The following is a 56,211-nucleotide window of genomic DNA, read 5'->3' on the forward strand; positions in this document are numbered from 1 at the left end:
GTAGAACGTGGAGTAAAAGAAATTCGGATTGTGAATCGCTCACTTGAGCGTGCAGAATTATTGGCACTGGCTCTAGGGTCTCAAATCCCTATACGTGTATATTCATTTGCTCAAGCGGAGCTAGCGATTCAAGACAGCACCCTTTTAATCAATACGACTTCTATTGGAATGTACCCTCATATTCATGAAATGCCTGTAGATAGAAAATGCTTACGGCCTGATTTAATCGTAAGCGATTTAATCTATAACCCATTAGAAACACAATTGTTACAGTGTGCCAAAGAAATCGGAGCAACCCATCACTCAGGTCTTGGCATGTTTATAAATCAAGGGGCGCTGGCTTACGAACTGTGGACAGGTGAAGCGGCGCCTACTGACAAAATGAGAGAAATTGTGTTGCAGCATTTGCAACAAGGAGGAAATTAAATGCTAACTGGTAAACAAAAACGTTATTTGCGCTCTATGGCTCACCACCTTACGCCTATTTTTCAAGTAGGGAAGGGCGGAGTAAATGAAAATATGGTAAAGCAGATTCAAGAGGCTCTAGAGGTACGCGAGCTTATTAAAGTATCCATTTTGCAAAATAATATGGATGACAAGCATGCAGTGGCAGAAGATTTGGCAACTGGAGCAGGTGCGGAAATGGTACAATTAATCGGTCATACCGTTGTTTTGTACAAAGAGTCAAAAGAAAATAAAACGATCGTGCTACCATAGGGATTAAAGAAAGCATATGAAACGTATTGGGATAATGGGTGGCACATTTGATCCAATTCATAATGCACATTTATTAATTGCCGAGCAGGCGAGAGAGCAGGCAAAACTTGATGAGATTTGGTTTATGCCTGCTCATGTTCCGCCCCATAAACAACAGAAAAAAAGTGTAGCAAACGCTATTCACCGAGTAGAAATGGTACGATTAGCAATACGTAATCATCCGCAGTTTCAAATTACGACGGTAGAGCTGGATCGAGAAGGTCCTTCTTACACTGTTGACACGATGCAACAATTAGTTACATTACATCCTACTTACGAGTTCTCATTTATTATTGGAGGGGACATGGTAGAGATGCTACCACAGTGGCATGCCATAGAAGAGTTGGTAAAGCTGGTACGTTTTATTGGATTTCATCGTCCTCACTTCGCACCACAACCTTCAAGATGGACAACCTATGTGGATTTTATCGAGATTCCGCTTTGGGACCTTTCTTCTACGTATGTCCGCGAACAGATCCAGATTGGAAAAAGTATTCGCTATCTTGTTCCTTCAGCGGTGGAATGCTATATAAAGGAGAGCGGGTTATATGGAGCAGATCCAACATAGAGAAGCCTTGCTTAAGCAGGTTAGAGCTCAAATGCATGAAAAGCGTTACCAGCATACCTTAGGTGTCGCAGAATCAGCCAAAAAGCTGGCCATTCGCTACGGAGCAGATCCGATCAAAGCTGAGTTAGCGGGACTGCTGCATGATTACTGCAAATGCTGGGAGATTTCGCGGCTACGAGATTATCTTCTTCGTTATGATTTACCTCAGGATCTGCTCTCAGGGGATAAAGAATTATGGCATTCTTTTGTAGGAGCGATTGTGGTACAACAGGAGCTACAGATACAGGATGCTGAGATACTGCAAGCGATTCGTTATCATACGACAGGCCGTGAGAACATGTCCTTGCTGGAGAAGGTTGTTTGTCTGGCTGATTACATTGAACCCAATCGCAATTATCCTGGTGTAGAGGACATTAGGTGCCTAGCAGAGCAAGATTTGAATCAGGCGTTAGCACTTGCGCTCGGAGGAACAATACGGTTTTTAATTGAAAAAAAACAGCGGGTATATCCGCTCACTTTGCTTGCTTATAACGATCTTGTAATAGAATGAGGAGGCCTTTCATGGTACAATTAGACAATCAATTACTTCAACTAGCATATAAAGCGTGTGAAGATAAAAAAGCAGAAAATATTGTGGTGCTTGACATCCACACCATCTCAGTTATGGCAGACCGTTTTATCATTTGTCACGGTAACAATGAGCGTCAAGTACAGGCGATTGTTCGTGAAATTCGTGATCAGGTGCATAAAAATGGGTATAATATTCGTGGTATTGAAGGGGAAGAACAAGGTCGTTGGGTATTAGTTGACTGTGGAGATGTAGTTGTTCACGTTTTCCATAAAGAAGAACGCGACTTCTATAATCTTGAAAAACTATGGTCTGATGCACCTCGCGTCACTGTAGAAGTGTAGGAAAAGGCTATGTCATATACGCATTTAGCTACAGTCTACGATGCGTTGATGGCGGATACGCCTTATCAGGATTGGCTGGTTTGGGCGGAGGATTATTGGCAGCTACACGGTAAGCCACAGACAATTCTTGACTTGGGATGTGGTACAGGCAGTATTGCCATTCCTCTGGCCCAAAAAGGCTATCAGGTAACCGGTGTTGACTTATCGCCAGAGATGCTTGCAATTGCCTACGAAAAAATGAAGACAGCACATGTTGATATTAATTGGGTTGAACAAGATATGACAGAGCTCTCTGTCAGCCCGGCTGATTCGGTTATTTCCTTCTGTGATTGCCTTAGCTATATTACGGAAAAGGAAGCTGTGCAAGCTACGTTTCAGCGTGTGTACCAGCATCTAAAACCAGGTGGAACTTTCCTTTTTGATGTACATAGTCCTTATAAAATTCTCACCTTTTTTGGAAATAACACATTTACGCATGTAGATGAAGAGATCAATTACATCTGGCAATGCTATACGGATGAAGAGCGAATGGAAGTAGAGCATGATCTTACTTTCTTTATTCGGGTAGAAAATGGATGCTATCAAAAACGGGAAGAAACACAATACCAAAGAGCTTATCAGCCAACAGAGATTATTTTGTGGCTACGAGAGGCTGGCTTTGAAGAAATTAAGCTAACTGCTGATTTTGTGAATCTTCCTCCTGTTGCTGAAAGTGAACGGCTATTTTTTTCAGCCAAACGTCCTCATGATTGACATGTTCCGGTAAAAACGACTATAATCGATTCATATATGAACAAAGCGAAAATGAGGCCTAGTACAAAAGCTAGATCCGGCATAAGAGAGTTGACGGTAGGTGCGAGTCAACCCGATTCTTTTTGGAACTCCCCTCATTGCTTTTTTGCTGAAGACTTTCGTTGTGTAGGCAAAAGCGTCTGTCCACGTTACGGAAAAGGAAGGGAGTAGGGCACTGGGGAACATTTCATCATGTTAAACAGTTGCTTTGCTAACTAGGGTGGTACCGCGAGAAGAAAAACAACCTCTCGTCCCTAGCAGCTTTTTCGGCTGTTAGAGATGTGAGGTTTTTTGTGTGTCTTAGAAGCTAGACGGTTTTTTATCTGCTAATCATGAGACGCGGGTAACCTTTTAAACATGTTATTAATGTAAGAAGGATTTGTGAAAGAGTAGAAGGAGGATGTAGCAAATGTCTATGCCGTATAATCCACAAGAGCTGGAAGTCAAATGGCAGAAAAAATGGAACGAACAAAAAACAAACAAAACGGTGGAGGATTCCTCTAAGCCTAAATTTTACTGCCTTGAGCAATTTCCGTATCCATCTGGGCGTTTGCACATGGGCCATATGCGTGTATATTCAATCGGGGATGTTATTGCTCGTTTGAAGCGTATGAGCGGTTTTCAAGTATTGCACCCAATGGGCTGGGATGCATTTGGTTTGCCGGCTGAGAATGCTGCAGTTAAATTTGGAGCACAGCCAGCTAAATGGACATATGAAAATATTGATTTTATGAAAATGCAATTAAACCGTCTGGGTGTAAGTATTGACTGGAGTCGTGAAGTGGCGACTTGCTCCCCAGATTATTATAAATGGACGCAATGGCTATTTTTAACTTTCCTAGAACAAGGTCTTGCATATCGCAAACGTGCTTTTGTAAATTGGTGCCCAGAATGCTCAACCGTACTTGCGAATGAGCAGGTAATTGATGGCTTATGCTGGCGCTGCGATTCAGAAGTAACGAAGAAGGATTTGGAACAGTGGTTCTTTAGTATTACTGATTATGCAGAACGTCTGTTGACGGATTTAGACAAATTGTCTGGTTGGCCGGAAAAAGTACGTACGATGCAAAAGAACTGGATTGGGAAAAGCGAAGGAGCTAATGTTACTTTCACAATTCCAGAGCTTAATGATGAGCAGGTAAAAGTATTTACAACTCGTCCTGACACGCTTTATGGCGTAAGTTATATGGTATTGGCACCGGAACATCCATTAGTACCAAAATTGATCGCTGGTAAAGAACAAGAAGCTTCTGTTCTTGCTTTTGTCGAAGAAATGAAGAAAGAAAGCGACATTACTCGTACAGCGACTGATGCTGAAAAAGTTGGCTTGTTCACAGGAGCATACGCGAAGCATCCTCTAACAGGAGAGCAAGTACCGATCTGGGTAGCCAACTATGTACTGCTTGATTACGGTACAGGCGCTGTAATGGGTGTGCCAGCCCATGATGAACGTGATTTTGCATTCGCGAAAAAGTATGATTTAGCGATTAAAGTAGTTATTAATCCGGAAAATCCAGAAATTCTAGCTGAGGAAATTGGTATCGATGCGCCTTATACAGAAGACGGCACCTTAATAAACTCTGCTCAATTTGATGGAATGCCAAACCGTGAAGCGATTAAAGCGATTGCTGATGTCCTTGAACAGCAAGGTAAAGGTGGATTGTCTACCACTTATCGTCTTCGCGACTGGCTGGTTTCTCGACAACGCTATTGGGGCGCGCCAATTCCAATCATTTATTGCGATAGCTGTGGCGTAGTACCAGTACCAAAAGAACAACTGCCTGTGTTATTACCAGAAGATGTAGTTATCGATGGAAAACGGAATCCATTGACTAGCTCTGAGGAATTCATGAAAACCACGTGCCCAACATGTGGTGGAGTAGCAAAACGCGAGACGGATACAATGGATACCTTCATCGATTCTTCTTGGTATTATTTACGATATACTGATGCAAGCAACAAGGAACTGCCTTTCTCTAAAGAGAACGCAGACAAGTGGATGCAAGTCGATGAATACATTGGCGGTATTGAGCACGCAATCCTGCACTTGTTGTATTCTCGATTCTTTACCAAAGTGCTACATGATGCAGGCATGCTGTCCTTCGATGAACCATTCCGTAGCTTGTTAACACAAGGAATGGTATTAAAAGACGGGGCTAAAATGTCTAAATCAAAAGGCAATGTGGTAAGCCCAGACGAGATGATTGAGAAGTATGGAGCGGATACGGTTCGTTTGTTTATTCTGTTTGCGGCTCCACCTGAACGCGATCTAGACTGGACAGATACTGGAGTAGAAGGAAGCTTCCGTTTCTTGAATCGTGTATGGCGTTTGATAGAGAGCAATCAAGAATTATTCCAAGCTCCTTATCAAGTAGCTGCGAATGATGATGCAGCCAAAGATTTGTACCGTACTACGCATCATACGATTAAGAAGGTAACAGAAGATATTGGTGAACGTTATACCTTTAATACAGCGATCAGTACGATTATGGAGCTAGTTAATAAGATGTACAGCTACCCAGCAGAATCAGACCGCGGTACCTTTGCTTTTGCCATGGAGACTCTTATCATTCTGCTTGCACCAATCGCACCACATATCTCTGAGGAAATGTGGCAACAATTGCTCGGTAAGACAAGTAGCGTACACATGCAGGAATGGCCAACATTTGATCCTAAAGCATTGGTGCTGGATGAAGTAGAAATCGTAATCCAAATCAATGGTAAAGTACGTGACAAGCTGGTAGTCGCTAACGGACTTAGCAAAGATGAGCTAGAGAAGCATGTACTTGCTCATGAAAAAGGAATTGCACTTATTGACGGTAAAACCGTTCGTAAGGTAATTGCTGTCCCAGGTAAGCTGGTTAATATTGTAGTAGGTTAATCATCTGTTTCGTATTCGTGTAAAAAAGACAGCCTCTTCTCCTGATGCTAGAAATTAGCTATAGGAGGGGGGCTTTTTTCTTTTGCGAATTGTTGACACTCTTTTATTCTCCTATATGTTACCTATGTACATGGAATAAGTAGTTCATATAAGTCATATTGAATTTTAGGTGAATAATCGAGGTCAATAAATCATCTGCCACATAATAAAGCCCCATGCTATTGGCGTAAGGATGAACGTAATAGGTTAAAACAGCCATGTCTATAAAATCTTTCTTTCATGATTCTTTCCAATACTGACTACCAACTTTCCAGCTGTTCCTTCAGTTCTCGTTGATCCTCTTCAAATTTCTTTTGTGTGATGCGGAATACATGATGAAATACCCCAGGTAGGGAACCTTGTAAAATTCGTAGCCCTTCTCCGGTAATTCCTCCTGGTACGCAGACACGCGCCTGTAGCTCTGGTAGGGTAAAATGTCCTTGTTTTAATAATTCAGCTACTCCAATTAGCATTTGGGTTGTCAAATGAACGGCTGTTTCGTGGGGTAGACCAGTTTCTTCTTCCGCAGACCGAATTATTTGTTGCAGTGTATAGCTGAGAAAGGCAGGTCCACAACTAGCGATATCTGCCGAGATTCGTAAAAATGGAGCTTGAATTTCCAAGGGGAGGCCGATATGTGATAGAAGGTGGAGTAAACGATCCTTTGACTCATCTGTGGCAGAACGACCGTATTCGAGCAAGATGAGTCCACTCAAAGCTTGATTAGTGATACTTGGAACTGCACGTATGACCTGACAAGGCACAAATTTTTCCAGGTCTTCTACTACTATGGGACTTGTAATTGTAACCAAGACCTGTTCGCTGGAAAGAGCAGATGCGAATTCAGCTAATGCTGATCGATATTCTTTTGGTTTGACACATAAAAAAATCAGATCGCTATTTGTAACGACGTCAACATTGCTCATAGCGATTTGCAATTCTGGAAATTGTTCTTGTAGAAGTGCCAATTTTCCTGGGGTTCGATTATAGGCTCTAATTTGGTCGGGTAACACAGCCTGAGATCGAATAAAAGATTGTATGAGCATGCCCCCCATACTTCCAGTTCCAATAAACCCAAGTTGCATGATAATCCCTCCATATTTTTTTTGTAAAGAACGGTACAAGTCATGCTATTTTTCGTTCTAAAAAGAGGTCTTTACATCTTATGTGCTGAAGGAGGGGTTCATGTTTTTTAGAGAGAGTAACGTTTTTATTTCCATAACAAACCTATCTAATAAAATAACAAAAATATCTTTATTCCCCGGGAAAATGAGCTTACGAAGCTGATAAATTGTCGTTCTTAATCTACTCGCTTAGAAAAATTTTTGGGGATACTCACTAGAGGCTTATTTCTTCATGAGCCCCGTCCCATCTAATACATATATCTAAATTTTTGGGTTCATTTATTCACAGATTGCAATTTTTTTTATTTTTTCAAAGGTTTTCTTACCTATACCAGAAATTTTCATCAAATCTTCTAATTTAGTAAAACCCTTCTTATCGCGATAGGCAATGATATCCTCTGCTCGGGTTTTCCCGATACCTGGTAATTTCATAAGTTGCTCCAATGTAGCGGTTTTAATATTGATTTTAGTATCAGAAGCTTGGGATGAAGAAGATGGCAAACTGCTTTGAATTGGCAAGCTAGGGTGAAGGGATGAATTAGTAAACTGGTTAGGCAAAGAAGTAGCTGACTCTTGCAAGGTAGGAACATATAAAACCATTCCATCTGTTAGCTTTTGTGCCAGATTAACTCGCTTCTGATCGGCCTGTGCTAAGAAACCACCAGCTTTTTGAATCACATGCATGACTCGCTCATTTGAGTCAAAAGAATATAAGCCCGGATGTGTGACAGCTCCCTTTACATCAATATAAGAGGAATGATTCATATTGCTTATTGGCTCATCTTTAGAAAGGGAGGAATCTACGGATACAGAAGCTCTAGTATCAGAAAGGGGCTTTTCTTTAGAATCATTATTTTTATCTGAGCCTGTATAAGTGTTCACAGTAGCATTTTTTTGTTCGAAATCTGCAAGCTGAGTTGTTTGCAATTCGGTCGTAGCAGTGCTTTCCTTTTCCGCGAAGGCAACAGGAGTAAGTCCGGACATAGTGGTGGATTCAGCGGCGGGGTATATCCAGAAGCTAAGTCCAATAAATAAAAGGGCAGCACTCACAAAAATCCATTTTCGATAACGATCCCACAATTCCATAACCATGGTTTATCCCTCCATCACATCTTTAAAGACATCGTATAAAAAGATAGAGGCGAGTGCAAAAAAACCTTTCAATCACTTAGATTGAAAGGTTTTACAGATTACTATCTTGCTATGCTTGAAGCGTTGTTTTGCTTGCGAATTTGAACAGCAGGACTTACATAAGGCTGGAAGGAATATTTCTGCTCGATAAAAATCTGATGCCATAGCATAAAGATTAAAATGGTCCAGATCTTACGACTATAATCACCGTGACCTTCCTTGTGCTCATCAAGCATGTACAACACATAAGCTTTATTAATTAAATGATCTACTTTCGCTTCAAAAATCAATTCTTTCGCCCATTTGTAGAATTCATTCTTCAACCAATGACGGGTTGGAACTGGGAACCCAAGCTTAGGGCGAGTCTTGATTTCAGGAGGCAAAAAATCCTTCATTGCTTCCCTTAAAACATGCTTGGTTGTACCTTCTGCAATCTTGTACTTGGTCGGAATAGTTGCTGCGAATTCAAATACCTTTGGATCAATAAACGGTACACGCAACTCCAGAGAGTTTGCCATTGTCATTTTGTCAGCTTTCATCAAAATGTTGCCGCGAAGCCAAGTATGGATATCCAAATACTGCATTTTGGTTACATCGTCATAGCCTTGGACTCGCTGATAAATTTTTTGCGTGATATCTAGTGGAGATTTGTAATGACCAGCATGTTTAATATTCTCCATCACTACTTTTTCCTTGATCTCTTCACTGAAGATCATGGCATTTCCAAAGAAACGCTCCTCAACTGTTTTAGAGCCGCGAATCAAGAAGTTTTTCCCTTTCATGCTATCTGGCAAATGTTCAGCAACACCGCGCATGGAGGATTTCATCCAAGCTGGCATATGCTTAAACATCCGAAGAGAGTGAGGCTCACGATAGATGTTGTATCCGCCAAAGAATTCATCCGCCCCTTCACCAGAAAGAACAACTGTAACGTGCTCGCTAGCCATTTCTGCTACGAAATATAGGAGAATAGCTGATGGATCAGCAACTGGTTCGTCCTGATGCCAGATGAGACGAGGCAATTCCTGTAAATATCGCTCTGCATTCATGGTGACTTCGTGATGCTCTGTACCTAGATATTCTGCTGTACGGCGCGCGTAATCGAGCTCGCTGTATCCCGGGATATCAGAGCCAATTGAAAAGGTTTTAACTGGTTCAAACTTACGTAACATGCCTACGATGCTACTGGAGTCTACACCACTGGATAAAAATGCACCGCGAGAAACCTCGCTAACTCTGTGTTTATCTACAGAATCTAGCAAAATAGAGCGGGTACCTTCTACAAAATATGAGAATGGCTTACTTTCATCCGGTTCAAAGTGAACATCCCAATATTGTTCAAGTGTCAGCTTATCATCTTGAATGATAAAGAAATGACCTGGAGGGATGCGATATATTCCTTCATACATTGTCTCAGGATCAGGGACATATTGAAAGGTTAGATAATGATAAAATCCTTGTTGATTGACTGCTCGATGCACGCCTGGCAGTTCAAGCAAGCTCTTAATTTCACTAGCTACAGCAATTGAATCGGCCGTTTCCGTATAGTAGAGCGGTTTAATTCCAAAATGATCACGCGCTCCAAACAGTAGACGTTTACGGCTATCATAAATAGTGAAACCAAACATACCGCGAAGTTTTTTCGGTGCATCAAAGCCAACCTCTTCATACAAGTGAAGAATGGTCTCAATATCTGAATCGGTCTGGAACACGTGACCTTGTTCCTTTAGCCATGTCTGTAGTTCTTTGTAGTTATAAACTTCCCCGTTACCGATAATCCAGATATCTTTTGTTTCATTAAACAAAGGCTGATGACCGCCAGCAACGTCAATAATGCTAAGACGGCGGAAGCCTAATGCAATATTATCTTCTACATGGAAACCATCGTCGTCAGGACCGCGGTGCAAAATCACGTCGGTCATTGCTTTTATCGTTTCTAGTTGTGCAGGTGCTTGATGCTTATTGAAGAACGAAACAATTCCACACATTCTCTTAGACTCTTCCTCTCACAGGGTGGTCCCCTGAAAATACACTATCTTAATCTAACATGGATTCCAAGCAAGCGCAATGCGACAGTTGACTCGATTATAGCAGGGCGAGTGGACAACAAAATATAAACGGTGAGCGTAAAATGTTTTTTCGTTTCGCCTACAAGTCAGTTCTCTTGCTCGATTCGGTTAGCCTTTTGTATCTTATTGATAAACAAATAAGAGGTCCTCTTGTGCGAAAGAGAACCTATGTCGACATCGTAGTTTAGTTAGTTGTTTCTTGCATTCGAAACACGTAAGTGAACGACCTCTATACCTTTAAGGAAATGTTCATTCCATTTATTTGGATAGGCATTACGGTACACGATCCGTGCGATCCCTGATTGAGCGAGTGTTTTAGCGCAATTTTCACAAGGCTCGTGTGTAACGTAGGCCGTAGCTCCCTTTAGACTATCTCGATCTGCGTGTAAAACACTATTAACCTCGGCATGCACTGTTCGCACACAACGTCCAGCTTCATTAATTAGACAGCCACCATCTTCACAATGATCGTGACCATGGATGGAGCCATTGTATCCCGTTGCAATAATATGTTTATCCTTTACAATTACGCTACCCACATGAAGGCGGGGGCAGGTAGAACGGGTGGATACCTGATCGGCAATATCTAGGAAATATTCATCCCAACTTTTTCTCGCCATGTTGCTTCTCTCCTTTGACACCGAACACTGTTCTTACTACTATGTATTATAATTTTGCTCTATTATACTATAACCCTCTCCGCTTTCTCTATTATTTTTGTCCATATTCTTGCTCCTATAATGGATTGAGAATAGAGAGAAAGGTGGAGAACGGGTGGCAGCCTATCAGTTTTTTCTGACATCACTATGTTGGATTATAGGGATTGGGCTTAGTAATTTGGGTAGGCTCAAGCTCTTTTCACCTCCTTTTTATTTATGGATCGGATTTGTTCTATTAATATTGGCCGCGATTGGGTTGAAGGGCGAGATGAGGAAGTGGAGCTTGCTCTTAATGGGCTCTCTCCTTGCTGGTGCCTGTTATTTTAGCTGGTACGATAGTCGTTATGCTTCTGAATTAGTGCAGTATGCAGAGGGAGAGGAGCTTGTTTTCCTACAGGGGAAAATTGATTCTTCCGTCGAGCGAGACGGCGATTTGGTGAGGTTCTATGCACGAATTAACAATGTGAACAGAAAACAGAGAATGAAAACCGTATACCAGACAACAGATTTAAATGAGCGAGTTCTTATTCGTCTCAAGCTACAGCATGAGGAGCAAATTAATACTATAGAAGGCTGGCATTCGGGTAATTCCTTTCAGGCACAGGCTACAATAAAGCTCCCAGGTACAGCTCGTAATCCGCATGCGTTCGATTACAGATCCTATCTTCGGTATCAAAAAGTAGCAGTAATAGTTGATATGGATGTTACGGATATGGAGGTTGAGGAGGGAGAAGGGGATTGGCGGGCTTTTTTTACTAGATGGCAAAAAGAAGAAGCCAGACAATTAGAAAAGCTAAGCATGGAGCCTGAAAACATCGGGTTTTTCAAATCACTTCTATTAGGTCAGCAATCAGAGGTAGAAGCTGATCTTCAAACAGTTTATGCTGATTTAGGATTTATTCATGTGCTTGCCATTTCCGGCTTACATATCACAATCGTGTCTAGCGGCTTTTTATGGATTGTACAAAAGATTGGTGTTCCCACAAAGATTTCTTATGTGATAGGTATACTATTTATTTTGATGTATGTAGGGCTAGTGGGTATGGGGGTATCAGCCGTACGATCAGGCTGTATGGGGATTCTTGGGTTATTAGCACGATCTCAAGAAAAATCTGCGCAGGGCCTAGAAATACTTGGTGTCACTGGGCTTATTATGTTAATCTACGACCCATATCAATTATTTCATCTAGGATTTCAATTATCTTTTTTTATTACGATGGGATTATTAGTCTTTGTACCGTTGCTAGTCCAATTGGAATGGCCTATGCCAAAATGGTTGGTTTCTACTTTAGCCGTCACACTGGTTTCGCAACTAATTTCATTTCCCTTTCTCATTCATTATTTTCATTTGTTTTCACCGATTTCATGGCTGGTTAATGTATTATTAGTACCTGTCTATTCGTATATTATTTTGCCACTTGGCTACATCCTGCTATTTTTTTCTCATATTCATATTGCATTAACTTACATACCTTCTGTTGTAGCTGATTATCTTTTATCCTTTGTTCATTCCTTTCTTACATTTCTCCACCAAACAAAAATTCCCTTGCGGCATTGGTCACATCCTGTTTGGTGGTGGCACGTACTATATATGGGCTTTTGCGTTGGTTTTTGGGCAATGTGGCATTTAGGCTATCACCGTAAAAAGGATCTTTTTATGGCGACCTTTCTCTTCATTTTATTGGTGATGATTGCTCGTGACCCATGGGGAAAAAAGGACGAGGTAGAAATTACCATTATTGACGTGGGGCAAGGAGACTCTATAATAGTTGAGATAGACAATTCTTTTGTATATGTAATAGATGCAGGAGGAACGATCTCCTTTGGAAGAGAGCCTTGGCAAAAACGTAGAAATCCATTTGAAGTCGGAAAGGATGTTGTAGTGCCTTATTTGCGCTCTAAAGGAGTGGAACGCATCAACTGTCTTATGCTGACACATGGGGACCATGATCATGTAGGAGGGGTAAAAGCATTGTTGCCTGCTCTGAAGGTGGATCGTGTCCTTACCAATGGTAGACAACCTAAGGCTGAGGCAGAATGGGTTCAAGCTTTACATAGTGAACAAATCAAAATGCATACTGGATATTCAGGCTATACCTGGCAGGATAATCCGCAGGTTACATGGACCTGGCTATCGCCTGATCCTAAAAGGACACAAGGGAGCTCTGAGAATAATGCTTCTGTTGTGCTACTCTTGTCTGCATATGGTGTAAACATATTGTTAACAGGTGATTTGGAAGAATCGGGAGAACAAGAATTGTTACGGCGCTATACATTACCTCCTATTGATCTTCTAAAGGTAGGGCATCACGGGAGCAAGACTTCTAGCAGTGAGGAATTCTTACATGCGATTACTCCTAGTGTCTCATTGATTTCAGTAGGAACTAACAATCGATACCATCATCCATCTGAGCAAGTAATAGAGCGTTTTAAACAACGGAATACACAGATTTATCGCACTGATCATCATGGAGCGATTACTGTTACAATTAATGAAAATGGATATAAAGTTACTCCTACATTACAACCAGAATAATTACAATGATGGATTATGTTTGCAACTTTCATGAAGTTGCCTACGTCTGAAAGGAAGGAGAGAGCGCTAATGATTGAAGCTGACCTGATCAAAAAGGCGCAGGCAGGAGATCAAGAAGCTTTGGTGGAACTGCTTCGCTCCATTGAAAACACCGTGTATCGGAGCGCTTTCTATATTACGGGTAACGAACACGATGCAATGGATGTAGCCCAGGAAGCTTTATTACGCGTCTTTAGAAAAATTGGCACCTTTCAGGAAAAAGCCAAATTTACCACATGGGTTCAACGTATTGTCAGCAACATTTGCATGGATCGCTTTCGGGCAAAAAAGGAGACATTATCCATCGATGAATACGAACTGACGCTACAAGACAAACAAAATGTTGAAGATACGATTTTGTTGCATAGCATGTCAGAGGATGTTCATCGAGCAATTGCCAAATTACCGGAGCATTATCGAGTAGTTGTTGTACTTCGCTATTTGCAGGATTTTTCCTATCAAGAAATTGCTGATACCTTGGACGTACCGCTCAATACGGTAAAATCTTATCTGTTTAGGGCTAGACATCAATTGCAGACACTGCTGCAGGAGTATGAGAAGGGGGGGATAAGAGGATGACGCAGGATGACATCCATGAATGGATGCAAAGAGATTTGGACGATGATTTGTCTGAGGAAGAAAAACGAATTTTACAAGCGAAGTTAGCTGAAAATCCAGAGTATATGCTCCAGTACGAACGTTTAAAAAAGGTTTCTGATGGATTGACAAATCTACCAAGAGTTACACCACCGTTTAGTATTGTTGATGCGCTCTTACCTCAACTGGAGCAGTCCCGAGAAACCCCTGAACCAGCGGCTGTTACACAGACGGAACTACCTCGTCTAGAGTTAAAACAGACAGAAGACAAATCAGTAGGTAAAAAACGCCGTTTGCCATTGTGGATGGCTAAGGTAGGAAGCGGTGTTGCGGCAGCTTGTTTGCTGTTGGGAATTTTTGTTATGGCCAATAAGGAAAAAACTGAGCCGATTGCTCTTACGAATGGAGCTTCTGGTCATGTACAAGAGAATGTATCCAAAAATTCATCAGGTGACCTGATCGTTAAGGAAACCCCAAAAACAGAAAAACCTAAATCTACACCTACTGATAAAAAAACAACTGACGATGAGAAGGACCCAAATCCACAAGATGCCTCAAAAGAGGTGCCAGATGTTACACCAAATGACACCTCGACAGAATTAAAAGGAGAACAAAAGCAAAAAGAGAATAAACCGGATCACCACCAGGGCGGATCTAGCGACAGTAAATCTGATGCTGAAACTAGTGTAGCAATGGGACAGACGGACGGTCGTCTGAAGGGTGGTAACCAAACAGATGAGAATCAAACACAGCACGAGATTGCTATTTCTCCTAAAATAAAGGATAATCACACTTCGGCTTCTGATAAACAAGCATCTGCCCATGAGCAGTCGATATCAGAAGGGGCACTTTTCTCCTTGATTCCTGATCAGGTGGATAACTACAATAAGCTGGATCAAGAGGGCAAGGTTCAAGCATGGGAGGAAGCGTCTAAAGAAGTGCAGGAATTTTTACAGGAGCATCCTGATCTGCAAAATGTTAAAAATCAGAAGGATTTAGAGAAGGTTATTCAAAATGCCATTGAGCGGGCGCTTAAGGAACAGAAAAAACGAGAAGAAGAAAAAAAGCAAAGAGCGGAGCAGCAAGCTAAAGATAAGCAAAAAGAATTAGAAAAACAGCAAAAAGAATTAGAGAAGAAGCAAAAAGAACTACAAAAAGAATGGGAAAAACAGATGAAAGAATGGGAGAAGCAGCAGGAAAAGCAACGAAAAGACACAGAAAAGCACCTAGAAGAGTGGACCAATCAACAAAATGGCTGGAATTGGCAGAAATAAGATTGGGTATAAATAGCCAGCAGCTACTGGAAATCAGGAGGCACCGTTTCAAGAATGCTTATACAAAAAGAGTAGAGTATATTCTTGCATTCAGGGGCCATTGGGTGAAAGAGAACGGGCTAAAAAAACAACCCTCAGTTATAATGACAATAGGCTGTTTTTCATTAATGAACGATAAGTATTTCGAAGCTTGGGGATAGCATAGGCTTCCTTCCTGCATTTTAGGCTGACTCATCATGTGAAGATAGGACGAACGCCAAATTTTGCAGAAGACTGACACCAAAAAGTGCGTTTCGCGTAAGATAAAGTATCAAGCACCCCCTGCTTCCCGTATAGAGAGAAAACATCCGGGGTTTTCTCTCTAGCGTTTACATAAAAGCGAATGTTGCTTGGTTAAACCATGGCTGACGAGGTCGTGGTTTTTTTGCGTGCAAGCCTAAGCGTGTTATAATTAAAGTAAGAAAAAATAGAGGAAATAGCGAGTAACAAAGGAGAGATCGGAATGCCGTTACGCACGGCGATGCGGGAGATTAAACAGAAGCGATTTGCTCCGGTATATGTACTTTATGGGCCGGAGACGTATCTAAAAGAGGAATTTATGACCTTGCTTCGTAACGAGATAATTGACCCGACATACGCTGATTTAAATATAGGAATGTACGATTGTGCTCAGACACCTTTAGAAGACATGTTAGTAGAAGCCAATACCTTACCATTTTTGTCTGACTATCGTTTGGTAATTGCCAGTAATGCTTATTTTTTAACCGGAGCAAAACCACCAAGTAAAATCGAGCATAACACAGATGTCCTCCTGGATTACTTAAAGGACCCGACTCCAAGCAGTTCTCTCGTGTTGGATGTACAGGCCGATAAGCTGGATGAACGTAAAAAATTAACAAAGCAACTGCAACAACGCGCTGTTGTTCTAGGATTTCAAACATTGCAGGATACAGACTTATATGGATGGATTGAACGGACGGCACAACGCTTTGGTGCACAGATTGAACGAGAAAATGCTATGTTGCTGGCAGAGCGTGTTGGTTCAGAATTACGGTTATTAGTCAAAGAGATCGAAAAAATGGCGCTCTATGTAAAGAAAGGCGATAATCAAACGGGAGAAATCACTCGAGAGACAATTGAGCTTTTGGCCTCACGAACGTTAGAGCAGGATGTCTTTTTTCTGGTTGAAGCCGTTGTTACTGGTAGAGTAACAGATGCGTTTCACACCCTATATGATTGCTTGAAAATGGGAGAAGAGCCGATTAAGTTGATGGCGTTATTAGCGAGACAATTTAGATTGATATACCATGTGAAGACGCGTGCTCCACTAGGCTATACGCAGCAGCAGCTAGCTGGTATGTTAAAAATGCATCCTTATGCCGTTAAAAAGGCGCTGGAGCAAGCCAGACATTTTTCGGAGGCTAGTTTACGCCGGTTGCTAGGAATCCTCGCAGAAGAGGATTACCGGATGAAATCAGGACAGACCGACAAGAGATTAGCTCTGGAGGTATTTATTGCGAAGGTAGGACAAGAGCTACAACGATAAAGCCTAGATAGCTTTTCCAGACATGAGGGACTCGTCTATTAGCAAAATCGTAAGGACAGGCATTGTGTTTTATGTTAGCAGAATAAGATAGCTCTACAGGGTGCAGACACTTGAAGTGCACCCCTTAAAGTAGACATTGGAAAAAGCCCTGAGGTTATCCGATGAACTTTAGGGGGTGTAATTTTTTATGGCTAAACTTACAACAAGATCAAGTTAAGTTGTCAGGAGATGAGAAAGGGAATCTTGGTAAAAAGTCCGTGCTGTTAGCTATGTCGCATTGGAGAATAGAATCCTTGATAGCTGGGAAGTATGCTTTTAATTTGACGATCCATATTGATGGAATCCGCTAACTGAAGTAGGGGGGAATGGGGAAGTGTCAAATAAGGCAAGCAGAACAAAATTTCCTAAGCTAATGAAGCTTGTGTTGTGTGCGATACGGACGTGGTTCGTTCATTACACGAAAATGACATAGGATGCGTGCTTACCTCTAAAATAAAAAACCCTGCAAACCTAAGGTTGCGGGGTTTTTTGGCCTGTCAAACGAAATTATGCTACAGGAGCAGTAAGAACGTTAAGTTTTTTCATCAGGCGAGATTTTTGACGATTAGCTGCGTTTTTATGAATAAGACCTTTCGTAGCAGCCTTGTCAATTTTCTTAACAGCTGCAAGAAGGGTTGTTTTAGCTAATTCCACGTCAGAAGCAAGAACTGCTTTTTCGAAGTTCTTGATTGTTGTACGAAGATCAGATTTTTGAGAAGCGCGTTGAGCACGGCGTTTTTCAATCGTCTTTGTACGTTTGATAGCGGATTTAATGTTTGGCATACTTTCACCTCCTTAAAACAATAGAAAAGACCATAGCAAAAGAAATGCAACAAATAGTATTCTAGCATGCGTTTGGTGCATTTGCAAGGAATGATTTTGCGAATAAAAATGACAGAAGCAAGCAACCTAGTAGTAAGAAATAAGAACAGAACACATGATAATCTGGTTCTTAATCAGAAGGACAGAGGAATGAGCCAAATTAGCTTGTCGTACGGTTATCTTTCTCTACTTGGAGGCGAATAGAATGGATGTACATAACATTGATCTAGCTAAGTATACAATCCGCACTGATCTGGCAGTAGAAGCGCATGAGATAGCTTGTGAGCAGAATCAAAGCGATATTCCAGGGATTTTCCTAGCAACAGATAACTCTGAGCCGGGTATTACCGTGACCAGAGTGCAGGTTGAGAATGAGGAGGCAGGTAAGCAAATCGGAAAGCTCCCAGGAAATTATGTGACAATTGAAGTGCCAAAACTCAGAGATAACGATTCAGAGCTGGAGGGTATAGTAACGAAGCGATTCGCCCGAGAGTTTGCTAGATTTCTGCAGGAACTCGGATTAACAGAGGATAAAAAGGCATTAGTCATTGGTCTTGGAAATTGGAATGTAACGCCTGATGCACTAGGCCCTCAAGTTGTTGAAAATTTATTGGTGACTCGTCATCTATTTGAGCTAGCACCTGAATCCGTTCAAGATGGTTATCGTGAGGTTAGCGCACTGTCTCCCGGTGTATTAGGGATTACGGGTATTGAGACTAGTGAAATTGTGTTTGGTGTGGTAGAGAAGAGCAAACCAGACTTTGTAATCGCGATTGATGCCCTTGCATCCCGAGCCCTACACCGTGTCAATACAACGATTCAGATTGCCGATTCGGGTATCCATCCCGGTTCGGGGGTAGGAAATAAGCGTAAATCCATTGACCACGCTACATTAGGGGTTCCTGTCATCTCTATAGGGGTTCCAACGGTGGTATTTGCTTCTACCATTGTAAATGATGCGATTACTTATTTATTAGGTCATTTTAATCAATCGATGCGGGAGCAAAATCGCGCATTTAATCGACTTACTGCTTCGGATATGCCTGAGCGCAAAGAACCTTACACAGAGGAAGACTTACCTGATATGGAAAAAAGGGGAACCTTCATGGGATTAGTAGGGCAGCTATCTGAGGATGAAAAGCGACAGTTAATTCATGAAGTACTGCGTCCGTTAGGGCAAGAGCTAGTAGTGACACCTAAGGAAATAGACGATTTTATGGAGGGTATTTCTAATATAGTAGCTACAGGACTTAATCAGGCGTTGCATAGAGCCGTCTCTGAGGAGAATGTGAGTGCCTATACACATTAAAGAAGAGTAGACTACCTCCGCCATAAATAACCAATAAAAAACTGCAAAAAACGAAACGTTATTTTACTAGGGTGATCGTTCTATCTACTCTATGACATGCATACTATAAAGCATATGCAAAAGAAACGTCAGAGGAGGAGAAATGAAAATGATCACCCTATTACAACGCTATTTTTTTGCACTCTCTGCCGGCACAGCACTATTATTTGTGCTTGTGAGTCTTTTGCTTGTAAGCCCCAATCATCAGGATTTTCTCTACTCTAGTAGCATTCAACGAGCGGCTTCCAACGTATCAAGTATTACGTTTCTCGATGCGATGGGTATGGAAATCCCTAGCTTGCATCGTACCGTTCAAGCCCAGGGAGAGCCTGAGAGCTCCACGATGCAAAGCTTCTTCTTTCAACTCATTACCGGTATTTATCCTGGTGATTTACGCAGTCTGTTAGGCAGAGAGCTACCAGGCTTGCTTACCTACGATGATGCTCGCATTATTGTGCCAGGTCAAGGATTAGAGCTAGTGGATTTGTACGTGGAATCTGCCGCACCGAATGCAGTTGTTCAGGATGTGAACCGAGAAGAACATACAAAAGCAAGGGACATCGTACAGCCGGGACAAATCGAAAAGGATGAAACGAAGACGCCCAGTCCTCCTAGCATAGCTGGAGAGAAGCGTGTTTTTATTTACAATACACATAATCGGGAATCATGGACGCATGTAGCACCTACTGTAGGAACGTCAGTTGATCATCCAACAAAAAATATTCAGCTTGTTGGCAAACGATTCGGAAAGCTTTTGCAAGAAAAAGGGGTAAATAACATTGTAAGTGAAAATGATTTTATTCAGCAATTGATCGACCAGAAAAAGACATATCCGATGGCATATGCTGAGTCATATAAAGCTGTGAAAGCTGCCGCTCAAAAAAATCCTGCTTTACAGTATTATTTTGATATCCATCGCGATGGGGATGTGTCGCGTACTAAAACGGCAATCACTATAAACGGAAAAACATATGCCCGCATCCTATTTGTCATTGGAACACGCAATCGTAATTTCATGCAAAATGAACGGATGGCCAAAGAATTGAACGCTTTGGTAGAGAAAAAATACCCGGGATTATCTCGTGGTGTAATCGCCAAAGGTGCTCATGAGGGAAATGCCGAGTATAACCAGTCCGTCTCTCCGGGTAGTCTATTACTAGAATTTGGTGGAATCAACAACACGCTTGAGGAATCTTATAATACAGCGGAAGCATTTGCAGATGTTTTTGCGGAGTATTACCAAAAAGCAGAGAAAGTGAACAAAGAGCAGACACCAAAGAGTAGTAAGAGTAAGGAGTGAGAGCTTAGATGGCGCATACGATACGATTTATCGGTATGGTGATTCTGTTGTTAATTGGCATTGTACTGGGTATGCAAACCGCTGAACGGGGTATCAATAAAGTGGACGGAAGCTTACGCGAGCAATCCCAGACCTTTGCTATTACCAAGGTTGATAATAATCAGGTAGAGATAGCGGTTATGGGGAAACAAGTAAGAACAGAGCCAAAACGTGTCGTTAATTATGTAGGTGAAGCCGGGGAATCGGTAGGAAGATGGATTAAAAAAGGGACTGAAGCTACCGTAAATTGGATTTCTGGATTTTTTGAACCATAAAGCGAGTAAAGAAACAAGATGAGAGCAAATACAGTAGATTGGGAAAGGCAATTTGTGCTGAGGCGTTCGCAAGTTGCCTTCTTAGCTGGAGTACAAGTTTTTTGGGAAAAAAATAATTGGTTTAATTATACAAAATTAATTTTTGTTCATACTATATTATTTTGATGTTGCTAGTTTTATAAATAAATGCAATAATTATCTAAGTTATCAAAAAATAACCCATAAGAACAATGGTATAGAGAGGTGCGGTCCCTTTGACGCAAAAGATTTTGCACATTGAGAATCTAGAGACCCATTTTTTTTCGGATCGTGGACGAGTTCCGGCCGTTGATCGAGTTAATTTATCCATCAACAAAGGTGAAGTGTTAGGTATTGTAGGTGAGTCAGGCTGTGGCAAGAGCGTTACGTCACTATCTGTCATGCGATTAGTACCTAATCCTCCGGGAAAAATTGTGGGCGGTAACATTTTGTTTAAAGGGGAAAACCTGTTAACTGCCAGCGAAAAACGAATGCGAGAGATTCGAGGAAACGAAATCGCAATGATTTTTCAGGAGCCAATGACTTCACTGAATCCCGTTTACAAAATTGGTGATCAGATTAGAGAAGCTGTTATTCTACACAAGAAAGTTTCTAAAAAAGAAGCAACAAAGCGTGCCATCGAGATGCTGCATTGTGTGGGGATTCCGCGTGCTGAGGAAATTATTCATGAGTATCCACATCAATTATCTGGTGGAATGCGTCAGCGTGTCATGATTGCGATGGCGATGGCCTGTAGCCCGCAATTATTGATTGCAGACGAGCCCACTACTGCTCTTGATGTTACCATTCAAGCTCAAATACTTGACTTGATGCGCAGTCTAAATGAGGATATGGGAACCGCAATCATGTTGATCACCCACGATCTAGGGGTAGTGGCAGAAATGTGCCACAGAGTGGTTGTGATGTATAGCGGAAATGTGGTGGAAGAAGGAGATGTCACAAATATTCTGAAGAATCCGAAACATCCATATACGCAAGGCTTACTCCAATCTATTCCACACTTAGAAGAAAAGAAGGAGCGTCTTTATTCCATCCCAGGTAATGTTCCACTGCCAGGCACGATTAAAGAGGGCTGTCGATTTGCACCGCGTTGTGAATATGTGACAGACAAATGCCGGATGACGATGCCGCAGCTATTGGAAGTGGGAACAGAACATCGAGCGCGCTGTTTTCTACATGAACAATAACATCGGTAGGGGGGCAGATTGGTGGAGGATTTATTAGTAGTGAATCGTTTGAAAAAATACTACCCGATCACGGGTGGAGTTTTTGCTAGGGAAATCGGCGCAGTAAAAGCGGTTGATGATGTCTCTTTTCGTGTGAAGAGAGGGGAGACCTTAGGATTGGTAGGAGAAAGCGGGTGTGGCAAGTCTACAACAGGTAGATCTATACTCCGATTAATAGAACCAACAAGTGGTGAAGTGCTATTTGAAGGAAAAAATGTGGCCCGGATGAAAAGAGAGGAAGTACGGGAGATTCGTAAGGATATGCAGATTATTTTTCAGGACCCATTTGCGTCTTTAAATCCACGTCATACAGTCGGAAAAATTTTAGAAGAACCTCTGATTGTTCATAGGATCAATTCCTCCAAAGAACGGAGTAAGCGTGTTCATGAATTACTAGAGGTAGTCGGACTATCTAGCTATCATGCGGGACGTTATCCTCACCAATTTAGCGGAGGACAGCGTCAGCGAATCGGAATTGCTCGTGCACTGATTTTAAATCCCAAATTAATTGTGGCTGACGAGCCAGTATCCGCCTTGGATGTATCTGTTCAATCACAGGTGCTTAATCTTATGCAGGATTTACAAAAAGAATTTAACCTGACGTATTTATTCATTGCTCATGATCTAAGTGTGGTTCGACACATTAGTGATCGTGTAGGTGTTATGTATTTGGGCCGCATTGCAGAGCTCGCGGATAAAGATGAGCTATATACGAACCCTTTGCACCCATATACAAAAGCATTGCTATCAGCCGTACCTGTAGCGGATCCTGATAAAAAACAGGAAAGGATTATTTTGCAGGGTGATTTACCAAGCCCAGCTAATCCACCGTCAGGTTGTACATTTCATACGCGATGTCCTCATGTGATGGATGTATGCAGGGAAAAACGTCCTGAAATGCTTGCATCGAGAGAAAATCATCTGGTAGCCTGCCATTTATATAGTTAATATTCAAAATTTTATGAAAAATAAATGAGCATATTTTTATAAAAAGAACGTACTGTTTTGACAAAACCTCTTTTTTACATGGATTTGTTACCGGCAGGAAACGTCAAGAATGCATGAAGCAAGGAAGCAATGGAGATCTGTTGCTTTCTGTTCATGAAAATAGAAAACAAGGGGGATTAAAATATGAAAAAAAGGAAGCTGGCAGCGGCTCTTTGCGGAATAATGGCTTTTTCTGTAGCATTGACTGCCTGTGGAAGTAATACAAACGAAGCCGCCAAACAAGGGGAAACAAAGACAGCAGACACCAAAAAAGATGGAAAAACCCTAATTGTGGGGCGCGGTGGAGATTCTGTAGGTCTTGACCCAATCACGATTACCGATGGAGAGTCGGCGAGGGTTACAGAAAACATTATGGAAACACTAGTAAAATACAAAAAAGAAAATACAGAAGTGATACCAGGACTTGCTGAAAAGTGGGATATTACTCCAGATGGTAAGAAATACACCTTCTATTTGCGAAAAGGAGTTACCTTCCATGATGGGACACCTTTTAATGCAGAGGCTGTTAAATTTAACTTTGAACGTTGGATGGATAAAAGCAATCCATACCACGATAAAGAAGGCTATGAATATTATAATGACATGTTTGGCGGCTATAAAGGCGACAAGGACCATGTCATCGCTTCTGTAGATGTGAAGGATGAGTACACGATCGTCCTTACATTGAATCGTCCTCTAGCACCTCTTATGCAGAATCTAGGCATGTTCCCGTTTGCTATCGCTTCACCAGATGCAGTGAAGAAGGGAACAAAGGAATTTAATGAGAAGCCTGTTGGAACTGGTCCATTCAAATTCGAGAAATGGAACCGAAATGATAGTATTGCGATTACAAAAAATCCAGATTATTGGCAAAAAGGTCTTCCTAAGCTAGACAAAGTTATTTTTAAGGTGATTCCGGACAACTCCGCTCGTTTAACAGCGCTTACATCTGGGGAGATAGACATTATGGATGGTTTAAATCCTGATGATGCGAAGCCTGTGAAGGAAAATAAAGATCTACAGTTATTTATCCGTCCTTCTATGAATGCTGGCTGGCTAGGCTTTAACATTGAGAAAAAACCTTTAGACAATGTGAAGGTACGCCAAGCAATGGGGCATGCCATAGATAAGCAAGGTATGATCGAAGCCTTCTACAGCGGTTTTGCCCAGCCTGCTACTAATCCGCTGCCTCCCTCCATTTGGAGTCATAATGATCAAATTAAGGATCGCGAATATAACCTAGAAAAAGCAAAGCAGTTACTGACCGAGGCAGGGTATCCAAATGGGTTCAAAGTGAAATTCTGGGCAATGCCAGTACCGCGTCCATATATTATTAATGGTCCAAAAATGGCTGAAGCGATACAGCAGGACTTTAAGAAAATTGGTATTGATGCCGAAATCGTTTCTATGGATTGGGCGACTTATTTAGATAAAACCAGAAAAGGGGAACAGGAGCTTTATCTGCTTGGCTGGACTGGAGATAATGGCGACCCTGATAACTTCCTAAATAATCACTTTAATAAAAATAATATAGGCGGTAGTAACCGTTCCTTCTACAAAGATGAGAAGGTTACTGACCTGCTGGTGAAGGCGCAATCTGAGGTAGACGTTGCAAAACGTACTGCAATTTACAACGAGGTTCAACAAATCATCTTTGATCAAGCAATTCTCATCCCATTGGTGCATTCGACACCTCCAATTGCAGCGAAAGCAACTGTTAAGGGCTATGTGCCACATCCCAAAGGTAATGAAAGCTTAGAAGAGGTGGATATTGAATAGGTTTCATATGTAAAAGGGTAGGAGCTGAGCTTTCCTCTTACCCTTTTCTTTTCCCATTCATTTATCCGCTATCGTTTTAATACACAAGCAAGGAAAGCGAGGAGATGGTATTTGCTAGCTTACACTATACGACGCTTGCTCATGCTGATCCCTGTATTTTTGGGCATGTCTATTATCGTGTTTTCCATTATTCACGCCATCCCTGGTGACCCAGCCTTAACGATTTTAGGAGAGAAGGCTAGTCCGAGTGCCGTTGAAGAACTCCGTGAACAATTAGGATTAAATCATCCATGGTACATTCAATATTTTTCTTATCTTAAAGATGTACTGACAGGTCATTTAGGCGTATCACTTCATACGAAAGCATCTATTGCCAAGGAGATCGTTCCTTATTTATCTGCTACTACCGAATTAGCTATTGTCAGCTTGTTGTTTGCTCTTGTTGTAGGGATTAATGCTGGAATTATTTCTGCTTGGAAACAAAATTCTTGGTTTGATTATGTATGCATGCTCATTGCTTTGATTGGTGTTTCTATGCCCGTTTTTTGGCTAGGGTTAATGGAACAATGGTATTTTGCACAGGAATTAAAATGGTTACCTTCAGTAGGGAGGGATAATCCGCGTGATGCTGTAGAGGCGATTACCCATTTTTATCTACTCGATACGATCATTAGTGGGAGATGGGATCAATTCAAGGATGTGATCTTGCACCTTATCTTACCTGGCATTGCACTAGGAACCATTCCAATGGCTATCTTTGCTCGAATTACGCGTTCCAGCATGCTGGAAGTGATGCGTTCTGATTACATTCGTACTGCCCGTGCCAAAGGATTAGCTCAGTTCTTCGTGGTGTACAAGCACGCGCTAAAAAATGCTTTGATTCCGATTTTAACAGTAATTGGCTTACAGTTAGGAATGCTTTTAGGCGGAGCTATTCTTACGGAGACTATTTTTGGCTGGCCGGGGATCGGGCGTTACATTTATACAGCGATTGGCAACCGTGACTATCCCGTTATCCAATCCGGTATTCTTGTGATTGCTTTTATTTTCGTATTGATCAACTTAATTGTGGATTTACTCTATGCCTATGTTGATCCACGTATTAAATATCGCTAAGGGGGGCAACAGTGGTGCAAGTAACTCCAGAGATGCAAGCTGTCTCTTCTAAAGAGCAGGTTGAAAAAACAACGTCTCCTTGGCGAGATGCCTGGCGAACGTTACGGAAGAATAAAATGGCTTTGTTAGGGTTTGGGATCATTATCTTTTTTATTCTGGTTGCGATTCTTGCTCCTGTTATTACTACGCATCCTTTTGATGAGGGGGCATTAAAAGAGAGAAACATGCCGCCTTCTGCAAAACATTGGTTTGGAACTGATTATAATGGTCGGGACGTCTATACCCGTGTAGTATATGGGGCACAAATCTCTTTATGGGTAGGGACATTTTCGGTTATAGGCTCGATTATTATAGGGACCCTGCTTGGATTGATTGCTGGTTATTATGGAAGATGGATTGACATGCTTATCTCTCGTACATTTGATATCATTTTAGCCTTCCCTAGCATTTTGCTAGCTATTGCGATCGTTGCCATTCTAGGGCCTTCTCTACAGAATGCACTAATGGCTATTGCGATTATTAATGTTCCTACTTATGGGCGATTAGTACGTTCGAAGGTGCTTAGTTTAAAAGAAGAGGAATTCATTATGGCTGCTAGGGCTATTGGAATGAGGGATGCTCGGATTATTTCACAACACATATTGCCAAATAGCATGGCTCCTATTATTGTGACGGGGACCTTAGGGATCGCTACCGCTATTTTGGAAGCGGCTGCGCTTGGATTCCTCGGACTTGGCGCACAACCGCCGCAACCCGAATGGGGTAAAATGCTAGCCGACTCTCGTGAATACATCCAGCAGGCACCTTGGACGGTTATTTTTCCTGGTCTGTCCATTGTGCTGACCGTCCTTGGATTTAACCTGATAGGTGATGGACTAAGAGATGCCTTAGATCCTCGGATGAAGAATTAGAACGAAAGATTGCTCCTGCTCCTTGATGACTTCAGTTATGATCTAGGGCAGGAGCTTGTTTACGTATACGAATATCGGAGTGGAGAAAAACTAGCGTTCCTCTAAATTGAGATAATCTTCGGCTAACGGCCACTACCATTAGTAAGTTAGTCACACATTCGTCTATTCGCCTATATACTGTGGGGAAACCCGGAAAAAGGAGATGATCCCCGATGTATGGTTATTCATCAAACTATAACAATTACGTGTTCAGGCCAGTTTCATCTGTGTGTTGGACACCTGCAATGGTGGAGTTGAACCGCCAGTTGAGGGCTTTATGGGAACAACATATTTACTGGACAAGATTAGCGGTGAATAGTATCGTCGGTGACCTACCTGATAAGGATCCAACGATAAAAGGCTTCTTCGGAATGCCACCGATTTTGCGGCTGCTTTTCAACCTTTCTATGGACCTACAATTGCGGCAAGATTTGGTGAGTTGATGAAGGGACATCTTACGATTGCAGGGGAACTCGTTCAAGCACTGCACACAGGCAATTCCGCCGCCGCAGCAGATGCACAGCGACGTTGGTACGCAAATGCCGATCATTGCTATCTTTCTTAGCAGAATTAATCCTTATTGGTCCCAAGAGGAATGGAGACAGATGATGTACCAGCATCTTAGACTTCTAACTGCCGAAGTAGCAGCACGTATTGCGGGTAACTATGAGGGAAAACGTCTCAACAAATGATCTGGTTGAGCCCCAGGCACTGGAGATGGCTGATGTTATGACCAGCGGAATTATACAACAGTTTCCAAATCAATTTATAGGATAGATCAGTATCTGCTTCCGATTTACTTGTAATACACATGTCTTGCTATCACATGACCTCATCTGTAAGTGGTGAGGTTTTTTATTTTTCGAAAAAGGAGTTATCTTTCAGATATTATCCGAAAGTATCGTTTCCGCACGGTCACCCTGAATTAAGCTAAATGTCCAAATATGAATCAGTTTGGCGGCGATGCTCATGGGGAAAATCTTTATAGAAAAAACCTTCGTACATTGTTAATTGGCTTCCCTTTTTCATCTAATATGGTACATTCTATAAAATCGTGGGAATTATTAGAATTATAGTCTTTCAATAGAAAGTAACCTTACCTATTAATCACGTGTTAGCAAGAAGATTTATTTTACACAAGGAGGATGTATCAATATGAACTCCTATGGTATCCTCAAGATAGGAAAGATCGCTAAAGAAAGGTATGGTGGGCGAAAGTGGATCAAAGACGTCTTACTCAACTACGTTCGTTTATGGAAGAACAGCAAGCGGATGCTATTCTTGTAACTCTTCCTATGCATGTATATTATTTGACTGGTTTTTTTACAAATCCACATGAACGGTTTATGGGGCTTGTAATCCCTGCTAATGGAGAACCGGTCTTAATCGTACCTGCGTTAGACCGTAATGCAGCAGAAGCGGCTTCTAGCGTGCAAAACATTATGACACATACAGACACCGACAATCCGTATCAAATTTTAAAGCAGGCTCTCCCGCAGAATATGAAGAGCTTGGCTGTGGAGAAGAGTCATTTGACTGTTTCTATCTATGAAGCAATGGTCAAAGAATTAGATGTTTCTACATACATAGATGTGGAAGAGCCGTTACGCCAAATGCGTTTAATAAAGTCTGCTGATGAAGTGGTTCGGATTAAGCGAGCATGTGAGACAATCGAGGAAGTTCTTAGACAATGTCTGCCAAAAGTAAAGGTTGGCGTAACAGAAGCTGAGATCGTAGCAGAGCTGGAATTCCTAATGAAAAAGCTAGGCTCGCAAGGTCCATCGTTTTCTACAATGGTGTTAAGTGGCCCTAACTCAGCATTACCGCATGGGAAGCCAGGTAGCCGTAAGATTGCGAACGGAGAGTTCCTATTGTTTGACATGGGTGTATTACAAGATGGCTACATCTCTGATATTACGCGGACATTTGCTGTTGGAGAGATTAATGACAAGCAAAAGGATGTCTATGAAACGGTATTAGCGGCGAATCTAGCTGCGATTGAAGCTACGCGACCAGGTGTTGTGCTGGCAGATTTAGACCAGGTAGCGCGTCAGGTTATTGCTAACAAGGGATATGGGGAGTATTTTACCCATCGCTTAGGTCATGGCATGGGTATGGATGTACACGAATACCCTTCTGTCCATGGGGCTAATCAGGATAAGTTGGTAAGCGGAATGGTGTTTACTATCGAGCCGGGAATCTATTTGCCAGAGGTTGGCGGCGTACGTATCGAGGATGACGTGCTTGTAACAGATACCGGAGTCGAAATTTTAACAAGCTATCCAAAAGAGCTTCAAATCATTGGTGTGTAAAAAATCCTATTTTATCTAAAGAAAAAGACGAGCGAGAGGCTCGTCTTTTTTTATAGGTGGGGGAGTATTCCATCTGCTACAAGTAGGGATTCCTGTTTCATTTAGAAAGATACTCTGTTATAGAGTGAATGATACCTTCAAAATAAGCCTGCTCATGAGGAACGAAATCGTGTTTGCCCACCATCCTGTTAAGCGAAATCCTTTCACCTTTGGCATTCCTTTCGAAGCCCTCAACAAGCAGCTCCTGTTTGTCATGTAACCAAAGCTCGCAAAATCCAGCAAATTCAGCTTTTACCATACCAGAAACCTCTTCTGGCTGGAGTGTATAATCACTTATCGCATGTTTACTTTGGTAAAGAAATACGTGACTTAATTCTTTATCAATAAATCCTTTTTGGATAATGCAGTTTTTGATGACTCCTAATGATACTAAATCATGGAAAGAAACACGTATGCCTAATTCTTCTTCTATTTCTCTGATTCCATCATAAATCGTTTCATGAGCAAGCAAATGACCGGCGGCTGTAATATCCAACAGAGAAGGGAAGTCCTTTTTCTGCTCACTTCTGATTTGGAAATGAATATAATCAGTCCCATTTTCATTACTAATAAACCAACAATGAAACGTCTCGTGCCAAAGGCCCTTACGATGAACCTCTGCACGTGAAGCTGAACCTAGATGATTGTGAGACTCGTCAAAAATGGCAAGCAATTCTGTTTCCATCATCTGTACCTCTTCTTTTATTTTCTAGATAACGATAACGTAACACGGCTAGGCTTAGCCATCGAGAAGACAGCAGAACCTAAAGCTAGCATAATGATAAGCCCACCCACAGTAGCATTCCAATCAATGGAGGCTCTCTCAATAACGATTCCGCCAATTAAGGAGCCAAAAGCAATTCCAAAGTGAAGAGCAGAATTGTTTAAGCTTTGTTGAATGTCAGAGGATTCTGGAGCAGATTCAATTAAATAGCTTTGCAATGCAGGGGTGATCGCCCAGCTTAGCATACTCCAGATAATCATCACTACAAGGAATAGCGGTAAAGCAAAGGTAGTGTAGGGAATCATAAAGATTGTCAAAGCAAAGACAGAAATAACAGATAGAATGGTACGTTTTGTCCCAAAGCGATCTGATAGAAAGCCTCCAAAGCCTCCGCCAAATACGGCAGCAATACCAAAAATAACATAGATAATGCTTACCCAGGTTCCATCTAGTCCTAGCTTCATTTTTAAAAATGGTGTTAGATAAGCATATAACGTTAAATGACCGGCTAAAAATAAAAATGATGTCAATTGAATAAATAATACGCTACGATTTTTCAATGTACCTAACTGCTTCCAAACCGGAATGGCAGGCTTCGGCTCAATTCGATCCATAAAGAAATGAACACCTGTCATCGAAAGCACGGTCAAAATTGAGATTAGGATAAACGGAGCTCGCCAACCAAAGGAATTACCTATTAGTAATCCAATGGGTACCCCAAGCACAAGAGAGGCGCTGATTCCCATAAAAACAACTCCGATAGCTCGGGCACGGTATGGGATAGCCACGAGGCTTGATGCGATTGTAACACATAAAACAACCAGTAAAGAGCCACTTGCAGCCGAGATGATACGTGCAAGTAACAGCATCGTATACGATGGACTGATGACTGCTATTACGTTACCGATCAAAAATACGAATAAAGAAAGCATCGTTAACCGCTTTCGTTCTATGCCTGCGGTTAATGTTAATAGAATGGGAGCTGAGATGGCAAATACAAGGGAAAACATTGTAATCAGAAATCCTGCTTTACCAAGACTCACTCCCAGATCAGTGGCTACTAAATCTAGAATCCCACCTATAATCAATTCAACCATCCCTACTACAAAAGAGACAATGGTTAGCAAATAAACTCTTCTATTCATGTCCTAACAACCTTTCTCTCTAAAAAGTTACCACTGCAATAGTAACTTTTTATACGAGAGAAAACAAGTGTAAATTTCATCATACATCATAAACCAGAGAATATGCTATGATGGTACTACTACCTACTAAATGGTTAAGCAAGGGGTCAAAGACAATGCTTCAACAATTCGGCTTCACACAATATGAAAGTCAAGTTTATCAAGCGCTGATAACCGTTGATCAGCCATTAGATGCCACAGGTATCGTCAAGGGGTCAGGTGTTCCACGTTCAAAGGTATATGAAGTCCTTCATCGCTTGTCCGAAAAAGGGATGATTCTTGAAACGACCGTTGAAAAAAAGCGACTGTATACCGCTCTTCCTATTGAATCGATCATTGAAAAACTAAAAGCTGATTTTGAAACGAATGTTCAAAAATTAAGAAGCACGCAAAAAAAAGAAGCTCCCAAGGATGATCGAGTATGGACCTTAAGAGATAACCATTCGATCCAAGCCTTGCTAAAGGATTTGTTACTGCAAGCCAGTCAATCGATTTTTATTTCGGGATGGGCTGATGATTTAGCTGCTTTTCTCCCCATTTTAGAGCAAAAATACGCTGAGGGAATTACCGTTAATATTCATGTGATTGGTGAATTTCCAACCGCGATTCCTACAGTGTCTACCTTAATTCCTGATGTACAGCACGCGAGCTTAGAGAGAAGTCGCATCCTTATTGTTGATGAACAGGAATTGCTTTTTGCCGGGATAGAAGAGAGTAAGTGGCAAGCTATTCGCACAGGCTCACGTCCTTTATTAAAATTCTTTACTGAGTTTTTCTATCATGATGTTGCCTTAACCGAAATTACCCAAAGATATCGAGATACCGTGATGAAAGATCAGGCCATTCGCGATGTATTGTTAAATTTAAGGTATTAGCTGAAGGATTACCCTTTGCAAAATAAAAGCCTCTCTCTTATCTAACCTAAGAGAGAGGCTTTGCTGTTAGAGTTGCAAGCCAACGCAACTATTCCTGCTCAGATACACGTAAGCTGCGACGGGCAAGTAGCTTAGAAATAAGACCATAACGCGGTGAGAATATAAAAGCCAGGGCGAATAATAGCCCCGCGATAACTGTCATGGCGCCAGCGATGGAGCTATCTAACCAGGTTGCCAAAGCATAACCGAGTGCAGAGCATAGGACACCGATCAGCATGCTTAACCCTAGCATGACAGGTAGACGGTCTGTCAGCAGGTAGGCAGTCGCTCCAGGTACAACCAACATAGCAACAACCAGAATAGCGCCAACACTTTCAAAAGAGGCGACAGTGGCCATAGAGACCAGCCCCATTAGAAGATAGTGGAACAAAGCGACTGGAATGCCAATAGCAGCCGCCATTGCAGGATCGAATGTGCAGAGCTTAAATTGCTTATAAAAGAGCGAGATAACCAACAGACTGACCAAGAAGACGATGCCAATTCCCCAGACTGCTCTTGGCCCCAGATCCAGATCACCGATAGTAAGTGTATCCCACGGTACATAAGCGATTTCTCCATATAGTACACAATCCAAATCTAAATCTACTTGTGAGCTGAACAAAGAGATGATCACAACCCCAATAGAAAATAGAGCGGTAAAGGTTACCCCGATGGCTGCATCTGATTTAACACCACTGTTTCGAAAAAGCTGAATCAAAAAGACAGTAAGCAGACCAAATGCTCCGGCACCGATTAGCATAGGCAACGTTTCTCGACTATTCGTAATGAGAAAAGCTAGGGCAATACCAGGTAGAATCGCATGACTTATCGCATCACCTAGCATAGCCATTCGTCTTAAAATGAGAAAACAACCGAGGAAGCCGCATGTAGCGGCTACCAATGATCCGGTTAAAATAATCCAAAAACTGTTCATACGGGAACACCTCCCTGTTCCGATTTCTTTCTGGAAGTAGGGGGGGACATATGTCCGAGAAGTAAAGGCGTCATATCATAGTGTTCTAGCTCAGCCAACATTTGTTTCAGTTGTGGTTTGGTTAGCTGATGTACAATTAGCTCTTCATTTTGATCAACACCATAGCCCTGATACTTTTGTTCATTCATGAGGAACAAATCCCACAGGCGTTGATTCAAAATGAGATCGTGTGCTTTTTCTACACCTGTTTTCGTGAATGTCCAATGCTCCAGACGGCTTTTGTCAAAGGCAACCCAGCCCTTCTTTTGCAAGCTAGATAAGGCTTTGACTACAGCAGCATGTGCTTTTCCACTTTTTTGACTAAGCCGATTCACAGGTATATACAGATTATGGGATATACGCTGTTGTTTAATCTCGTGTTCCATACATTCATATAGGGAGCGCAGGACATCTTGTTGCAAAACCTGATTTCGCAAACGTAAAAAACGAATGAGTTTAAACAAGACACCACGACTTGGTGAAAAAATGAGTGAAAACAAAAATAAAGCTGTGGCACCCAGTACAATAATGGGACCAGTCGGTAAATTTTGAACCTGTGTGCTAAGCAATGTTCCAAATGCTCCGCTCAATGCTCCAAATACACCGGAGAGTATAACCATTGACCCTAGTTTATTCGTCCAATAACGGGCTGTAACTGCTGGGGTAATCAGCATGGCTGCCATTAGCACAACTCCTACCGCTTGCAGACCAATTACCACAGACATCAGTAGCATGACCATTAATAACCCATCCAGCATTCCCATAGGCAATCCCAAACCGCGACCAAATCCAGCGTCAAACGAGAGCAGTTTAAATTCTTTAAACAATAAGCTTGTTAACAAAATTAAAATAGCTCCTACAACAACCATTGTATTGACGTCGTTACCAACTAAAGAAGCAGCTTGACCAAACAAGAATTTATCCAGACCGCTTTGATTTCCACTGGAGCTATGCTGGATATAAGTAAGCAAGACGATTCCGATTCCAAAGAACACGGATAAAATAAGCGCAAGGGCAGTATCTTCTTTAATTCGTGAGTGGCGCGAAATCATACTGATAAAGTAAGTAGCAACCAGCCCGGATAGGACTGCCCCAAGTAAAAATAAGCCAACTGATTTTGAACCAGTAAGTAAAAAGACTAGACAAACGCCAGGTAAGGCTGCATGGGCGAGGGCATCACCCATCAATGAACGACCGCGGAGAAAGGCAAAGCAACCGAGTACCCCGCTACTGATTCCAAGTAGAATGCAACCAGCTAGAACCCATTGTGTGTTGGGATCTAGCAAAGCCTGCCACCAACTCATTTTGACCCCTCCTGCTTGGACCTGTCTGTGGATAGGGCCAGCCGATCACCTAAGATTTGTAAGCGGCCTCCATAGGTTTTTTGTAAATTCTCTGTGGTAAAGGTTTCTTCTGTTGGACCGTTTACGATCATTCGCTTATTAATCATGACAACCCAATCAAAATATTCCGTAACGGTTTGAAGATCGTGGTGAACGACCAACACCGTTTTATTTTGTTCCTTTAATTCGTTCAAAAGGAGAATGATTGCTTTCTCTGTAGCAGCATCAACACCGGCAAAGGGTTCATCCATGAAATAGATTTGAGCCTCCTGAGCCAAAGCACGCGCTAGGAAGACACGCTGTTGTTGTCCACCCGAAAGCTGGCTGATTTGACGATCAGCAAAATCAGCCATCCCTACTTTACGCAGGCATTCCATGGCCCATTCCTTATCGGTTTTGCCAGGCCTACGGAACCAGCCAAGACGTCCGTAACGCCCCATTAGGACAACATCAAGAGCATCTGTGGGGAAGTCCCAATCAACGGTTTCACGCTGTGGGACATAGCCTACTAGCTTGCGTTGCTCGCGATAGGGTTTTCCATAGATGTGGACTTGGCCAGAGGCAGCAGGGATGAGCCCTTGAATGGCTTTGATAAACGTTGATTTCCCTGCACCATTGGGTCCAATAATTCCGATTAATTTGCCTTCAGGAATGGTAAGTGTGACATTTCGAAGGACTGGTTTTTTCTGATAGGCAACCGTCAAATCGCTGACGGAGAGTGGTTCGTATGATGTAACGGGATTCATTTAGGACCCTCCTTTTTTATTTGAGAGCAGAGACAATTGTATCTACATTATGCTTTACCATACCGATATAGTTCCCCTCAGGCGTGCCTGGCGTGCCCATTGCATCAGAGAATAACTCCCCGCCGATGACAACGTTGTGGTTTTTGGCAGAAGCCCCTTCAACTACGGCTTCAATCGAGCGCTTTGGTACTGAGGATTCTACGAAAACAGCTTTGATTTTTCGATCAACAAGGGTAGTTACCAGGTTCTGGACATCCTTTAAGCCATATTCAGAAGCTGTACTAATCCCTTGCAGGCCTACAACTTCAATATCATATGCCTTACCAAAATAAGCAAAAGCATCATGAGCGGTAACTAGGACACGTTGCTCTTTAGGAACAGTTGCAACTTGTTGTTTGGCATAATCGTGCAATTCTTGCAATTGTTTTAAATAGTTTGTCGCATTTGTGTAATACAGCTCTTTATGTAGGGTATCAATTTCAGATAAGGAGTCGCGAACTTGCTCTACAGCTTTCATCCACAGGGATACGTCGAACCAAACATGTGGATCTGGCTGATCTGGTGACTCAGGATCTGCGTGTAATAATTCTTTCGGGATTTGTTTTGTCACTGCAATAACTGGCTTTTTTTTGCTCATTTGTTCGAATATATCAACCATTTTTCCTTCAAGATGAAGACCGGAATAAAAGACAATGTCGGCATTCTCAATTCGTTTGATATCCCCTTGAGATGCTTTGTATAAATGGGGGTCTACACCAGCACCCATTAATTGAGTAACCTCTACTTGATCTCCACCGACCTTTGCTACAATATCTGCGACCATACCAGTAGTGGTGGTGATTTTCCATGTTCCTTCGTGGTGTGGTTTTTGTGTATCACCGCTAGTCGCTTGTTGTCCGCAGCCTGTCAGCATAAGTGATAAGGCTAAGACGGAAGCGCTAAGGAATGAAAACCAACGCTGTTTTTTCAATAGTTGCATAGTTGTCCTCCTACAATTTTTTTATCTTTATGCTAAAAAGTTTCCTGAGGTCAACTTTATCACAAACATTTGCCCGAGTGCAACAATTTTACCATATGCTACCTTAATGAAATTGGTGCTTGATCATGTAACCATGCAGGAATAAGGATACCTAAACTCTGTTAAACTCCGTAATACTCGAATGAAAGGGAGCCAATCGAGATTTGAGACGCAAAAGCATACAGGACTTGTTTGTAAACAATAATAACTGGGTAATTTGTTCGATAGGGTAGTAGAGTTGAGGGGAGAGAAGCGGGTGCTGAAGTATCTCTTTGGCAAATAAAAAACTCGGCTAGCACCGAGTCTGTATCTAATAGAAATGAAGAAGCCAATTCGTTATGATCTGCATGAAGAGCTAAGAAGTGTGTACCCAACTAAAGCTTTTTTAAAACTAGAGCCAGAGTCTTACACATATTTGGTATCATCTAGGAGCAGTCCTTTTGGCTCAAAATAACTAAAGCTGTTAGCATCTGCTGACTCCAAGCGTAAGGATGCATTTGCTAGCGGAAGAAAACCTGTATGCATATCCAGATATTGTCCCAAGGTTGCTGAAAAGCCAATCAATTTTCCAGCAATTGCACGTCCGCTACCAATGATGCTGTGCGGATGATGGCTGCTTGGGGATAGCCGGGGCGTGGTACAGTGGTTTTTTCGTATTGAACAAACCAAGGCAGATGTTCGTGAGTGCCAAGCATACGCATCATCATCGGTTCCCCTGAGGGAAGAGCAATTTGCTGTGTACCAGAAAAATGAATGGGGTATCCTTCTTGTTGTAAAATGGTTTCCACGTGATTCATATCATCGGTCTCTAAGACTAAGCTATAATAACCCTCTTGGTGTTTTTGAATGAAGGCTTGCAGCGCTAGACCAGATTCTGACTCTGGTACACGGGATTCATCTTCTATGTAAGCAACCTCAAGAAAACCACCGCCTGCTAACGGATAAAGACGAGTAGTAATCCCAGGGAAGGATTGGCCAGTAGCAATACAAGTATAGCCCCGCTCCTGTGTTATGATTTGGTTGATTTCATCGGGCCGGTTCGTTGCGTAAATCAATCGGTCTAACAAGAACATAAAATATCTCTCCTTCATGAACAATTCACAGTCGGCCAATAGCTTTGCACGTATTAAAAGTGGGATGCTGTTGCATTCAATGTATCACAAGTTCAATAGAAGAGGGAGCGAGAATCGAAATAGGCGGCGTTTATCAATAGCCATTTCTTGCTCAAATACTACCTTTTTGCTATTATTAATCTTAGTGTATTTTTTAGCGGATACGAATGAGCAGATCATTCTATCCGTGGGAGGGAACGAAGAAATGGATCGTCTGGAAAGGCAGAAAAAAATTCGCAATTTCTCTATCATCGCCCATATTGACCATGGGAAATCTACCCTGGCAGACCGTATTCTTGAACTGACAGGAGCTTTGACTGCTCGTGAGATGGAAGCGCAGTTCCTTGATACGATGGATTTGGAAAGAGAGCGTGGCATTACGATTAAATTAAACGCTGTTCGCCTGAACTATAAAGCAGACGATGGCGAGGAGTATATTCTTCACTTGATCGACACACCAGGACACGTCGACTTCACCTATGAAGTATCACGTAGTTTGGCGGCTTGTGAAGGAGCGCTGCTAGTCGTGGATGCAGCGCAAGGTATTGAAGCACAGACTCTAGCAAACGTGTACCTGGCGCTTGATAACAATCTGGAAATCATTCCAATCATTAATAAGATTGATTTGCCAAGTGCGGAACCAGATCGTGTGAAACAAGAGGTAGAGGACGTTATCGGTCTAGATACGAGCGACGCTGTTCTTACTTCTGCAAAATCGGGAATTGGTATTAAAGATGTGCTGGAAGCTGTGGTACAAAAAGTGCCGGCTCCAACAGGAGACCCTGAGGCTCCTTTGCAAGCCCTGATTTTTGACTCTTATTTTGATGCGTATCGAGGTGTTATTGCTTCTGTGCGTATCGTCAATGGTACCTTGAAAAAAGGTATGAAAATTAAGATGATGGCAACCAACAAGACGTTTGAGGTTACGGAAGTAGGTACCTCTACGCCTCGTCAGACTCCAGTGGATGAATTGACGGTGGGGGATGTAGGATACGTAGCCGCTTCTATTAAGACCGTTGGGGATACTAGAGTCGGTGATACGATTACAGACGCCAGTCGTCCGGCTGCGGAAGCACTGCCTGGTTATCGTAAAATTAATTCCATGGTATTTTGTGGATTGTACCCAATTGATACCAGTGATTACAACGATCTACGTGATGCTCTTGATAAATTGCAGCTTAATGATGCTTCTTTGCAATTTGAACCAGAAACATCGCAAGCGCTTGGATTCGGTTTCCGTTGTGGTTTCCTAGGACTTTTACACATGGAAATCATTCAGGAGCGTATTGAACGTGAATTCAATATTGATCTGATTACTACAGCGCCGAGCGTAATTTATCGCATTACACAAACCAATGGTGAGGTTATTGAAATTGATAACCCATCCAAAATGCCTGAGATACAAAAAATCGAGCTAATTGAAGAGCCATATGTAACCTCTACCGTCATGGTGCCAAAGGATTATGTAGGAGATGTTATGCAGCTCTGCCAAGGCAAGCGCGGTGATTTCCTTGATATGCAATATCTAGGCGAAAATCGTGTTCAATTGAAATATGATATGCCATTGTCTGAGATCGTATATGATTTCTTCGATATGTTGAAATCAGGCACAAAAGGATATGCTTCCTTTGATTACGAAATGGCAGGCTATAAACCATCTAAGCTAGTTAAAATGGATATTCTCTTAAATGGCGAGATTGTCGATGCCCTGTCCTTTATCGTACACACGGATACAGCCTATCCTCGTGGTAAAGTGATTTGTGAGAAGCTAAGAAAATTAATTCCTCGTCAGCAATTTGAGGTGCCAATTCAAGCAGCTATCGGTCAAAAAATCGTAGCGCGTGAAACGATAAGCGCAATGCGTAAAAATGTATTGGCAAAATGTTACGGGGGGGATATTTCCCGTAAACGTAAGCTATTAGAGAAGCAAAAAGAAGGTAAAAAGCGCATGAAAGCGGTAGGTTCCGTTGAAGTGCCACAAGAAGCATTTATGGCTGTTTTACGTATGGATGATAAGTAAGAAGTAAGTTATACCAACGGTTTGAGTGGTGTTAAGGGTGGCGCGCGGATACCTTTTAGGTGGAAGTTGCCACCCATTTGCCACCGCTTCGAAAAAATGCCGACAATTATAATTCGTGTGCAATAGAATCAAATATGTCAGCAGCGTCACGTGCCATTTTTTGTGTAAGATGAACATAACGGTCTTCAGTAATAGCTGATCGGCTATGCCCTAATCTTTTTTGGACTGTTTTAATAGGCATACCTCTTTCTATTAGCATTGTTGCATGAGTATGTCTTAATGAGTGATAATTAAATTTGATATCCAAAGCCTCACAAGCTTTTCTAGTGTGGTATTTGGCGACGGATGGAGTGATTATCTCTCCATTTTCTTTAATGCAAACAAAATCACCTAAGTCTGACTTGAGGTAAAATTCACCATACTTTATACGATTTTGTTTTTGACGTAACCTCTCCTTTCTTAAAATTTCCACTAATGCGTTGCTTATTGGGATTGTACGATAACTCGCTTTAGATTTTGGCGGACCAAGAGACCAATTTGTTTTACCTGTTTCTTGATCTTTAATACCTACTAATTGTTGATTGATCTCCATTGTTTTTTCCTCAAAATCTATTTGATCCCATTGAAGCCCACAACCTTCTCCTACCCTCACACCTGTATGCAGACGGAGAGACTTGGAAAGTTCGTGAACTCTCTATGGCAGAACTACGTGCTTGCGAGCGTGAGGCTGATAAAAACGATAAATTTGATTGGTTTCGCTTCAATGACGCACGAATTGTAAAAGCTACCGAACACGATTTTGAATGGCACAATGTAGAACTCTTGAAAGCCTATAAGGTAAAAGGGAAATACGATCTTCGGTCACGACAAAGAAGGATACGCTGCCTTATTAGCAGCAGTTGACGAAGTGAATCGGAAGGTAAAAACGGAAGAAGAAACGGTGGAAGAGCTAAAAAACTCATAAAAACCGATGGAGAGGCTTATTACGTGGCAAGGTCTTACTTGATTAGACGAGTCCTCCCCTCGGATATTCTCGATTATGAGGTAGATAAGCATATGCAAAAGCTTTTTATTTTTGCATGCGAAAAAGTAGAGTTAGAAGAACGGGAAACGTCGTAGCGTTTCCTGTTCTCCCCCTAACGAGTGAAGGTTAGGGAGAGAACAAATGTCGAATGTTATATATTTACATTTAGGGGGTGCCACCACATGCCCATCAACTTAAGAGTCCAAAATACAAAACGTCATTCTTTCTAAACAAGCTAGATTAGAAAGAATGACGTTTTGTATTTGAGAGTATTAAAATCTTTTTAGTTAATGAACATATATCTATATCCCTAATGAATTTATTCAATAAAATGTTTAAATCTGATGCAATAAGAACAGGTTAAAGGGGAGGTCATTTATTTTTATCATGAAAGGGTGTTAAATTTGCATACAAAACGTTGTTCGCATAAAAATTGCCAGTGTTTTATTGTACCTAACTATATTTTAGAGAATTTAGCTCAAAACGAAGTAGAAGCTGCACGAATCAGTTTAGCAAAAAGTCGGCATATTCGAAAACGCAGAATCTTGAAGGAATATGATATTAATGGTGTTGTTACCTTAACTGATGCAGGAACAGGACCACGAGGTGAATCTGCTCGCCATGTATACGATTGTAAAGGAGGAACAGAACTTCGGGTTAATGAGGTTAGGAAAGAAGGAGACAGATCAAGTGGAGATACTGTGGTCGGCCATGCGTATGATTATGCTGGGATTGTGCGTGATTATTTCAAGAATGTGTTCCATCGTAATTCTATTGACGACAATGGTTTGGATCTTATTCTGAACGTCCACTATGGTCACAATTTCCAAAACGCCTATTGGGATGGTGATGAAATGGTGTTTGGTGATGGTGATGGAATTATTTTTACGAGTTTTGCAAATTCACTCGATGTCATTGGGCACGAACTTACACATGGTATTACGCAGTTCATTAACGGATTAGAGTATGAAGGCCAGTCCGGAGCCTTGAATGAACATATTTCGGATGTATTTGGTATTGCAATTAAACAAGCTTATTTAAAGCAAACAGCACAAGATGCAGATTGGCTAATTGGTGCTGATATAATGGGGCCAACACTAAAAGGACAAGCCCTTCGTTCAATGAAAGCACCCGGTACTGCATTTGACAACAAACTAATGGGTAAGGATATGCAACCCGATCATATGAAAAACTATTATCAAGGAGATCGCGATCACCACGGTGTTCATATTAATAGTGGTATACCAAATAAGGTGTTTTATCTTGTGTCCATAGAAATTGGAACAGATAAAGCAGCCTTGATATGGTATACTGCAATCCAAAGCTTATTTGCAACTACAAATTTTAATCAATTTGTCCAAATTGTTATCAAAGCAGCACAAAAACTTGTCGATAGTGGAGAAGTTCCTAAAACAGCAGCCAAAACTGTAGAATCTGCTTTTAAAGCTGTTGGACTACCTTATTAATTGGGGGCTTTATCATGAAGTGGAGGCTCAATAATTAACATGTATATCCAATTTAGCTGTTCAGGAGGAATTGCTAACTTTGACTTAACCTTTCAGGCAGATACGGATGAATTACCAAAGGAAAAAACGAAAGAATTATTAGATTTAATTGAGCAATCTAATCTTTTCAGCCTCGAATTAAGTCAAGGAGAGGTTGCTACTATCCAAGGAGCGGATGCTTTTCTTTACGAGCTTAGGATAGAAGGTGATAAAAAGAAAAAGTCCTTCTTATTTACCGATATAACAGCTCCGCAGGAAGTGCGCCCTTTATTAGATTATTTACGTAATCTTGCTATTGCAGAAAAAATGAGGGAATAACAAAAATAAATTAACATTTAAAGTACTAGTGTATTATAAAGCGATACTTGCTCGACTATATTATTCGAGTACTGTTGTTGTCTGAAAAATATATCTCCATGCATATAACCATTAAGTTTAGAGAAATGAGTCCAATGCCGAAGCATTGGACTCATATTTTATTTTTGGGATTTAATTTGTTTTTTTAAGTTGATGGATATGTAAGGTGACACCTTATATCATTTTTGTAACGATTTTTGATCTGAAAATAAGTAGAGGGAAGTATGTAGGAATATTTTTATTGGTGATAATGGAGCTTAGGGTGGCGCGCGCCTTCTACAGGTAATCGCACCAAAAAAAGAAAATTGGAGTGATGAGATATGAAGTTTTCGATAGATGATATCGAGTCAGTTGTTAGTAGCGGCAAGGCCGTGATGGCGGCGGAGAATGGCATTATAATTGCTGCAGTGCAGAACGCTGTGAGGGAAGGCAGAACTGCCACCTTTTACCTTACCCACGCTCAGTACAAAGCAGTCAACTCGTGGTACTGGACCCCTAGGAGGATCAGGGATTCGGGACTTGAGCAGGTGTCTGAGGAAGAAAAGGCTCGAATCCAGTCTGAATTGAGGATGAGCAATCTGACATTGACTACTCCAACCATGTTAAGTGCCAGTGTGGGCAGGTGTATGGTGCATTTGAGTTCATACAGCAGGGACTCAATGAACATGGTGGACGCGAGGCTATACAATCGGTCTTCAATATGAAGGACACATATGTCATGCGTGTTAATCCACGACAAGAAACTATTTGCCCCAACTGCAAACAAATTTTACGGGAAGGACACTACTACATTTGCAGGAGCTACGGGTGCTGTAGAGAAGAGTAATAAACGTATGTTTGTACAAGTAGAAACTACTATTTAGCCGGATGAGGCAGGGTGCTCGTGATATGTTATACGAAACAATCTCTCTTGTAGGAGTCCCATCCCATCATCATTTCGCTTTAGCTTGATGGTGATGGGATGGGACTCCATTTTTAAGTAGAGAGAGGAGGGGATAACGAGGAAGGGGAATCGTTTATGTGGGAATTTGTTTTGGGCTTTCTTAAATTTGTGGGCGGTATCATGATGTTTTTATCAGGAATGATGCTCTTTTACGCGATTACTAGGGGAGGGCTGAAATACCTAACATCAAAAGATAAAAGCTTATTAGAAGGGGCTATTGCATATATAATCTCGGTTCTAGTGCCAGGTATCACATTTTGGTTGCTATCATTCATATATTTCTAGGAGCAGATGCCACATGTAAGAGGGCATCTTTTTTTATTTGATTTCGTTAGAAGGATAACAGATCAATGTTCATTTATGCCAAACCAACTACGTGAATTTGATAATCAATGGCATATATAAATCCATCTATATCTCTAACGCCTAAACGTGGTTGAATGAAAATTAAACGATTCGATCTAACAAGATCAGTATTGAACCTGACAACCTCCACAGACCATCCGGCATTTACAGCAGTTTCCTGATTATAAATGGTAGCTAATTGAGCAGACGTGGTAATTTGCTCAATTTGGCTTAACCAAGTAGGAACCCAAAAGTTAAAGTCTTCATAATGCCAATTGGGGCCAGTTCCTTTGAGAAGAGGGGCGCCATTTGGTGCGTTTAATCTGCCTGAATAAATTTCGAGTATTCGATTATTTGCAACAGGAACACTAATTTTCGGTGGATTTTGCATTCCTAAATCTATCGCCATTCATTTCACCTCATAATTAAGATTAAGTAAGAGTCAATCACATGTTATGTGGGTATTCGCTTATTAGTGAATAGTTTTGTTAGGAGCAAGAGCTTTTATAAAAAAGTTAAAGTATTAGAGAAAGGAGGTATTCACATGGCTAAGCCTAGAGTAACGGCCATACTTGGCACGCAAAACAAAATGTCTCCTGAATTACAACACGTTGCCAAATCAACTAGGAAAGCACGTGCTGAAATTACGCGTTTACACGGAGAAACGGATAAGACAGCAAAAGAATTTAAGCGCATGGGAGGGGTCTCTTCAAAGTCACAGCGAGAATTTTCCCGCAATGTGCAACACATGAATCAAGATGTAAGGCAGCTTCGATCGCGCCTACATTCGCTGAGTATGGTTCGTTCCACTCCAAAAGTGCGTGTAGATAATCAAGCAGAAAAAGAGCTGACGGGTTTGCGTAAGCGATTAAAAGAGTTAGACGGACAAAAAGTGGAGGTTGCTTTTGCAGGGTTTACGGGCGGTATGGTTGGTGGTGCGTTAGCTAACGGAGGCCCTGGCTTCTTCAGTCAAGTAACAGCAAACACGCAAGCGGAAGCACGACGAGCGATGAACGTAGGCGCTCAAGACATGACTGCCTTTCGTAAGCAAGCAACCGATTTTACTACGATCAATAAAAATGTAGATCGTGCTACGATCGTTGATTTAATGACGTCAGCTGAAAGATATGCAAAGAGCCAAGACCTTTCAAGGGGTAGCGCTAGCACCATTACCAAACAAGCCCTACAGCTCAGTGCCATTCGACCAGATATGGGCGGGGCCGAAGAATACCAAAAAACCATATATGCCATGCAGAATGCTTGGAAAGAGGTAACGGATGTTGGAAGGTTCGGGGATACACTGGCCGATATCACGAAAAACACAACGGATATCCGTGGGGAAGCTCTTGACTCTATTATTGAGTACAGCAACCAAGTTACTAAGTTTTTAGATACTCCTGAGAAGTTAGCCGCCTTAATGCGAGAAATGAACGGGCTGTGGTCCATTGATAAAGGTTTCGACGCGTTAAAAGAAACAACTTTAAAACTCTATAACCAAGGTGATTTAGAAAACGCCTTAAAAACAACGTATGAGGCCCAAGGAATGGATGGAGATAAAGCCTCCAAACGAGCCAAGGCAGAATCCGAAATGGTGAGTAAAAAAATTTCTTCAGGCAGTGCGGCCGACAGACAATACGCTGTAGGAGCTCTTATGCAAACCTTTGGCGGAATCAGTGATGAAAATATCCGTCAGCAGTTGCTCAATGAAATTGGAGCGGGTCCTGGAGAGGATTTAGGCACAAAGGCTTTTGCGGAATTGCTACGCTCATCAGGAAAGATTAGCAAGATGGACAGTAGCCAGTTTAGTAAACAAGGTGATCTGGATAAATCGTATCAAACCTATAAAGATAACGACCCTTTGTACTCTTTCACTGAGGCAAAAAATACACTATCCAACGAGATGCTTGAATTAGGAATCGTAATGGGAGAGCACTTATCGCCTGTTATGCGTGAATTAGCGAAGGGGGCTAAATGGGTAAAGGAAGTATTGGAATCCATGTCCACCACGGGAGCTGTTGCTACAGTAATCGGTGGATTGGTTGCGGGATACATTGCGCTAAAAACATTTAACACGGCACTTGGAATGGCAATACGATCTTTACTTTCCCTTTCCGTTGGAAAATTGAAGAGAGCCCCTGAAGATGACTATGGAGGGGGAGACTACGATCCAGACAGGCGAAAAAGAAAGAAAAAACGAAAATGGTTCGGTGGGAAAAAGAAAGGACTTCCTCCTACATTAAAATTGGTTCCGAACACAGGAGGGTCCCTGCATGCAGAGAGTGTGGCCAAGGTAAATAAGCCTAGTCTACAAGCCGTACCAAAAACCGTAAGTCATGCAGCTGAAGAAGTACCTCAAAGTATATGGAAAAAAGGGATTGAAAAACTAAGCGGCGGAGCTTCATGGCTAGGTAAAATAGGCTCTAAAGTTGGTGGCAGTTTACTAAATAAGATTCCCCTGCTAGGGGCCGTCTATGGTGCAGCTGACGTACTCTCATCCGATGATAAGGCAGACGCTATTGTTCGTGCGGGTGGATCGGCACTTGGTGGCTGGGGAGGTGCGGCTGCGGGTGCAGCGATCGGAACAGCTATATTACCTGGTATCGGAACGGCTGCTGGAGGAATAGTAGGCGGAATCATGGGCTCATCCGTGGGAGAGTGGGGAGCTCAAAAAATAAAAGAGTTATGGGATGGCTGGGGAGATAAAACGAAAGATGCAAGCGAGGGGACGAAAGCCTTTGCTGCTAGTGTAGGTTCTATCGCTTCAAGTGTAATGGAGCAAGGTTCTTTCCTTATCCAGTCGCTAAAAGATGCGGCATCGAATGCAAGTGGCTTTTTCTCAGGGGCATTCTCTTCATTTTCAGCGACTCCCTATGCTAACGGTGGGATGATTAACCGGCCGCATCTAGGTCTAGTCGGGGAGGCAGGACCGGAGGCGATCATTCCTCTATCAGCAGGTCGAAGAAAAAGAGCATTAGAATTGTATACGAAAACGGGAAGAGCACTCGGCATTCAGCCTTACGCAAATGGTGGGATTCCCCGATCTACAGTATCTGGTTTAGCAGTTCCTAACTCGGGTATCGTGCAACAGATTAATTTTACCATCCAATCTCAACCTATTTCGATACAACTAAACGCAGAGGGCGTTCTACAAGATGTGCAGGGCATTTTGAAGCTGCTTAAAAGCCCAGCGGTCAGCAATGAGGTAAAACGCATGGTATCCACCATGTTCCTAGATGCAATTGAAACAGCAGGAGGGATAGCATGATTCGGATGCAAGGGAAATACCGACTAACCTTTCCGGTAACACCTGGTGAGATCCAAATGAAAGGGTACGGAAATGATACAGAAGTAACGACAACGATCAATCTTGTATCAAAAAATCGGATTGCAGCCAATCGAGCGAAATCAATTGCTTTTGATTTTTGGCTGCCAGGAGATCCTACCAATGATTTGATAGAGGTAGAAGGCTATCAAGGGCCCCGTGAATGGTTAGCCGGATTGGATCGCATTTCAGGAAAAGAGGTTCTGCTCACAATTGATGAATTGAATCTTGCTTGGAATGTACTGATTGGACCGGTTGATGGGAGTTTCAAGGGGATAAATGCTGGTTTTTATGGGAGTATTGAACTCCCTATTTTTATTAAAGACGAGTTTATTACGTGGACAAACAGTAAACAACTTTTAGCTCCTCCTACGATTAAATCAAAACCACAGAAAAAGAGGGCTAACACTTCGGGGAAGAAGGCTAAGAAAAAGATTATTCCTCTTGTTCCCTCTCAACAAGAGATGCAGCGTACAAAAATCCGTGATAAGTTATCCGGAGCTCAAATGGGGTTGTGATTAGAAATGCGTGTGATATATGGACAGGGTAGCCAGCGAATTGATTTATCTATGAAAGTGACAGAGCTATCGTGGAGCTCATCACGAGGGCAAATCGCACAGGTATGCGACATCAAAGCAAAAGAATCTCCCTATTTAGCGCCGGCAGGTATTATGATGTGTTTTCATAATCAAGTGAAAGAGAGGGAAGAGTTTTTTTACGGACCGTTAGTTGATTATGAAATCGACGATAAAACCGGAGATGTAAGCGCAAAAGCATACGAAATATCCTGGTATCTCCAGAAAAATGATGTATCTAAACCGTATATCAACGGGGATGCGGGTAAAGAACTGGAGCGAATTGTAAAAGCGTCTGGTATCTCTTTTTCTTGTCCAGCCTTTGGTTTCAAACTTAAAGAACGGTTATCATCTCAATCTTACGCCTCGTTGATCACAGACCTGACGGAAAAAGCAAATGATAAGACAGGCCGGCGATATTTTCTACAGGCGCACCGAAATAAATTGGAGCTACTTCCTGAAGGGAGTAACAAGTCCGTTCCTATTTTTAAAGCGTCTTTGCTAGAAACGAGCTCTACAGGCGGAAGCCTAGAAGAAGTGTACACTTCGGTAACGGTAGAACGGTATAAAGATGATAAAGTCGCCAGTTCAGTAACGAAAGAAAAACAAGAGTTGATAAACAAGTATGGCCGGATGCAGAAAATTATTGATGCAGGTGAAGAGAAAGACCTTTCTTCTTTAGCTTCGAAGCAATTAGAGGAGTTGTCTAAGGTTCCGAAAACTCGCTCTTGCACGATCAGGCACAATGATCTGACAGCCTCTAAAATTCGTGCAGGTTGGCTAATAAAAATCATGGAGAAAGACGGGAAGACAATCACGGAATGGATTGTTACCTCTTGTAACGCCCATTGGAAAGGTGAATATACGATGGAATTGCAGCTAGAAAGGAGAGGGTGATATGCATCAGGTTATTCACAAACTTATGGGATCTGCACGAGCGGGCGTGGTTAACTCACAGGTCGAGTTCGGGATACTTACTAGTCTACGCCCTATGGTTATCAAGCTCGACGATGATCCTTCTCCTTTAAAAGAGGAGGATAAAGATATTGTTGTCTTAAAGGATTTGGAAATCACAGAAAAACATATCGGAAGTAAATTTGCATTGATCAGCTGCACGAATGGCCAGTATTTAATTTTAGGTGAGGTGGTGTAAATGTTTCCGCAATTAGAGGGTACTGGCGATATTTCGGAGGATGAGGCTTCTCCCATTCCATGGACGTATAAAATAGATTGGACGACAATGCAGTTTATCAAAGGTATGGATGGGCGTTATCTAAAAACCAGTACCTATGCTGAGTATGTAGAAGAAACAGCCAAGAAAATATTACACACCAAACGGTTTCATTACTTGATCTACTCTGAGCAATACGGAGTGGATTTTTTGGACGACGTTGGAAAAATGCGCTCAGTGATTGGATTGCCTGTCGTTAAATTACAAGCGGAAGAGGCACTGGAAGCTCATCCGGAGATTGAGCGGGCAGAGGTCATAGATATTAAATTTGAAAGGAAGCTCGTTATTTTTTCATTGCAGATCGAAGGATTAAGAGGAAAAACTAAGGTGGTGGTGGATATATGGCAGAGATAAAAAAGCCAGAAATGCCCTTGTTGCGTGAGACAGCCGAAGAGATTTACCAACGGATGCATAACAGAGCGACAGTCTTAGCCTTGGCTCGTGGAGAAGCCCCTCCTCCAGAAGGAGAAGGCGAAATTTTTTATGATTTTCTTTACCCACTTTCTATAGAAATTTCTGAGCAGCAGCAATTGGACGAGTATCGCTTTTTACAATGGTATTTACCTTGGGCAGATGGGGATTTTCTGGATGCTTGGGGAGTGTTTTTAGGTGTGAGGAGAAAAGAGAACGAATTAGACGGTTTATATCGACAACGATTAATAGAAAAGGCGGCTTCTGAAGAGGGAAGAGGTGCTGAACCTGACTATGTACGCTGGATAAAAGAAGTTATCAATGTAGGAGAAGTGTTCATATGGGGAGAGGCTCCTAATACAGTACACATTGCTCTGGTCAATCAGGAGGGGATGCCTGCAAGTGAGGAACTTATTAAAGCTGTGCAAAACCATTTGGCTTTACCTGACAAACATCACTTAAACGATAAGATTCTTGTGTCTCCTGCTCGAATTATCGAAATTACCATCTCAGGTAAATTGATCGAATGGGAGTCTACTACTGATCTTACAGCGACTATCGCACAAATTGAAAGTAATATACGTGCTTATGTTTCTGCCCAGAAAACAAAGATATTATATTCCGAGATTTACCGACTGTTTAAAGTACCAGGAGTCATTGATTATAGTGAGGTTCAATTAAACGAGGGTCAGGCTAATATCTCCATATCCTTTGCTACGATACCTATTATTAAATCAATAGCGGTGATAGTGAAATGACGATGATTCCAGAAAGATATCGGATTATGCTGCCGCCCCATTGGTACGAGAATCAGGTAGCGGTACATCATTTTGACGGAGCTGGCAGGGAGATAGATTACCAGCGAGGTAAGAAAACAGACCTGGAGCAACAAATGAATATCCAAACAGCCACATGGGGCTTGGTGTTTTGGGAATACATGTTTCAAGTTGTGCCAAAGCTTGGAGATTCCTATGAGACGAGACGGGCGAGAGTAATTGCGAAGTACCGACAGGTTAATCCATTTACTCCTGCTATGGCAAAAGAAATAACTCAATTATTTATCTCACCAGATGGAATGGACCGAATTGAGATAACAGAAAGCCCAGATACAGGTTATTTCTATATTTCTGTCCCGTTACAATCCATATATGACATTGCTTCATGGGTACATGATATTCATAAGCGAAAGCGGGTTCCCCATGTTTTTATGCCGCAGTTAGCAAGCTATGATCGAATTGAGTTCGTTGAGACTATCAAAGTAAACCAAAGGAGATATCACAAGGTTCATGAGTTTCGAGTTCGCATGACCCCTCTTACATACCAAAATGAGGTGATTGTTGATGGATAAAGCCTATTTGGAACGGGTTGCAGAGGATTTAGCAAAGAGAGCGTCTACCCTTATATTAAATAACCAAACTGTCCAATTGAGGTCTATCAAGCAGGAAGAAGGTAAGGTCATTGTGATCACAGAACCAGTGATGGGAATAACCAAGGTATCCTCTTTGAAGCTATTGGACGATTTAGGGAATCCCATAACCGAAAGGACTGCGAACATAGACGTGCTGGACGATCAATCGTTAGAATTTCGATTTGAATTTGAAGTAAGAGGGGTGAAAGAGTAATGCCATACCAAGCAAAACTTGACTGGCAGGGTGATGATCCTGTCATGGAAACAGATATTAATCGATGGGAGAAAGGGATAGATGATGCACACAAGCTACTGGAACAGCATATGGTAGCGATTGCCGCGCTCCAGATCGAGGTACAGACGATTAAAGATGCACTGTTTAATAATTTTACAGGGAATGTGTTCTTCGAAAATTTTGTGACTTTAAATGACGTGAGTTTGACAGAAGGCTGGTACGACGAGGCTAACAAAAGGTTGGTGGTATAGTAGTGGCAACGATAAAAAAGCTCGAAAAACAATTCCATGAATTATCATACAGCTCACAAACTCATACCTTAACTATACCAGGTTTAAAAAGTATTAAGTCTGTAACGGTTAATACGGGAACGGTATCGTATAAAGTAAGTGGCAATACTGTAACGTTTTCATTCGGTGGAGGTTCCTACACACGGTGGATTCAAACGGGAGGTTCCTACACACCCTCTCAAAGTAAAGAGGTAACTACTTCGCAGACAAGCTCATCTAATTCCTTTCCGAGCAGTATTTCCTATAATAGCGGGGGCTTTAGTGGAACGTTAGGTAAAGACGGCAGTCCAACAAAAACACTTGTAAGTGGCTCAACAGGGGATAGTAAGCAAGTATCGAAAAGCAAATCCGCATCAAGTGGTATGATGAACTCTTGTCCAGAAGCGGAGAGAAGCGCGGAAAGATCGTTGCCTAGCTCTATTTCCTACAATGAGGGTGGGTATAGTGGAACTCTATATCGCACGGGTTCCGTCTCTTTTGGGACTTGTACACGTTCTGGAAGAAACCCTGATGAATACTGGAGTAACACAGCAACGGCAACGTATTCTGGTACGGTTACAAGACCATCCACAGCTGTTTATAGTTATAGGCAAAACTATCGCGGTACCGTTACAAAATCAGGAAGTGACACGCGAAGCTATACCCATTACTATCAGTATACGGTAACTATCGAGTATTCCGATAACTCTAATCCGACACTTACCCTTTCATCACCAACCGACAACCAAATGCTTACGGAAAATGCAACGTTAAGCATTCAAGGCACCGCATCCGACATCGACAAGGACAACGTAGTTACAGTAAAATACCAAGTTAATAAAGGAATGGCAAGGGCGTTGCAATCGGGGGTATCTAACGGTAGCACGCCTATTTCTTTTGCTAAAACGCTAACATTTAAGAGCAAGCGCCTCTACGACGGTACAACCGATATAACAGGATCTGACCTAGCCCAAGACACCGATTACACCCTAACTGTTTGGGCGGAAGATGACCAAGGTGGCAAATCAACTGAGATTACTCGCAAATTCCGAGTCGTCCATAACCGTCCACCCGTTATCAGCGGACAAAATGAAGACTTTGGCACACTCAGTTCTGTTCCTATGAAGAAATACACGGTCACAGAGCCAGAGGGTGACACGTTTACCATCACTGAGAAAATCAATGGTAAGGCAATCCGCACATTCGCTGGAACTGACAAAATGGAAAATACGTTGACTATCCCGCTGGACATGTGGCTGCGGCTCTCTTTAACAGAAGTCCACACGTTAACGATCGAGGCAACCGATAGTAAAGGCTTGAAATCGACTAGGACGTTTACTTTCCGTCGATCAGCCGACAAGATAGCATTCTCTTTAAAAAAACCTTTTGATACCACTATCGCTGCTAAACGTATTCTGATAACGATTGATGCAACAGTTCCTCCTGGTGCAGATTATAAAGTCGAGGTGTGTAACAATGCGTTTGACGAGTCGCCTACGTGGGAAGACGCAACTAACCATGTAAAATTCAACCGTGGCTTTATTTTCACCAACAAGGAAAAAACAGCAGAAAAATGGGGCGTTAGTGCACGATTTGTTTTTGTTAAAGGAGTTGCAACTGAGTCTGTGATTGTAAGAGGATTCGGAGGTGCATTCGATTGATTTTAATAAAACCTATGGATTTGGGCGAAATGGAGCAAGAGCGTGAGAAGGGTAAAATCTCGCCAGAGCTAATAGAAGCCTATGAAGCTATTGCTCAGTTACAAGAGATAGTCACAAAAATGGAAGCCAAAATAAAAACACTAGAAGGAGCGAAGTAGAAATGGTTAAAGCGTATATGATTCCTGTGTACAGCCTATTGGTAAAAGTCGGTCGCAGAGAAATTGAATCTTTACCGGACATTTATAGGGTTCCCGTAGCAGAGTATTTAGCTGAACAAACTGAATCATAAAACGCCTCTCATTATTACGAGTGGCGTTTTTTTTCATGGGGAGCTGATAAGCTCCCTTTTCATTTTTGCCCCAAAGGGGGTGATGAGGAGAGGGTAAGCATGGAAGAGACTGTAACGAACGCATTGCTCCAACAGGGGCCATTTGCTGCTCTGTTTGTCTGGTTGTTATTTTCCACCAAAAAAGAGGGGAGAGATCGCGAGGCTCAACTAGTGAAACAGGCTCAGACACGCGAAGCCAAGCTCATGGAGCATAACGAACGGATGGTAATTCAATTAGAACGTAATACCACTACATTGCAACAGATCGAACGCAGTTTAAACGGCTTAGAAAACGAATTACAAGAACTAAAAGAAAAGGTGGGCTAATGATGATAGAAATTGGTTTAGTAATTGCAGTAGTAATGGCGTCAGGAGCATGGTTGAAAACAAGAAGTTGGTTCCCGAATGATTACATTCCTCTGGCTATTGTTGTGATGGCAGTAGCTTATAATGCAATCAACGCTTTATTGTTCGGGGGAGATTTACTGGAAGCTGGCAAGCTGGCTTTTATTGAGGCAACGGCTGCCATTGGGATTCATTCAGGAGTTAAAAATTCGTTTCAAAGGGAGATGTGGAGCAATGAAACCACAAGACTTTATAGATAAGATTGCACCTAGTGCTGTAGCCGACATGAAGAAAACAAAGATACCTGCGTCTCTTACGATCGCTCAGGCAATCCTGGAATCAGCTTGGGGAGAGAGTGGGCTAACTAAGCGAGGAAACAATTTGTTTGGTATCAAAGGAACAGGTCCAGCGGGTGTCTGCGCTATGCCTACAAAGGAGAATTACAACGGTAAATGGACAACCATTACAGCTAATTTCAGAGCTTACAACAATTGGGGAGAGTCTATTGCAGACCATTCGAAGCTAATTCTAAACGGCACAAAAGACAAGCCTACACGTTATCATGGCGTACTAGGTGCTGATTATAAGACTGCTTGCCATGCTATCCATAAGGGCGGATATGCTACTGATCCGAATTATCCAGGTAAGCTAATTGGATTGATTGAAAAGTACGATCTAGCTAAATATGACAAGGAGGAACCAACAGTGAAACTAGAGGTAGCGAACGAAATTATTAGCCATTTACAAGGACAATGGGCTTTGTACAATCAGATGGGAATGAAGAATGAAGCTGTGAGGATTGGGCAATTGGCAGATGAGTTGAGGGTTGCTAGTGGGCAAGCACCTCAAAATGAATAATCTTTGAAAAGTGCCGGTTCCAAACTGGCATTTTTCTTTTCCCTTACGCACACATTGTGGTCGAAGCGGCGAACAAGCTTGGCCGTAAAATAACAGGCTTTGAAATAGATGAAAACTACTTTAATTTAGCAAGTAGTAGAAAAAAATTGCCTCCTTTATAGGAGGCTTTTTTTTATTAATATAGAGGAAAAAAGTACCATGTGTAGAAGTAAGTATTTATGTCGAAAGGAGGTAAATGATGGAGCAAGTAGTAAGCGTAGTTCATACGGAAGTACCTAAAGTAGAAGGGCACTCATATTTTGATGGCGGTTTATTCCAGTACATAGGATGGTCAATTTTAGGCGGACTAATCACGCTTTTTACACTTGGATTTTGCTATCCCTGGGCTTTATGTAAAGTTTACAAATGGAAGATCGAGCACACAGTAATAGAGGGCCGACGATTGAAATTCAACGGGACAGCTGTAGGTTTGTTCGGAAATTGGATAAAATGGTGGTTATTATGTTTCGTAACGCTTGGTATATATAGTTTTTGGTTGTTTATCGCACTTGAAAAATGGAAGACAAAACATACTACCTTTCAATAAGAAAAATCCCTCCTGACGGAATTTAGACCGTTGGAGGGATTTTTCGATTATTAGATTGTGGGGTTGTCATTTATTATTTTTTCGCAAAAGATTTACTAATAAAGCAATGGTGAATGATTGGGAGATTGCAAGTAATATAACCATAAGCTCAATAAAAGTACCTTTGATATTTCCGATAACTATTAACACTAAAAACATTATTGCCGTCGTGAGTAACCAGTATAGAATAGTGCGTAATATCATAGAAGCATCTCTCCTTAGATCAATAGTTTATAGTGTCTAACATTATCGGAAAAGCTCGTAATAAGGTCAGAAAAATTAAAGCTCTGGATACTTAAACTCTATACCAAAATCCGCTACTTGAGTAGCTGTTGCAGGTTGAAGGGAAAGCCCCACAGGCCTATAAGAAACGGATACGGAACCACCTATAATTCTATGCCCATATTGGAATTTAATATTAATCGTTCCTCTTTCATTTTTATCAGCGTAAACATATTGAGTAATGTATCCAGAGTGTAGTTGTCTATTTCCCATTTGTAGATCATATTCTGCTGCCACACCAATACCTGGGTCCCAATCGGATGCTTTTGAAGAATCTTCACATTCCCATTTCTTTTTAAAAGCTGGTTTTGTACAGTAGCGATTTTGATGATCATCTGGTTTACCTTTTGAGGTCATTGGTAAAAAGAATTTGGCTGTTGAAGGGTATCCGATTGACATTTTATCAGTTAACGTCCACATTGGGGGTTCTAACCACTCGAAATTACCGTATAAAAAGTATTTTCGATAACCCTTTCTATCACTTTCGACTTCAAAAGCTTTTGCCTTTAACTTTATTTCGCTAAAATCATCTTCGTCATCCTTCTTTTTGGCCAATGATTTATTCATCTCAGATTGACCTTCATCAAATTTATGTGTAACCGTTTTTGAACCAATTTTTTTAGCGCCTTGATCAATCAATGCTTGCAAGATGTGAGGAGGCATATCTTCTAGTTCTTCTTCATCCAAGCCAATGTCTGAAATAAGAGTTTCACGTTCACTTTCTTTCAATTCTGTTTGGGTTGTTTCGGCATAAGCGCTAAAACATAAACTTAAAGATAGAAACACAGTAAGAGCAGAAATCAAGATTCTTTTCATATTATTTCTCCTTTTCCTATTATTAAGACTAGAATACTCATATTTGAAAATTATGTCAAATATTGAAATAATAGTTTATTGCATCTATTTTTGTTGGTCGATCTTTGAATACCATTTCTAACCATTGCATAATCTCCCCATCATCTAATAAAATAAGAACGCACATTCGTGTTTTAGAGGAGATGTTTTGATGGCTAGTAAAATTCTTGACCCACTTGTAACGAAATTTATTTTGCCAGAACATGCAGAAATGTTACGTCAGTATCACGAGGATAAGAAACTGATCGAGAAGCCGATCATTGAAGAGGATGAGCTGGCCGAGTTTTGTTACAGGATATCTGACTCACGTCAGTATGACTATGCCTTTACAATTAGCTGTTGGAAAGAAACGAAAGAGGGCAGAGGCGTTATAGAATCCGCTTGGGGATGGGTAGAGAAGTTTG

Annotated in this window: 61 protein-coding genes and 1 other annotated feature (1 of these 62 cut by a window edge); of the genes, 46 read left to right on the top strand and 15 right to left on the bottom strand. The window is 41.7% G+C overall.

Features of this window, described 5'->3' with window-relative positions; translation table 11 throughout:
• The 7 genes from O0550_RS18235 to leuS all read left to right on the top strand — a co-directional run.
• Positions 1–426: the 3' end of a shikimate dehydrogenase gene (locus O0550_RS18235; RefSeq protein ID WP_258427039.1), read on the top strand. 429 nt of this gene lie to the left of the window's left edge; the window shows 426 of its 855 coding nt (coding positions 430–855); the start codon falls outside the window, past its left edge; it ends in the stop codon at positions 424–426.
• The gene (yhbY, locus tag O0550_RS18240) at positions 427–717 is read left to right on the top strand and encodes a ribosome assembly RNA-binding protein YhbY (RefSeq protein WP_003338267.1); all 291 of its coding nucleotides are present in this window, start codon (positions 427–429) and stop codon (positions 715–717) included.
• Positions 718–733: 16 nt separating this feature from the next.
• Positions 734–1,324, top strand: a complete 591-nt coding sequence (locus O0550_RS18245; protein WP_035318768.1) for a nicotinate-nucleotide adenylyltransferase — start codon at positions 734–736, stop codon at positions 1,322–1,324.
• Positions 1,305–1,874, top strand: a complete 570-nt coding sequence (gene yqeK / locus O0550_RS18250; protein WP_003338265.1) for a bis(5'-nucleosyl)-tetraphosphatase (symmetrical) YqeK — start codon at positions 1,305–1,307, stop codon at positions 1,872–1,874. Before O0550_RS18245 ends, yqeK begins: the two co-directional genes overlap by 20 nt.
• An 11-nt stretch (positions 1,875–1,885) precedes the next feature.
• Positions 1,886–2,236, top strand: coding sequence for a ribosome silencing factor (rsfS, locus tag O0550_RS18255; RefSeq protein WP_003338264.1), 351 nt, complete (start codon positions 1,886–1,888; stop codon positions 2,234–2,236).
• Between the two features lie 9 nt (positions 2,237–2,245).
• Positions 2,246–2,989, top strand: coding sequence for a class I SAM-dependent DNA methyltransferase (locus O0550_RS18260; RefSeq protein WP_258427002.1), 744 nt, complete (start codon positions 2,246–2,248; stop codon positions 2,987–2,989).
• 39 nt (positions 2,990–3,028) lie between these two features.
• Positions 3,029–3,287: a binding site (T-box leader), on the top strand.
• Between the two features lie 156 nt (positions 3,288–3,443).
• Positions 3,444–5,909: a leucine--tRNA ligase gene (gene leuS / locus O0550_RS18265; protein WP_174888181.1), complete on the top strand. Its 2,466-nt coding sequence runs from the start codon at positions 3,444–3,446 to the stop codon at positions 5,907–5,909.
• A 299-nt stretch (positions 5,910–6,208) separates the two neighbouring features.
• Here leuS and comER read toward each other — a convergent pair whose 3' ends face one another.
• The 4 genes from comER to O0550_RS18285 form a co-directional block, all read right to left on the bottom strand.
• Entirely contained in the window at positions 6,209–7,033 is an 825-nt protein-coding gene (gene comER / locus O0550_RS18270) for a late competence protein ComER (protein WP_258427003.1), read from the bottom strand.
• A 318-nt stretch (positions 7,034–7,351) separates the two neighbouring features.
• Entirely contained in the window at positions 7,352–8,164 is an 813-nt protein-coding gene (locus O0550_RS18275) for a ComEA family DNA-binding protein (RefSeq protein WP_258427004.1), read from the bottom strand.
• A gap of 101 nt (positions 8,165–8,265) precedes the next feature.
• Positions 8,266–10,191 carry an asparagine synthase (glutamine-hydrolyzing) gene (gene asnB / locus O0550_RS18280; RefSeq protein ID WP_003343116.1) on the bottom strand — a complete coding sequence of 642 codons (1,926 nt, stop codon included), beginning with the start codon at positions 10,189–10,191 and terminating at the stop codon, positions 8,266–8,268.
• Positions 10,192–10,460: 269 nt separating this feature from the next.
• Positions 10,461–10,892, bottom strand: a complete 432-nt coding sequence (locus tag O0550_RS18285; protein WP_258427005.1) for a deoxycytidylate deaminase — start codon at positions 10,890–10,892, stop codon at positions 10,461–10,463.
• 154 nt (positions 10,893–11,046) lie between these two features.
• On the opposite strand from O0550_RS18285, the gene O0550_RS18290 reads away from it, so the two are divergent.
• From O0550_RS18290 to holA, 4 genes are all read left to right on the top strand, one after another.
• Complete coding sequence (locus O0550_RS18290) at positions 11,047–13,467, top strand: DNA internalization-related competence protein ComEC/Rec2 (RefSeq protein ID WP_258427006.1); 2,421 nt, start codon at positions 11,047–11,049, stop codon at positions 13,465–13,467.
• Positions 13,468–13,536: 69 nt separating this feature from the next.
• Positions 13,537–14,085 carry an RNA polymerase sigma factor gene (locus O0550_RS18295; protein ID WP_003338255.1) on the top strand — a complete coding sequence of 183 codons (549 nt, stop codon included), beginning with the start codon at positions 13,537–13,539 and terminating at the stop codon, positions 14,083–14,085.
• Positions 14,082–15,377 (top strand): MICOS complex subunit MIC60, encoded by a 1,296-nt coding sequence (locus O0550_RS18300; protein ID WP_258427007.1) that lies wholly within the window; start codon positions 14,082–14,084, stop codon positions 15,375–15,377. The genes O0550_RS18295 and O0550_RS18300 overlap by 4 nt, the downstream gene beginning before the upstream one ends.
• Before the next feature lie 502 nt (positions 15,378–15,879).
• Positions 15,880–16,923 carry a DNA polymerase III subunit delta gene (holA, locus tag O0550_RS18305; protein WP_258427008.1) on the top strand — a complete coding sequence of 348 codons (1,044 nt, stop codon included), beginning with the start codon at positions 15,880–15,882 and terminating at the stop codon, positions 16,921–16,923.
• A 546-nt stretch (positions 16,924–17,469) separates the two neighbouring features.
• Here the strand turns inward: holA and rpsT are convergent.
• The gene (rpsT, locus tag O0550_RS18310; RefSeq protein WP_003338252.1) at positions 17,470–17,745 is read right to left on the bottom strand and encodes a 30S ribosomal protein S20; all 276 of its coding nucleotides are present in this window, start codon (positions 17,743–17,745) and stop codon (positions 17,470–17,472) included.
• Between the two features lie 244 nt (positions 17,746–17,989).
• On the opposite strand from rpsT, the gene gpr reads away from it, so the two are divergent.
• The 10 genes from gpr (at position 17,990) to O0550_RS18360 (ending at position 29,155) form a co-directional block, all read left to right on the top strand.
• A complete protein-coding gene (gpr, locus tag O0550_RS18315; RefSeq protein ID WP_258427009.1) occupies positions 17,990–19,093 on the top strand; it encodes a GPR endopeptidase in 1,104 nt (367 codons plus the stop codon).
• A gap of 142 nt (positions 19,094–19,235) precedes the next feature.
• Complete coding sequence (spoIIP, locus tag O0550_RS18320) at positions 19,236–20,432, top strand: stage II sporulation protein P (RefSeq protein WP_396125772.1); 1,197 nt, start codon at positions 19,236–19,238, stop codon at positions 20,430–20,432.
• Positions 20,433–20,440: 8 nt separating this feature from the next.
• Entirely contained in the window at positions 20,441–20,746 is a 306-nt protein-coding gene (locus O0550_RS18325) for a DUF3679 domain-containing protein (RefSeq protein ID WP_003343099.1), read from the top strand.
• Between the two features lie 254 nt (positions 20,747–21,000).
• Entirely contained in the window at positions 21,001–21,972 is a 972-nt protein-coding gene (locus O0550_RS18330) for an ABC transporter ATP-binding protein (RefSeq protein WP_258427010.1), read from the top strand.
• An 18-nt stretch (positions 21,973–21,990) separates the two neighbouring features.
• Positions 21,991–22,959, top strand: a complete 969-nt coding sequence (locus O0550_RS18335) for an ABC transporter ATP-binding protein (RefSeq protein ID WP_258427011.1) — start codon at positions 21,991–21,993, stop codon at positions 22,957–22,959.
• A 183-nt stretch (positions 22,960–23,142) separates the two neighbouring features.
• Positions 23,143–24,777, top strand: a complete 1,635-nt coding sequence (locus O0550_RS18340; RefSeq protein ID WP_258427012.1) for an ABC transporter substrate-binding protein — start codon at positions 23,143–23,145, stop codon at positions 24,775–24,777.
• Positions 24,778–24,888: 111 nt separating this feature from the next.
• Positions 24,889–25,893: an ABC transporter permease gene (locus O0550_RS18345; protein WP_258427013.1), complete on the top strand. Its 1,005-nt coding sequence runs from the start codon at positions 24,889–24,891 to the stop codon at positions 25,891–25,893.
• Between the two features lie 32 nt (positions 25,894–25,925).
• The gene (locus tag O0550_RS18350; protein ID WP_258427041.1) at positions 25,926–26,804 is read left to right on the top strand and encodes an ABC transporter permease; all 879 of its coding nucleotides are present in this window, start codon (positions 25,926–25,928) and stop codon (positions 26,802–26,804) included.
• A gap of 500 nt (positions 26,805–27,304) precedes the next feature.
• Positions 27,305–27,535 (top strand): hypothetical protein, encoded by a 231-nt coding sequence (locus O0550_RS18355; RefSeq protein ID WP_258427014.1) that lies wholly within the window; start codon positions 27,305–27,307, stop codon positions 27,533–27,535.
• Between the two features lie 525 nt (positions 27,536–28,060).
• Positions 28,061–29,155, top strand: coding sequence for a M24 family metallopeptidase (locus O0550_RS18360; RefSeq protein ID WP_121473710.1), 1,095 nt, complete (start codon positions 28,061–28,063; stop codon positions 29,153–29,155).
• 97 nt (positions 29,156–29,252) lie between these two features.
• Here the strand turns inward: O0550_RS18360 and O0550_RS18365 are convergent, their stop codons facing one another.
• Entirely contained in the window at positions 29,253–29,882 is a 630-nt protein-coding gene (locus tag O0550_RS18365) for an NUDIX hydrolase (protein WP_258427015.1), read from the bottom strand.
• A 14-nt stretch (positions 29,883–29,896) separates the two neighbouring features.
• The gene (locus O0550_RS18370; RefSeq protein ID WP_181746989.1) at positions 29,897–31,063 is read right to left on the bottom strand and encodes an MFS transporter; all 1,167 of its coding nucleotides are present in this window, start codon (positions 31,061–31,063) and stop codon (positions 29,897–29,899) included.
• A gap of 155 nt (positions 31,064–31,218) precedes the next feature.
• On the opposite strand from O0550_RS18370, the gene O0550_RS18375 reads away from it, so the two are divergent.
• Positions 31,219–31,977, top strand: coding sequence for a TrmB family transcriptional regulator (locus tag O0550_RS18375; protein ID WP_022585876.1), 759 nt, complete (start codon positions 31,219–31,221; stop codon positions 31,975–31,977).
• Between the two features lie 88 nt (positions 31,978–32,065).
• Here the strand turns inward: O0550_RS18375 and O0550_RS18380 are convergent, their stop codons facing one another.
• The 5 genes from O0550_RS18380 to O0550_RS18400 form a co-directional block, all read right to left on the bottom strand.
• Positions 32,066–32,950 (bottom strand): metal ABC transporter permease, encoded by an 885-nt coding sequence (locus O0550_RS18380; RefSeq protein WP_003338234.1) that lies wholly within the window; start codon positions 32,948–32,950, stop codon positions 32,066–32,068.
• Positions 32,947–34,293 carry a metal ABC transporter permease gene (locus tag O0550_RS18385; protein ID WP_096886962.1) on the bottom strand — a complete coding sequence of 449 codons (1,347 nt, stop codon included), beginning with the start codon at positions 34,291–34,293 and terminating at the stop codon, positions 32,947–32,949. Before O0550_RS18385 ends, O0550_RS18380 begins: the two co-directional genes overlap by 4 nt.
• Positions 34,290–35,078: a metal ABC transporter ATP-binding protein gene (locus O0550_RS18390; protein WP_003338231.1), complete on the bottom strand. Its 789-nt coding sequence runs from the start codon at positions 35,076–35,078 to the stop codon at positions 34,290–34,292. The genes O0550_RS18385 and O0550_RS18390 overlap by 4 nt, the downstream gene beginning before the upstream one ends.
• Before the next feature lie 16 nt (positions 35,079–35,094).
• Positions 35,095–36,057 carry a metal ABC transporter solute-binding protein, Zn/Mn family gene (locus tag O0550_RS18395; RefSeq protein ID WP_258427016.1) on the bottom strand — a complete coding sequence of 321 codons (963 nt, stop codon included), beginning with the start codon at positions 36,055–36,057 and terminating at the stop codon, positions 35,095–35,097.
• 599 nt (positions 36,058–36,656) lie between these two features.
• Positions 36,657–37,169, bottom strand: coding sequence for a VOC family protein (locus O0550_RS18400; RefSeq protein ID WP_258427017.1), 513 nt, complete (start codon positions 37,167–37,169; stop codon positions 36,657–36,659).
• A 244-nt stretch (positions 37,170–37,413) separates the two neighbouring features.
• Between O0550_RS18400 and lepA the strand changes: the two genes are divergently transcribed.
• Complete coding sequence (gene lepA, locus O0550_RS18405; protein WP_022585879.1) at positions 37,414–39,228, top strand: translation elongation factor 4; 1,815 nt, start codon at positions 37,414–37,416, stop codon at positions 39,226–39,228.
• Between the two features lie 106 nt (positions 39,229–39,334).
• On the opposite strand, the gene O0550_RS18410 is transcribed toward lepA, so the two are convergent.
• Positions 39,335–39,880 carry a site-specific integrase gene (locus O0550_RS18410; RefSeq protein WP_258427018.1) on the bottom strand — a complete coding sequence of 182 codons (546 nt, stop codon included), beginning with the start codon at positions 39,878–39,880 and terminating at the stop codon, positions 39,335–39,337.
• 335 nt (positions 39,881–40,215) lie between these two features.
• Between O0550_RS18410 and O0550_RS18415 the strand changes: the two genes are divergently transcribed.
• The 6 genes from O0550_RS18415 (at position 40,216) to O0550_RS18440 (ending at position 43,342) form a co-directional block, all read left to right on the top strand.
• Positions 40,216–40,347 carry a hypothetical protein gene (locus tag O0550_RS18415; protein ID WP_268900760.1) on the top strand — a complete coding sequence of 44 codons (132 nt, stop codon included), beginning with the start codon at positions 40,216–40,218 and terminating at the stop codon, positions 40,345–40,347.
• 309 nt (positions 40,348–40,656) lie between these two features.
• On the top strand, positions 40,657–41,718 hold the full coding sequence (locus tag O0550_RS18420) for a M4 family metallopeptidase (RefSeq protein WP_258427019.1): 1,062 nt from the start codon (positions 40,657–40,659) through the stop codon (positions 41,716–41,718).
• A 39-nt stretch (positions 41,719–41,757) separates the two neighbouring features.
• A complete protein-coding gene (locus O0550_RS18425; RefSeq protein WP_258427020.1) occupies positions 41,758–42,075 on the top strand; it encodes a protealysin inhibitor emfourin in 318 nt (105 codons plus the stop codon).
• A gap of 359 nt (positions 42,076–42,434) precedes the next feature.
• Positions 42,435–42,818, top strand: coding sequence for a hypothetical protein (locus O0550_RS18430; RefSeq protein WP_258427021.1), 384 nt, complete (start codon positions 42,435–42,437; stop codon positions 42,816–42,818).
• Between the two features lie 9 nt (positions 42,819–42,827).
• Positions 42,828–42,977: a hypothetical protein gene (locus tag O0550_RS18435; RefSeq protein ID WP_258427022.1), complete on the top strand. Its 150-nt coding sequence runs from the start codon at positions 42,828–42,830 to the stop codon at positions 42,975–42,977.
• A gap of 155 nt (positions 42,978–43,132) precedes the next feature.
• Complete coding sequence (locus tag O0550_RS18440; protein ID WP_258427023.1) at positions 43,133–43,342, top strand: hypothetical protein; 210 nt, start codon at positions 43,133–43,135, stop codon at positions 43,340–43,342.
• A gap of 73 nt (positions 43,343–43,415) precedes the next feature.
• On the opposite strand, the gene O0550_RS18445 is transcribed toward O0550_RS18440, so the two are convergent.
• Positions 43,416–43,811, bottom strand: a complete 396-nt coding sequence (locus tag O0550_RS18445) for a hypothetical protein (RefSeq protein WP_258427024.1) — start codon at positions 43,809–43,811, stop codon at positions 43,416–43,418.
• Between the two features lie 135 nt (positions 43,812–43,946).
• Between O0550_RS18445 and O0550_RS18450 the strand changes: the two genes are divergently transcribed.
• From O0550_RS18450 to O0550_RS18525, 16 genes are all read left to right on the top strand, one after another.
• On the top strand, positions 43,947–46,667 hold the full coding sequence (locus tag O0550_RS18450; RefSeq protein ID WP_258427025.1) for a hypothetical protein: 2,721 nt from the start codon (positions 43,947–43,949) through the stop codon (positions 46,665–46,667).
• Positions 46,664–47,242, top strand: coding sequence for a hypothetical protein (locus tag O0550_RS18455; RefSeq protein WP_022585931.1), 579 nt, complete (start codon positions 46,664–46,666; stop codon positions 47,240–47,242). Before O0550_RS18450 ends, O0550_RS18455 begins: the two co-directional genes overlap by 4 nt.
• A 6-nt stretch (positions 47,243–47,248) precedes the next feature.
• Positions 47,249–48,196, top strand: a complete 948-nt coding sequence (locus tag O0550_RS18460; protein WP_258427026.1) for an XkdQ/YqbQ family protein — start codon at positions 47,249–47,251, stop codon at positions 48,194–48,196.
• Between the two features lies 1 nt (position 48,197).
• Positions 48,198–48,452 (top strand): hypothetical protein, encoded by a 255-nt coding sequence (locus tag O0550_RS18465; protein WP_258427027.1) that lies wholly within the window; start codon positions 48,198–48,200, stop codon positions 48,450–48,452.
• On the top strand, positions 48,453–48,884 hold the full coding sequence (locus O0550_RS18470) for a DUF2634 domain-containing protein (protein WP_258427028.1): 432 nt from the start codon (positions 48,453–48,455) through the stop codon (positions 48,882–48,884).
• Entirely contained in the window at positions 48,872–49,699 is an 828-nt protein-coding gene (locus tag O0550_RS18475; protein ID WP_258427029.1) for a baseplate J/gp47 family protein, read from the top strand. Before O0550_RS18470 ends, O0550_RS18475 begins: the two co-directional genes overlap by 13 nt.
• On the top strand, positions 49,696–50,289 hold the full coding sequence (locus O0550_RS18480) for a YmfQ family protein (RefSeq protein WP_258427030.1): 594 nt from the start codon (positions 49,696–49,698) through the stop codon (positions 50,287–50,289). Before O0550_RS18475 ends, O0550_RS18480 begins: the two co-directional genes overlap by 4 nt.
• On the top strand, positions 50,282–50,563 hold the full coding sequence (locus tag O0550_RS18485) for a hypothetical protein (RefSeq protein ID WP_258427031.1): 282 nt from the start codon (positions 50,282–50,284) through the stop codon (positions 50,561–50,563). The genes O0550_RS18480 and O0550_RS18485 overlap by 8 nt, the downstream gene beginning before the upstream one ends.
• Positions 50,563–50,835 (top strand): hypothetical protein, encoded by a 273-nt coding sequence (locus O0550_RS18490; RefSeq protein ID WP_163246747.1) that lies wholly within the window; start codon positions 50,563–50,565, stop codon positions 50,833–50,835. The genes O0550_RS18485 and O0550_RS18490 overlap by 1 nt, the downstream gene beginning before the upstream one ends.
• 2 nt (positions 50,836–50,837) lie before the next feature.
• Positions 50,838–52,514: an Ig-like domain-containing protein gene (locus O0550_RS18495; RefSeq protein ID WP_258427032.1), complete on the top strand. Its 1,677-nt coding sequence runs from the start codon at positions 50,838–50,840 to the stop codon at positions 52,512–52,514.
• The gene (locus O0550_RS18500; protein ID WP_163244161.1) at positions 52,511–52,672 is read left to right on the top strand and encodes a hypothetical protein; all 162 of its coding nucleotides are present in this window, start codon (positions 52,511–52,513) and stop codon (positions 52,670–52,672) included. The genes O0550_RS18495 and O0550_RS18500 overlap by 4 nt, the downstream gene beginning before the upstream one ends.
• A 2-nt stretch (positions 52,673–52,674) precedes the next feature.
• Positions 52,675–52,803 (top strand): CD1375 family protein, encoded by a 129-nt coding sequence (locus O0550_RS18505; RefSeq protein WP_003343061.1) that lies wholly within the window; start codon positions 52,675–52,677, stop codon positions 52,801–52,803.
• A 99-nt stretch (positions 52,804–52,902) separates the two neighbouring features.
• The gene (locus O0550_RS18510; RefSeq protein WP_258427033.1) at positions 52,903–53,169 is read left to right on the top strand and encodes a BhlA/UviB family holin-like peptide; all 267 of its coding nucleotides are present in this window, start codon (positions 52,903–52,905) and stop codon (positions 53,167–53,169) included.
• A gap of 2 nt (positions 53,170–53,171) precedes the next feature.
• Positions 53,172–53,447, top strand: coding sequence for a hypothetical protein (locus tag O0550_RS18515; RefSeq protein ID WP_258427034.1), 276 nt, complete (start codon positions 53,172–53,174; stop codon positions 53,445–53,447).
• Positions 53,422–54,045 carry a glycoside hydrolase family 73 protein gene (locus O0550_RS18520; RefSeq protein WP_258427035.1) on the top strand — a complete coding sequence of 208 codons (624 nt, stop codon included), beginning with the start codon at positions 53,422–53,424 and terminating at the stop codon, positions 54,043–54,045. The genes O0550_RS18515 and O0550_RS18520 overlap by 26 nt, the downstream gene beginning before the upstream one ends.
• Positions 54,046–54,283: 238 nt before the next feature.
• Positions 54,284–54,631, top strand: coding sequence for a YjgN family protein (locus O0550_RS18525; protein ID WP_258427036.1), 348 nt, complete (start codon positions 54,284–54,286; stop codon positions 54,629–54,631).
• A gap of 318 nt (positions 54,632–54,949) precedes the next feature.
• Here O0550_RS18525 and O0550_RS18530 read toward each other — a convergent pair whose 3' ends face one another.
• Entirely contained in the window at positions 54,950–55,768 is an 819-nt protein-coding gene (locus tag O0550_RS18530; RefSeq protein ID WP_119732347.1) for a hypothetical protein, read from the bottom strand.
• Positions 55,769–55,958: 190 nt separating this feature from the next.
• Here O0550_RS18530 and O0550_RS18535 point away from each other — a divergent pair.
• Positions 55,959–56,211: YolD-like family protein (locus O0550_RS18535; RefSeq protein ID WP_258427037.1), on the top strand; the 253-nt coding region annotated here is incomplete at its 3' end.

Origin of the sequence: Brevibacillus halotolerans, from assembly GCF_026891775.1 — a bacterium.
Classification (GTDB): Bacteria; Bacillota; Bacilli; order Brevibacillales; family Brevibacillaceae; genus Brevibacillus_B; species Brevibacillus_B halotolerans.

What these genes read in the sequence shown, in the direction of transcription:
- yhbY (WP_003338267.1), top strand. Translation starts at nt 427, where the DNA reads ATGCTAACTGGTAAACAAAAACGTTATTTGCGCTCTATGGCTCACCAC.
- O0550_RS18245 (WP_035318768.1), top strand. Translation starts at nt 734, where the DNA reads ATGAAACGTATTGGGATAATGGGTGGCACATTTGATCCAATTCATAAT.
- yqeK (WP_003338265.1), top strand. Translation starts at nt 1,305, where the DNA reads ATGGAGCAGATCCAACATAGAGAAGCCTTGCTTAAGCAGGTTAGAGCT.
- rsfS (WP_003338264.1), top strand. Translation starts at nt 1,886, where the DNA reads ATGGTACAATTAGACAATCAATTACTTCAACTAGCATATAAAGCGTGT.
- O0550_RS18260 (WP_258427002.1), top strand. Translation starts at nt 2,246, where the DNA reads ATGTCATATACGCATTTAGCTACAGTCTACGATGCGTTGATGGCGGAT.
- leuS (WP_174888181.1), top strand. Translation starts at nt 3,444, where the DNA reads ATGCCGTATAATCCACAAGAGCTGGAAGTCAAATGGCAGAAAAAATGG.
- comER (WP_258427003.1), bottom strand. Translation starts at nt 7,033, where the DNA reads ATGCAACTTGGGTTTATTGGAACTGGAAGTATGGGGGGCATGCTCATA.
- O0550_RS18275 (WP_258427004.1), bottom strand. Translation starts at nt 8,164, where the DNA reads ATGGTTATGGAATTGTGGGATCGTTATCGAAAATGGATTTTTGTGAGT.
- asnB (WP_003343116.1), bottom strand. Translation starts at nt 10,191, where the DNA reads ATGTGTGGAATTGTTTCGTTCTTCAATAAGCATCAAGCACCTGCACAA.
- O0550_RS18285 (WP_258427005.1), bottom strand. Translation starts at nt 10,892, where the DNA reads ATGGCGAGAAAAAGTTGGGATGAATATTTCCTAGATATTGCCGATCAG.
- O0550_RS18295 (WP_003338255.1), top strand. Translation starts at nt 13,537, where the DNA reads ATGATTGAAGCTGACCTGATCAAAAAGGCGCAGGCAGGAGATCAAGAA.
- O0550_RS18300 (WP_258427007.1), top strand. Translation starts at nt 14,082, where the DNA reads ATGACGCAGGATGACATCCATGAATGGATGCAAAGAGATTTGGACGAT.
- holA (WP_258427008.1), top strand. Translation starts at nt 15,880, where the DNA reads ATGCCGTTACGCACGGCGATGCGGGAGATTAAACAGAAGCGATTTGCT.
- rpsT (WP_003338252.1), bottom strand. Translation starts at nt 17,745, where the DNA reads ATGCCAAACATTAAATCCGCTATCAAACGTACAAAGACGATTGAAAAA.
- gpr (WP_258427009.1), top strand. Translation starts at nt 17,990, where the DNA reads ATGGATGTACATAACATTGATCTAGCTAAGTATACAATCCGCACTGAT.
- spoIIP (WP_396125772.1), top strand. Translation starts at nt 19,236, where the DNA reads ATGAAAATGATCACCCTATTACAACGCTATTTTTTTGCACTCTCTGCC.
- O0550_RS18325 (WP_003343099.1), top strand. Translation starts at nt 20,441, where the DNA reads ATGGCGCATACGATACGATTTATCGGTATGGTGATTCTGTTGTTAATT.
- O0550_RS18340 (WP_258427012.1), top strand. Translation starts at nt 23,143, where the DNA reads ATGAAAAAAAGGAAGCTGGCAGCGGCTCTTTGCGGAATAATGGCTTTT.
- O0550_RS18350 (WP_258427041.1), top strand. Translation starts at nt 25,926, where the DNA reads ATGCAAGCTGTCTCTTCTAAAGAGCAGGTTGAAAAAACAACGTCTCCT.
- O0550_RS18365 (WP_258427015.1), bottom strand. Translation starts at nt 29,882, where the DNA reads ATGATGGAAACAGAATTGCTTGCCATTTTTGACGAGTCTCACAATCAT.
- O0550_RS18370 (WP_181746989.1), bottom strand. Translation starts at nt 31,063, where the DNA reads ATGAATAGAAGAGTTTATTTGCTAACCATTGTCTCTTTTGTAGTAGGG.
- O0550_RS18375 (WP_022585876.1), top strand. Translation starts at nt 31,219, where the DNA reads ATGCTTCAACAATTCGGCTTCACACAATATGAAAGTCAAGTTTATCAA.
- O0550_RS18380 (WP_003338234.1), bottom strand. Translation starts at nt 32,950, where the DNA reads ATGAACAGTTTTTGGATTATTTTAACCGGATCATTGGTAGCCGCTACA.
- O0550_RS18385 (WP_096886962.1), bottom strand. Translation starts at nt 34,293, where the DNA reads ATGAGTTGGTGGCAGGCTTTGCTAGATCCCAACACACAATGGGTTCTA.
- O0550_RS18390 (WP_003338231.1), bottom strand. Translation starts at nt 35,078, where the DNA reads ATGAATCCCGTTACATCATACGAACCACTCTCCGTCAGCGATTTGACG.
- O0550_RS18395 (WP_258427016.1), bottom strand. Translation starts at nt 36,057, where the DNA reads ATGCAACTATTGAAAAAACAGCGTTGGTTTTCATTCCTTAGCGCTTCC.
- O0550_RS18400 (WP_258427017.1), bottom strand. Translation starts at nt 37,169, where the DNA reads ATGTTCTTGTTAGACCGATTGATTTACGCAACGAACCGGCCCGATGAA.
- lepA (WP_022585879.1), top strand. Translation starts at nt 37,414, where the DNA reads ATGGATCGTCTGGAAAGGCAGAAAAAAATTCGCAATTTCTCTATCATC.
- O0550_RS18425 (WP_258427020.1), top strand. Translation starts at nt 41,758, where the DNA reads ATGTATATCCAATTTAGCTGTTCAGGAGGAATTGCTAACTTTGACTTA.
- O0550_RS18430 (WP_258427021.1), top strand. Translation starts at nt 42,435, where the DNA reads ATGAAGTTTTCGATAGATGATATCGAGTCAGTTGTTAGTAGCGGCAAG.
- O0550_RS18435 (WP_258427022.1), top strand. Translation starts at nt 42,828, where the DNA reads ATGTCATGCGTGTTAATCCACGACAAGAAACTATTTGCCCCAACTGCA.
- O0550_RS18440 (WP_258427023.1), top strand. Translation starts at nt 43,133, where the DNA reads ATGTGGGAATTTGTTTTGGGCTTTCTTAAATTTGTGGGCGGTATCATG.
- O0550_RS18445 (WP_258427024.1), bottom strand. Translation starts at nt 43,811, where the DNA reads ATGGCGATAGATTTAGGAATGCAAAATCCACCGAAAATTAGTGTTCCT.
- O0550_RS18450 (WP_258427025.1), top strand. Translation starts at nt 43,947, where the DNA reads ATGGCTAAGCCTAGAGTAACGGCCATACTTGGCACGCAAAACAAAATG.
- O0550_RS18455 (WP_022585931.1), top strand. Translation starts at nt 46,664, where the DNA reads ATGATTCGGATGCAAGGGAAATACCGACTAACCTTTCCGGTAACACCT.
- O0550_RS18460 (WP_258427026.1), top strand. Translation starts at nt 47,249, where the DNA reads ATGCGTGTGATATATGGACAGGGTAGCCAGCGAATTGATTTATCTATG.
- O0550_RS18465 (WP_258427027.1), top strand. Translation starts at nt 48,198, where the DNA reads ATGCATCAGGTTATTCACAAACTTATGGGATCTGCACGAGCGGGCGTG.
- O0550_RS18470 (WP_258427028.1), top strand. Translation starts at nt 48,453, where the DNA reads ATGTTTCCGCAATTAGAGGGTACTGGCGATATTTCGGAGGATGAGGCT.
- O0550_RS18475 (WP_258427029.1), top strand. Translation starts at nt 48,872, where the DNA reads ATGGCAGAGATAAAAAAGCCAGAAATGCCCTTGTTGCGTGAGACAGCC.
- O0550_RS18480 (WP_258427030.1), top strand. Translation starts at nt 49,696, where the DNA reads ATGACGATGATTCCAGAAAGATATCGGATTATGCTGCCGCCCCATTGG.
- O0550_RS18485 (WP_258427031.1), top strand. Translation starts at nt 50,282, where the DNA reads ATGGATAAAGCCTATTTGGAACGGGTTGCAGAGGATTTAGCAAAGAGA.
- O0550_RS18490 (WP_163246747.1), top strand. Translation starts at nt 50,563, where the DNA reads ATGCCATACCAAGCAAAACTTGACTGGCAGGGTGATGATCCTGTCATG.
- O0550_RS18505 (WP_003343061.1), top strand. Translation starts at nt 52,675, where the DNA reads ATGGTTAAAGCGTATATGATTCCTGTGTACAGCCTATTGGTAAAAGTC.
- O0550_RS18510 (WP_258427033.1), top strand. Translation starts at nt 52,903, where the DNA reads ATGGAAGAGACTGTAACGAACGCATTGCTCCAACAGGGGCCATTTGCT.
- O0550_RS18515 (WP_258427034.1), top strand. Translation starts at nt 53,172, where the DNA reads ATGATAGAAATTGGTTTAGTAATTGCAGTAGTAATGGCGTCAGGAGCA.
- O0550_RS18520 (WP_258427035.1), top strand. Translation starts at nt 53,422, where the DNA reads ATGAAACCACAAGACTTTATAGATAAGATTGCACCTAGTGCTGTAGCC.
- O0550_RS18525 (WP_258427036.1), top strand. Translation starts at nt 54,284, where the DNA reads ATGGAGCAAGTAGTAAGCGTAGTTCATACGGAAGTACCTAAAGTAGAA.
- O0550_RS18530 (WP_119732347.1), bottom strand. Translation starts at nt 55,768, where the DNA reads ATGAAAAGAATCTTGATTTCTGCTCTTACTGTGTTTCTATCTTTAAGT.